Genomic DNA, 53,637 nt, shown 5'->3' with positions numbered 1-53,637 from the left:
GCTGCGGCTGGCCGACCAGGTGCTGACCACCGAACAGGCGCCGCACCGCACCGCGGCGGCCGAGGTCGCCGCCGCCGCGCTCGCGCACCGGGGCCAACTCGGCCGCAGTGCGGAGCTGTACCGCTGGGCGGGGGCCACGCAGTTCGCCGCGCTCGGCTCGATCGGTGTCGGTGAGCTGGTCGACGGCACCGGGGACAGCGGGCCGCCGACCTCGCTGTCCAGTGCGATCTCCCTGATGGCACAAGGACTGCGCGAGTCGGTGACCGGCACGCCGACCACCGCGCTGTCCAAAATGGTCCGGGCGGCGGCGACGCTGGAACCGGTCGGGCGGGCCGTGCTGCTGCCCGACAGCCCGGCGGCGCTCGGTGCGCTGCTCGCGCTGCACTACACCGAACTGGGCACCGCGACCTCCTTGCTGGAGCGCGCGATCACCGCCGGCACCGGTGGCGCGCCGTTCGCCGTGCGGCACCGGTTGCTGCTCGCCTGGGTCGCCATGGTCCGGGGGGAGCTGCCCCAGGCCGCGGACGCGCTCACCGCAGCCCGCCGCGCGCGCGGCACCCTCGAGCCGAGGGACTGGCTGTTCGCCGTGGCCATCGAGCTCGGGCTGGCCCGCCGGGCGGGGGACGCGGCGACGCTCGGGCGCGCATGGTCGCAGGCAGGCGAGGCGATCCTGCGCCATCCGGTCGACCTGTTCACGTTCCTGCCGCTCGGTGAGCTGACCGTGGCGGCCGCGCGGGTGCGCGACGAGAGCCGGCTCGCCGCGCACCTCACCGAGGCCCGCGTGCTGCTCAAGGGACTCGGCGACCCGCCGCTGTGGGCGATGCCGCTGTGGTGGGGCGGCCTGCACGCCGCGCTCATCACCGGTCAGCTCGACGCCGCCGAGGAACACGCCGAGGCGATGGCCACCGCCGCCGCGCGCGACGAGCAGCTTCGGGTGTTGGCCCGCGCCGCGCGCTGTTGGTTGGACATCACCAAGGGCACGGTCGATCCGGACGCGGTCGAGGACGCCGCCCGTTCGCTGCACGGCACCGGGCTCACCTGGGACGCCGCCCGGCTGGCCGGCAACGCGGCCACCCGCACCACCGACCGCGCGGCGATGGTCCGGCTGTTGGACTGCGCGCGGATGATCCAGGGCAAACCCGTCTCCGCGCGCAGACCGACCACACTGGAGCACGCGGCGACCCGCGACGAGCAGACGGCGGTGAGTCTGAGTAACCGGGAGCTGCAGGTGGCCGAGCTGGTGGTATCCGGCCTGACCTACAAGGATGTCGGCGATCGGTTGTTCATCTCCGCCAAGACGGTGGAGCATCACGTCGCGCGCATGCGACAACGGCTCGGCGCGTCCAGCCGCGGCGAGTTGCTCTCCCAGCTGCGGACCCTCGTGGGGAGTGCCGGTGTACGAGAATGAGCGGGCGCGGCTGGTCACGGCCGGGCGGCGGCTGGCGGCCGGTGGGCTGGTCGTCGGGTCGGCCGGCAACCTGTCGGTGCGGGTGGGTGAGCACGTGGTGGTCACCGGGTCCGGCACCGTGCTCGGCGAGCTGACGCCCGAGTTGCTGTCGGTCGTCGACCGGCGGGACGGCACGGTCGTCGCCGGTGATCCGAAGCCGACCTCGGAGCTGCCGCTGCACCTGGCGATCTACGCGCGTACCGACGCGGTGGCGGTCGCGCACGCGCACGCGTTGTCCTCGATCGCGGTCGGGCTCACGCATGACGTGTTGCCGCCGGTGCATTACCTGACCGTTCGGCTCGGTGGGGTGGTGCGGGTCGCGCCGTACGCGACCTTCGGTTCGGCGGCGCTCGCCGAGGGAGTGCTCGACGCGTTGGCGGACCGCAGTGCGGCGCTGTTGCGCAATCATGGTTCGGTCGCGTTCGGTGCCGATGTCGAGGAGGCGTGCGAGCGGTTGGAGTTGGTGGAGTGGCTCGCCGAGGCGTACCGGCGGGCCGCCGTGCTCGGGTCGCCGCGCCTGCTCAGCGACGCAGAGTTGGCCGATGCGCAGGCACAGTTCACCCGGCTCGCCTACGGTCGAGCGGCTGGGTGAGAGGATAAGCTCGTCTGTTGACCGCTCGCCAACAGAACGGGGGCAATGATGCCGTCCGTACTGATCGTCGGTGCCGGCTTTGGCGGCATCGCCGCCGCTATCGAGCTGCGACGCGCCGGGTTCACCGATGTCACCGTGGTGGAGAAGGCGGCAGAGCTGGGCGGGGTGTGGCGGGACAACACCTATCCCGGCTCGGGGTGCGACATCCCGTCGCCGTACTACTCGTTCTCCTATGCGCCGAACCGGTTGTGGCCGATGCGGTACTCGCGGCAGCCGGAGATCAAGGCGTATCTGCGGGAGGTGGCCAACCGGTTCGGCATCCGCCCGAGGTACGGCGTCGAGGTGCGCGGCGCGGAGTTCGACGGTGGCCGCTGGCAGGTGCGCACCGCCGCCGGTGAGCGGTTGCGCGCCGATGTGCTGGTGTTCGCGGTCGGCCAGCTGTCGCGGCCGGCGATGCCGGACATTCCGGGACGGGATTCCTTCGCCGGCACCAGTTTTCATTCCGCGCACTGGGACCACGCGTGCGACCTGGCTGGCAAACGGGTGGCCGTGATCGGCACCGGGGCCAGCGCGGTCCAGTTCGTGCCGTGCGTGCAGCCGTCGGTGGCGCGGTTGACGGTGTTCCAGCGGACCGCGCCGTGGGTGCTGCCGAAACCCGACGTGGCCTATGACGATCGATGGCGCCGTGCGCGGGTCGTGCAGCAGGTGGAACGTGCGGCGTTCTGGGCCATCGGCGAGGTGGCGGCGTTCGGGATACGTGGCAACCGGACGGTGACCAAGGCCGTCGAGTGGCTGGCGCGACGGCACCTTCGGGGTCAGGTGGCCGACCAACGGCTGCGCGCGGAGCTGACGCCGGACTACCGGATCGGGTGCAAGCGGGTGCTGTTCTCCAACGACTACCTGCCCGCGTTGCAGCAACCGAACGTGGCATTGGCAACGGAGTCGATCAGCGAGATCACCCCGACCGGCGTCCGCACCGCGGACGGCGCGACCCACGAGGCCGACGTGATCGTCTACGGCACCGGGTTCCGCGCGACGGAGTTCCTCGCGCCGGTCGACGTGCGCGGTGTCGGTGGCCGCTCGCTGGCCGATGCGTGGACCGGTGGGGCGCGGGCGTATCTCGGCATCACGGTGCCCGACTTTCCCAATATGTTCCTGATGTACGGCCCGAACACCAACCTCGGCTCCGGCTCGATCGTGTACATGCTGGAGCGCCAGGCACGTTATCTTCGTCAGGCCGTGGCCAGCATCGACGCCGAGAAGTCCTGTTTGGACGTGCGGCCCGAGGTCGCGGAGCGGTTCGACCTCGAGGTCCAGCGACGGCTGGCCGACAGTACGTGGTCGTTGTGCCGCAGTTGGTACCGCGAGGCGAGCGGCCGGGTGTCCACGAACTGGCCCGGCCTGGTGAGCGAGTATCAACGACGAACGAAAACCCTTGATACAGCGGACTTCCGGCGGGTGAGATGAGTACGGTTGAGCCACGATGGCGACGGTTGGAACCCGACCAGCGGCGCGAGCAGATCCTCACCTGCGCGGTCGAGTTGTTCGGCGAACGGCCCTATGCCGCGGTGTCCACGACTGAGCTGGCCAGCCGAGCCGGGGTGGCCAGAGGGCTGATCAACCACTACTTCGGCACCAAACGCAAGCTGTACCTGGAGGTCGTCCGCCGCATGGTGACGATCCCGCAGGTGGCCGTCGACCTGTTGCCGAACGGCACGCTGGAGGACCGGGTCGCGGCGTCGGTGGACTGGTTCCTCGACGGCGTGAGCCGGCACAGCAAGACCTGGCTCGCCGCCATCGGTGCCGAAGGCGTGGATCCCGACGTCCAACGCATCCTCGCCGACGCCGACGAACTCGCCGCCGACCGCGTCCTCGACGCCACCGGTCTCGCGGACGCGACAGCACACCGCGAGGAGCTGCGCGCGACGATCCGCGCCTACGGCGGCCTGGTGAAGGCGGCGGCCAGAGAGTGGCTGGTGCGCGGTGCGCTCACCCGTGACCAGGTGCACCTGTTGCTGTCCACGACGTTGCTCTCGCTCGTGCGCGACTTCGGCCCGAACCTGCGGTCCGATTAGGACACTGCCCAGGACACCACTAGGACACCACGGGCCGGAGCGCACGCACTGCGAGGACGGTCACGCCCGGCGTGTGGAAGTACGGGTCGTCGGCCAACGCGTCGGTCGGGTCGTCGCGGAACACCAGCAGCGCGCCGCTGTCGTCCCACCACGGCCCGGCGAGCAGCAGCCGACCACCGGCATGCCACGCGGCAAGCCGCTCCCGGTGCGCCGGCCGTCCGGCGATGCGACGCGGATCGTCAGTGAAGGCAAGCTCGATCGCGAACATGGCGGTGACGCTACGGCCGCCTGCCATCCGCGCGCTGTATCGCGTGATACTGCGCGTATGTCCGGCGCCCGGTACGACACCCTCGCGCGCGTGCCGTTGCTCAGCACCCTCGACCGGCCACGCCTCGTCCGCCTCGCCAGGAGGTTCCCGGCCCGCACGGTCGACGAGGGTGTGGTCCTCGCCGTCCGCGGCGAACCGGCAGACCTCCTGTTCGTGGTGGAGACCGGTGGCGTGCGCGCGGTCCGCGAGACCGCGTCCGGCCGCCGGCTGCGGCTCGGCGAGTTCCCGGCACCGTGCGCGGTGGACAAGGTCGCGGTCCTCGACAGCGGCGGGCACACCGCGACCTGGATCGCCACCGCCCGGTCACGAGTGCGCACGCTCCCGGCGGCCGAACTCCGCACGCTGGTCGACGACGTCCCCGCCGCCCGCCAGCACGTGCTCGCCCACCTGGCCCGCCGACTGCGCGATCAGCAGGACGACCTGGTGCGGGCGAACGTCGCCGACACGGTCACCCGCACAGCGGCCTGGCTGCTCCGCGCGGCCACCCGCCGGGTCGTGCTGCCGGGCGCACAGGAGGGCCTGGCAGAAGCGATCGGCGCGACCAGGGTCACCGTCAACCGGGCACTGCGCACGCTGGCCACCGAGGGCCTGATCGAGGTCGAACCCAGCGCGGTCCTGGTGCTGGCGCCGGAGCTACTCGCCCTGCGCGCAAATCCAGATGCCCTGACCTGACCGTTGTGCGACAGTGACCGCCGTGCTGATCAGGCGTGAGCTACCCAGCGATGTCGCGGCCATCGACGCGATCCACCGAGCCGCCTTCGACAGTGACGTGGAGGCAGACCTGGTCACGGCACTTCGTGCGGACACCGGCTGGCTGCCGGCGCTGTCGCTGGTCGCCGTGGACCGCACCGTGGACCGCGCCGCGGACGCGGGTCAGGTGGTCGGCCACGTCGTGTGCACCCGGGCGACTGTCGACGAGGTACCCGCGCTGGGCCTCGGCCCGCTCGGCGTGCTGCCGGACCGTCAACATGCAGGTGTCGGTGCGGCCCTGATGCACGCGGTACTCGGTGCCGCCGACGCGCTGGACGAGCCGGTCGTGGTGTTAGTCGGGCACCCCGGCTACTACCCGCGGTTCGGTTTCCGCCCCGCCACCGAGTTCGGCATCCAGCCGCCGGTCGCCGGGTGGACCAGCGCATTCCAGGTGCGACCGCTGACCGCCTATCGGCCGACGATCCGTGGTCAGTTCACCTATGCTGCTCCTTTCCAAGAGTTGGACTAGTGCTCCGTCACAGAGGTTCGTTCGCCGAAGCACTAGCAGAACGTGGCGGTCAGTGCCGGTAGCAGGTTGGCCGGTGGCACCGGTGATTCGTCGGCCAGATCTGCCCTGATGTCATAGAGGTTCAGTGCCAGCACCAGCTGACGGTCGGCGTCCTCGGTGATCAGGGAGTAACTGTGGTAGCCGGGACCGCCACCCGTGTTGCCCCAGATCGACCGTGTGGTGCCGTCCTGACAGGGCACGGTGCGCCGCTCGACACCGAGCCCGTAGTCGGTCAGCTCATCCACCGGGACGGTCTTCTTCAGTTCCGCCAACAACGCCGGCGGTAACAACGTGCCGTCGAACAACGCCCGATGGAATCTCGCCAGATCGTCCACTGTGGAGATCAGCGCGCCCGCGGTCCAGTCGTAGGAAGGGCTGAATACCGTGACGTCCTTTCGTTTGAGGTCGTAGCCGTGGAGATGTCGGCCATGGATCCGCGGGTCGGACAATGGGAACGACGTGTTCACGAGATGCAGCGGCACCAGGATTCGCTGGTACACCTGCAATACCGCGCTCCGGCCGGTGACCTTCTCGATCAGGAGACCGGCCACCAGATAGTTGGTGTTGGAGTAGGTGTGGCGAGCTCCGGGCGGTGCGGCCAGCGGATGAGCCGCCGCGGTCGCCACGATCTCCCGTGGACGGTAGACATGGGTCGGGTCGGTCAGCACCGGCGCCCAGAACTCGGGGTCGTCGGTCGGGTCGTACAGGCCGCTGGTGTGGTTGAGCAGCTGCCGTACGGTGATCGGCCGACCGCCGACCAGCCCGGGTAACCAGTGTTCCACCGGGGTGTCCAGCGCCAGGCGTCCCTCGCCGACCAGTTGTAAGACGACCGTCGCGGTGAATGCCTTGGTATTGCTGGCGATGCGGAACCGGTGCGCCGGCGTGGCCTTCTCTCCGGTGTCCAGGTCGGCGAACCCGGCTGCCTCGTGGCTGCTGTCCGGACCTGTTCTCGTATAGGCGACCGCGGCCGGGAAGCCTGCCGCGACCATGTCGTGGATCGCGTCGTGCAGCGGCACGTCCGGTGTGGACGCACCGGACACCGTCGCCAACGCGGCAAGCACACTGACCATGGCGAGCATCTCTCCCTCCCCCTTCGATTGCGAGGCCCGGGTGGGCTTCGCAGTCCACTGTGCCGGGTGGGAGCGGTGCGGACCATGGGGTTAACCGCAGACTTGGGGTGTGGTTAACCGTAATTCTCACGTGCCTGGTCTCACAAACACGCCGGGCTCCCACCACGTCCCCGCGTGATCGAATGGGGCCATGAACTGGGTCATGTTCGACTACGGCGAGGTACTCTCCCGACCACCGTCCGCCGAGGCCAGCGAGCTGCTGGCGGCCGAGTTCGGGGTACCGGTCGAGCGGCTGTGGCCGGCGTTCTGGCATGACCGGGAGCGCTATGACCGCGGCGCGGTGACCGCCACGGTCTACTGGCGCTCGGTAGCCGACCAGCTCGGCACCGACCAGCCGGCGGACGTCGACCGGCTGATCGCCCTCGACCAGCGCGCCTGGTCGGACATCAACCCCGACGTGCTCGCGCTGTTGCACGAGTTGGCCGAGGACACCCCGTTGGCGATGTTGTCCAACGCACCGCTCGAGATGGCGACGGTGATCGACGACGCGCCGTGGGCCGACCTGTTCCGGCACCGGTTCTTCAGCGCCCGGCTCGGCCTCACCAAGCCGGACCCACGAATCTTCGAGCGGGTGTGCGCGCAGCTCGGCGCCCGGCCGGCGGATGTGGTGTTCGTCGACGACCGCGAGGTCAACGTGGCCGCGGCGGCCGAGCTCGGCATGCGTGCGGTGCGGTTCACCGGCATCGATCGGCTGCGCGCGGACCTGCGCCGATGACCACCCGGCTGACCCGTCCAGCGGTCGCCGGGATGTGTGTGTCGTTCGTCGTGATCGGCGCGCTGCAGGCGGCCTACGGTCCGGCCGTGCCGGCGATGCGGGACCGGTTCGACGTCTCCGACGGGGCGGTCGGGCTCGCGCTGTCCACCCACTTCGTCGGCGCGCTGCTCGGGGTGCTCGGCACCCCGGCGTTGCGCGGCCGAGTCAGCAACCGGACGTTCCTGGCCGCGGCTCTGATCGCGATGATCGCCGGCGGCCTGCTGTTCGCCGCGGCGCCGACCTGGCCGGTCGCGCTGGGGGCCGCACTGGTCGGCGGGGTCGGGTTCGGCTGGATCGACGTCGGCGTGAACGAGATGTTCCTGGAGGCCTACGGGTCGGACAGCACCGGCATGCTGAACGCGTTGCACGGGACGTTCGGTATCGGCGCGGTGTTGGCGCCGCTGCTGATCGGGGTGCTCCCCGACGGCTGGTACCCGGTGGCGTTCATCGCCTGCGCCGCGCTGTGCGTGGTCGCGCTCGCCACCCTGCCTGGAGTGCACGGCCGAGGCTCTTCGCGCAGGTCAGGCGGCCGTTCGCGAGAACTGTCGGTGCTGCGGATTACCGTGCTCTTCAGCGTGTTCTTCGCCCTTCATGTCGGAGTGGAATCGGGGGTGGGTGGTTGGGAAACCGCACATCTGGTGGAGCTGGGCTGGGCCACGGGCACGGCGGCGACGGCCACCGCGGGCTTCTGGCTCGCGATGACCGCTGTCCGGTTCGCGGTGCATCCGTTGGCCAAGCGGTTCTCCGCTGAGCAGATCCTGTTCGCCAGCATCGTGGTGATGCTGGCCGGCACGGCGCTCGCGTTCTCGGCACCGCTCGCGCCGATCGGTTACGTGGTGGCCGGCATCGGTGTTGGTCCGTTGTTCCCGACCGGGCTGGTGTGGTTGAGCCAGAAGGTGCCCGGCGCGACGTCGTACGTGATCGCGTCGTCGATGTTCGGGGGCATGTTCCCGAGCGTGCTCGGTGGTGGTGTCGAGCTGTGGGGCATGACGGTGGTGCCGGTGGCGCTGACCGGGCTGAGTGTGGTCTGCCTGGTGATCGCCCTGGTGATCCGCACCCGGACGCCCGCACGGCTTGACCCTGTCGCGACGTCAGGGTCTTGACTGGACGTATGCGCATCGGGGAGTTGGCCGCGGCGGTAGGGGTGTCGGTCAGGACGGTCCGCCACTACCACCGCCGGGGGCTGCTGGCCGAACCCGGGCGACGGCCCAACGGCTATCGGGACTACGGCCTGCGGGACGTGATCGCGTTGGCCAGGATTCGCCGGCTCACCGAGCTCGGCCTGAGCCTGGACGAGGCAGCCGACGCGCTCGCCGACGACAGCGGCCGCGACCTGTACGAGATCCTGGTCGAGTTGGACGGCGACCTGGCGCGGCAGGAGCAGGCGCTGGCGCGACGGCGGTCGCGGCTTGGCGGGTTGATCGAGCGGGCACGGCAGGGTCGGCTGCACGCCGACGACGCGGTGTCGGCGGAACTGCGTGCGGTGCTGGACGCGGTCACGCCGTCGCCGATGGCCGACCGGGAGCGCGAGCTGTTGGCGCTGTTGGAGGGCAATCCGGACCGGGACCGGATCGTCGCCGCGCTGCCTCCGGCCGACCCGGCGCTGCGACGGCGGCTCGAGGAGTTGGCCGAGGCCGAGGTCGACGACCGGCGGGTGCCGGCGCTGGCCGACGACCTAGCCGCGGCGTTCCCGCCGGCGCTGCGGGCCATGGTCGACGGGTCGATCGACGCGTTCGGTGACGCCGTGCTCGAGTCGCTCGCGCCCGCGCAGGCCGAGGTGATGCGGCTGGTCCTGCGTCGGCTGGCGCAGCCGTGACCGGGGTGGCGCGACCGTGACCGGGGTGGCGCGGTCGTTCGCGGCGCTGTGGCACTGGCTGCGGGGGCGACGGGTCGGGGTCGGCCACGGTGACGTCGCGATCGGTCATGCGCGGGAGCGGACGCCGATGTTGCTGGCGCTTGCCGGGGTGCTGGCGCTGGAGACCGCGGTGGTCGGCCTGTTGGTGCCGTGGCCGGTGGTGCACGTGCTGGACGCGGTGGCGCTGCTCCAGGTGCTGGCGATCGCGGCGGTCGAGGTGACCTATCCGCACGTCGTCGGGCGCACGGAGCTGGTGCTGCGCGACGGCGCGACCTTCGCGCTCCGGGTGCCGCTGGCCGTGGTCACGGCCGTACGCGTGCAGCGCCGGTACCACACCGGCCGCGCCAGGCAGCTGGTCGACGGGGAGCTGACCGTGGCGGTCAACAACCAGACCGACGTGCTGGTCACGCTGTCCGAGCCGATCCCGGTCGCCGGCGGCGAGGCCACCAGGATCCGGTTCCTGGCCGACGACCCGGCGGCCGCGGTCAGCGCGATTGCGGCAGCCGTGCCGAGCCGCGCCTGACCGAGGACGCCGACGGCGGCGGCACGACCGGTCCGATGTCCCCGTCCGGCGCCTCGTCGAGGTCGACGATCAGCGGCGCGTGGTCGCTCGGCCCGGTGCCCTTGCGCGCGTGCCGGTCGACCCAGGTCGCCCGCACCCGGTCGGTCACCGGCGCGGTGGCCAGGACGAGGTCGATCCGCATGCCGAAGTCCTTGGGAAACATGCCGGCGCGGTAGTCCCAGTAGGTGAACACCCGCTGTTCGGGCCACCGCTCGCGCGTGACGTCGTGCAGGCCGAGCTCGCGCAGCTCGACCAGCGCGGCCCGTTCCGGCTCGGTGACGTGGGTCTGCCCGACGTAGGCGGCCGGGTCGAACACGTCGGCGTCGGTCGGCGCGACGTTCATGTCCCCGCAGACGATCGCGTCCGCCGGCCCACCGGCGACGACCTCCCGCAGCGCCGCCAGCCAGGCGAGCTTGTACTCGTAGTGCGCCGAGCCGGGTTCGCGGCCGTTGGGCACGTACAGACAGTGCACCCGCACCCCACCGCAGGTCGCCGCCAACGCCCTGGCCTCGGGATGGGGGAAGCCCGGCGCGCCGTCGATCCCCCGGACGACGTCGGCCAGCCCCACCCTGGACAGGATCGCGACCCCGTTCCACCTGGCCTCCCCGTACGCGGCGACCTGGTAGCCGCGGTCGGCGAGCTCGTCGTCGAGCAGGTCGGCGAACACGTCGTCGGGGACCTTGGTCTCCTGCAGGCACACGACGTCCGGCTGACGCTGGTCCAGCCACGGCAGGAACCGGGGCAGCCGCTGCTTGACCGAGTTCACGTTCCACGTCACGACACGCACGCACTCCAGGCTAGCCGCGGCAGGTGACCGGGGCGTCGCTCAGGCGGGTGGGGTCCAGGTCTGGTTGCCCTCGCCGTGACAGGTCCAGATCGTGAGCTGGGTGCCGTCGGCGGAGTTACTGGCGGGCACGTCGAGGCACTTGTTGGAGTTGACGTTGATGATCCAGCCCTCGGAGGTGACCGCCCACTGCTGGGCCGGGGCGCCGGTGCAGTCGGCGATCTGGACCTTCGCGCCGTCGCTGGTGTCACCGCCGGCGACCTCGAGACACTTGCCGAGCCCGCGCACGGCGCCGCCCGAGTCGAACTGCCACTGCTGGGCGTCCGTCCCGTTGCACTTGTGGAGCTGGACGCGGGTGCCGTTGACACTGTTGGCCCCGTCGATGTCCATGCACTTCCCGGCCAACCCGGTGACCGGACCGGCCGAGGCCTGCTCGGTCGTGGTGGTCGCCGTCGTGGTGGTGGTGGTCGTCGTCGGCGCCGCGGTGGTCCTGGCGACGGTCGGGCCGGGGGCCGCCGAGTTCTCGCTCGCCCCCCGGATCGGCCGGTCCGGGGTGAGCGCGTTGAACATGATGATGGCGAACACGATGGCCGTCACCACCGCGGAACCGGCGCCGACCGCCCATCTGTCCGGTTTCCAGCGTTTGCCAGCACGTTTGCCGGCACGTTTGCCAGCGGGTTTGGCGTCCGGCTTGGCCGGCCGCGCCGGGGCCGTTCTTCGTGCCGGCTGGGCGGCGGGGACGGCGGCGGGGGCGGCGGGGGCCGCCGGGGCGGAGACCGGTGCGATCCACCTGGTCGGCGCGTCAACGGGCGATTGACCAGCGCTTGACATGCTGCCGACCAGCCGGGCGACCTCGGCGCGCTGCTCGACGATCATCGACGCCACCATCGACGGCCACGGATGCGTGCCAGGCGAGATCGGGCCGATCATCGTCCGTAACTGGTCCAGCGTCGGCCGTTGACGCGGATCGGCGGCCAGACAGGCGGCGAGGAACTGGCGCAGCCGCGACGGTAACGACACCGACAGATCCGGCTGCGCCCCCAACACCTGACCCAACGTCTCGGCCCGGGTGGCCCCGGCGAACGGCGTGCGCCCGGTCGCGGCCAGGTGCAGCATCGCGCCGAGAGCGAACACGTCGCTGGCCGGCGTCACCGGCTTGCCGCGCGCCTGCTCCGGCGAGACGAACTCCGCGGCCCCGACCCCCTGGCTCACGTCGTGATCCATGGCCCTGGCGATGCCGAAGTCGAGTAAGCGCACCCCGTCCTCGGTGAGTCGCACGTTCACCGGCGTCAGGTCCCGGTGCACCAGCCCGGCGTGGTGGATCTCGGTCAACGCGCCCACCAGCCCGGCCGCCAGCCGCCACACGGCGTCCTCGCCGAGCAGCACGCCACGCTCGATCAGCTGCCGCATCGACAGCCCCGGCACGAACGCCAGGGCCAGCCACGGGGTGGCCTCGGCGGGACCGGCGTCGACCGCCGGCGCGGTATGCACCCCGGGCAGCTGGCGCAACGCCGCCGCCTCCCGGGCGAACCGCTGCGCGAACCCGTCGTCGACGGCGGTCAGGCGCGCGCTGACCAGCTTCACCGCCACCAACCGACCATCCGGGGCGCTGCCAACCAACACCACACCCAGCTCGTCGGAGTCAAGCCCGGCGAGCATCCGGTAGGACCCGAGCTGTCTCGGGTCCGAGTCCCCGAGTGACCTCACGTGCAACCTCCTTGGCTGTGCCACCCGCGGCAGGGAGCCTGCCACAATCGATGCGCGCGAATCAGCACAGGTATCGATCGCGGTGCTACGACCTGCACGAACAGGGCATAACGCAGCGCGGCGGTCAGCCGGCGGAGGACGTCCGCATGGACGTGATGTTCTCGGTGTCGATCCCGGCCACGCGGTTCCGGCCCTGGTGCTTGGCCTGGTAGGCGTAGTGGTCGGCGACCCGCAGGCAGTCCTGGATCGTGGCGCCGTGATGCGGGTAGGCCGCCGCGCCGATGGACGCGGTCACCTCGCTGACCACCACCTGCGCACCGTTCTTGTCGACCGTGGACACCCGCAACGCCGCGATCGCGGCCCGGATCCGCTCGGCGACGGCCAGGGTGTCGATGACGTTGGCGTCGGGCAGCAGCACGGTGAACTCCTCGCCACCGAAGCGCCCGCCGAGATCGCCCTGCCGCAGCTGCGACCGCAGACACTCGCCGACCGCGGCCAGCACGTCGTCGCCCGCGCGATGCCCATAGGTGTCGTTGAGCCGCTTGAACCGGTCCAGGTCGACCATCAGCACACCGATCTCGCACCGATCGCCGGCGAGCTCGGCGGCCACCCGATCGGCGTAGGCCTGCCAGGACGCCGCGTTGGCCAGACCCGTCTTCTGGTCCACGAACGCGGCACCCTCGAGGTGCTGGGTCGTGGCCGCGCCGCACAGCGTGACCACGACGGGCACCGCGACCGCCACCACGACGAGCGACCCGGTCAGCAGCACCCCGGTGATCGCGCCGATGCTCAGCAACGCCGCCTCGAGCCCGATGTCGGCCCCACGACCGAACGCCGCGCGGGACACCCTGCCCTCCCGCAGGACGTGCCCGGCCGCGGCGAACGCGGAGTTGACCACCAGATGCGCGGCCGCCGCCGCGGCGAGCAGGAGCACCCCGCCGGTGTCGATGTGCGGGCTGGGCGTGGTCCACGCGCCGGACGAGGCCACGAAGTGGGCGGCGAGCAGCGCCCACGCGATCGTGCCCGCGTTGCTGATGAACGTGTGCCGCGCGTCGTGCTCCCCCCGCAGGTCGCGGTAGGCGCACAGGACCAGCACGAGCGCGACGGCCAGCGTGAGCGGCACCGCCACCGCGGCCGCGACCGACCAGACCGAGATCACGGTCAACGAGGCGCGCGGCTCGACATCGTCGTGGCGGACGGCGTGCGTCCGGCGCATGAGCTCGGTCGTGACCAGCGCCGCGGCGAGCAGCACGCCCGCACGCGCCAGGTCACTCGCCCCGATCGGCACGGCGACCCCGGCGTACACCGCGGCACCGGCCGGCAACGCCAGGAGCCCGCCGCGAACCACGGCGGGCGTCATGCCGCGGCCATGAGCGCCGGGCCACAGACGCGATTGCGGCCCAGTTCCTTTGCCTGGTAGAGGAAGCGGTCGGCGTGCACCAGCAGGTCGTCGACGCTGGCGTCGGCGTGGTGGGTCGTGGCGACGCCGATCGAGGCGGTGATGCCACTGATCGTCGTCGGCCTGCTGTGCAGGTTCGTCGTGATCACGCTCAGCGCCTCGATCTGGTGACGGATGCGTTCCGCGGCCTGACATGCCTCGTGTTCGGTGACTCCGGGGAGCAGGATGCTGAACTCCTCTCCCCCGAATCGGGCGACGATGGCGTTGCGCCGAGTGGTGTTCTGCAGTACGTGCGCCACGCTGGTGAGCACGTCGTCCCCGGCGTGGTGGCCGTGGGTGTCGTTGAGGTCCTTGAAGTGGTCGAGGTCGACCATGAGCACCGCCGAGCGCGCCCGGGTGCGGTGGCTCGCGAGCGCCGCGGTGCTGAGCGTCTGCCAGGCCGCGTGATTCCACAGCTGCGTCTTCGCGTCGTGGGCCGCGGCGTGGTGCAGCGCGCGCCCCCGCAGAGCCCGCTGCAGGTAGGCCACCGGCAGCAGCACGAACGGGATGGCGACCACGGAGAACTGCGCGAACAGCCCGAGCAGCACGCCGAGCGCGGCGTGGGTCACCGCGAAGCCACACACCCCGTTGGCGCCCGTGTGTTCACCGAACACCACGCGCCGCGCGCCGCCGAGCAGCGTGTGCCAGTCGGTGGCCACGAGGTAGAGCAGCGCGGCGAACCCCGCCGCCAGCACGGTCGCCGTGTCCGGGCCCCCCACCGGCGGCGACCAGTGCGTGATCGGCAGCACGAGCCACGCGAGCGTCGCGCCGCCGACACTGGCCAGCACCCGGCCGGGCTGGCCCGGCTCGTGGCGAAGGCCGCGAAGCTGATCATGCGCGTGCAGCACGACCGCCACGATCAGGATCGCGGCGATGGGCAGGGTCAACACCGCGCCGATGAGCCACATCGCGACCGTGGACACCCCCGGTGGGTCCACGGGCTGCGCCGAGCGCAGCGCCCGGTAGCGGGCCAGTTCCGCGTGCGTCATCCCGCAGAGCGTGAACGCCAGTGCCGTCACCCACGGCACGGCGGGCGTTGCCGACCAGGCCAGCACGAGGCCGACCAGCATGACCACCGTCAGCACGACGAGCACAGCCGTACTGATTGTGTCGATTTGGGTATTTCGTTGTCGATCCGGACCGTTTACCGCGCCGAGACCCCCTGAGTCCATACTCCTAGGTTGCCGGTGGGCACGTACAGTTCACGGACACATGACGGACAGCCACTCGGTCGTCACAGCCGATCATGGCTCGGGGATCGGGGCGGCCCCGGGCGCCCTGGCCAGCGACGCGGACCGGCCGACCATCACCCAGGCGACCGACAGGCCGATCACCAGGACCGTGCCCAGCGCGCCGGACACCGCGATCACCGCTGATGACGGGGCGTTCTGCGCGGCCAGTCCGAACACCAGGATGGCCACGCCCTGGGTGGCCCGCATCATCGTGGTCATGAGTCCGACGGCCTGGCCACGCATGCTGTCGGGGACCGTCTGGGTGAACTCGGCGGCGAGCGGGATCCAGTAGTACAGGGCGATGCCCGAGACCACGATCAGCACACTCGCCGCCAGCGCGCCCGGTGCGGCGACGAACAGCACCAGCGGGGCGCAGCTGATGATCGACAGGATCACCAGGTGCCGGGTGCGCTGCTCGGGGATGATCATGGGCAGCAGCCAGAGCCCGATCACGATGCCGGCCGGGCCTGCGCCCATCAGCAGCCCGGCGACGGCCGACCCGTGGCTGATCTGCGCCGCGTAGGGGGCCGCGAGCGCCTCGGTGGCGAGCGTGGTGGCGATGGCGAACGGGAACAGCATCATCAGCCGCAGCCGCGGGTGGCCGAGGATGTAGCGGGTCGCGGCCTTGGCCGAACCGAGCAGGGTCGGTGGGGTGTCGGCGCTGGCGGTCGCCGGCCGGGCGAGCACGCCGACCAGGATCACCAGACCGGACAGCACGAAGGTGGCGGAGTTGAATATCAGCACGACGGACAGCCCGGTGATCGCGACGACCACGCCCCCGAGGCCGTAGCCGACCGTGTAGGCGATGTGGTTGACCAGCTGGGTCACCGCGGACCCGCGCACCAGCCGCTTACCAGGCAGGACAACGGACATGGTGGAGATGTAGGCGCTGTTGAACGGCGAGTCCACCAGTCGGATCGCGAACAGCAGGGCCCACAGGGACCACAGCGGCATCCCCGGGATCGCCATCACCAGCAGGAGCACCGCGCGCCCGAAGTCGGCGACGATCATGACCGCGCGCCGGGGGAACCGGTCGGCGAGGCCGGCGAGCACCGGGCCGCCGATGAGGTCGGGCAGGACGCTCAGGGCGAAGGTGATGCCCATCAGCGCCTCGGACCCGGTCTCGGTGAAGACCGCGATGGTCAGCGCCGCCCGCGCGAGGTAGTCGCCGATGGTGGACAGCGACCGACTGGCGAACAGTGCCCGGAACTCTCGTACGGCGAAGATCTCCGCGTAGGTGACGCGATTGTCTGCTTTGCCCTCCCCGGACAACCCAGCGCCCTCCTATGGCTACTCTGCGTGCTCGGCAGAGGTCACAATTAGCGGCGTGCCAATCACTGAACAGCCCATCACCAATTCATGTCCGGCGTCAATCCCCAGCAAATCCTCGAGTCGCTCGTCGCGGATGGCCGCGGTGAAGGTCATACCGAGCCCCAGCGCGGCGGCTAGCAGGTAAAAGGTTTGGCTGAGGTGGCCGACATCGAGGTGCACCATGCGATATGTACGCGCGGTGGAATATTTCCACGTGCTTCGCGCGAGCACACAGGTGAAGAACACCAGACACCCGCTGTCGGCCACCCAGTCCTGGTCGCCGAGCAGGTCCACGAGCGCGGCCGGCGGCTGCGGTGGACCGACCAGCTCGAGTTCGTCGCGCCGGGTGTTCAGGTGGTACAGCCCGGGGTCGAGCCCGGCGACCCGGTGCGCGTGCACGTAGATCTCCGTCGGGTGCCGCCCGCCGCCGGACGCGGAGGTCTTGAAGGCGGTCTGGGTCGGCTCGTCGAGCCCGGTGATCCCGCCACCCCAGCGCAGCAGCGCGCTGATCGCCTCGAACGACACCGGGTCCCCGCTGAACTGGCGCGAACTTCGCCGATGGGACAGCACATCCAGGAAGTCGGAGCGAGCCCAGGATGTCGTTGGCACGTCAGCCAGCGGGACCCGGTGTGTTGTCGGCAGTTCCCGGCACACGGCGGGCGGCGGCTCGTGGTCGAGGCGGTCGCGCAACCGTTCCTGATCGGCCGTGGGGCTGAGGAACGGCTGATCGCGCAGGTGGCGGGTCTCGGTGTGGAACAGCGCCGCCATCCGGCCCCAGCTGTGCCACGCGGTCTCCTGGGTGTCCTCGACGCGGTGGCGTTCGGACTCCCAGGCGATGAGGATGTTGACCGCCCGCAGCTGCTCGGTGATCGCGACCAGGGCATCGACATGGTCGTCGTCACGGGCGTGCTTGCGGATCTGGCTCAGCGGTTGCCAAGTGGTGAAGCAGCGCAGCACGACATCCGCGTCCTCGCCGATGGCGAACCGTCGGTGTGCCAGTGTGTCGTGCCAGATCAACTGACCAGCATGCCACAGCAACGCACCGTAGGACGAGATGCGCAGTCGTGGCTCGTCCACGAGCTGGTCAGCTGGGCCGGTGGTGGCTAGTCGGTGTCCGATGGCCGTTCGGCCCAGGCAGTCATAATCTCCGCGGGCTGGTAGTCGTCGGATAACTCGGTGACAACACTGTCGACGGACATGGTGTTCATCGCACCCTCCTCATGCCAGGCATAGTCCGCGCTAAGGGTAGCGCAACCAAGTCACCGCAACGTTGCGAGCCGATCGTTAGTGCGTATCGGCCGCACCGACCACCGACGGCCGGTGCCAACAGGTAAAAAGCCGGTGGCCCAAGTTTGCCGGACCCTTACCACTGCGCGCGCCGGGCGGATTATCCTACGGGAACCAACAGCATCGGTATGTGCGCACTGGGTAGCCGGGGGCGTCGCCCGGTCGCTGTCAGCGACAGACCAGGGAAAGTGGGGGCGGCGGTGAGGTGCCTGTAATCGAATTCCGCTTGCTGGGACCGATCGCCGTTCTGCGGGCTGGCCAGCCCGTGCACGTTCCCGCTGGCAGCCAGCAGGTCGCACTGGCCTGTCTGTTGCTGCGCGCCAACCATGTCGTGTCGGTCAACGAGCTGGTCGAGTGGCTGTGGGAGGACGACCCGCCGAGCGACGCCTGGGAGAGCGCCAAGACCTACGTCCGCCGATTACGCCGGACGCTGGCGACCCCGGGCCTGATCGTGGCGTTACCGGACGGGTTCCGCCTCAGCGTGCCGGACGACACGGTGGATCTGGCGCGGTTCCGCCGGTTGTTGCAGGAAGCCGAGACCGTGCGCGGCGCCGAGCGGTTGACCAGGCTCGACCAGGCACTCGCGCTGTGGGGCGACGAACCGCTGGCGAGCCTGCCGCCGAGCACGGCCAAGTCGCGGGCCGTGCACGCGCTGGTCGAGGAGTACGGCCAGGCCGTCGAGGAACGCGCCGACGCCTGCCTTGGCCTGGGGCGTCATGCCGAGCTGGTCACCGATCTGCGCGCGATCACCGCGCGTTTTCCCGAGCGCGAGCGCGTGTGGTCACAGCTGATGATGGCGCTGTACCGCTCCGGCAAGCGGGTGGAGGCGCTCGCGACCTATCGACGGGCGCGCGCCTATCTGGCCGACGAGTTCGGCGTCGACCCGGGGGCCGAGCTCGAACGCACCCACCACGGGGTGCTCACCGACTCCCTCGACGAGCCAGGCAACGGCCACGCCGAAGCGATCGCCTCCGCCCTGGTCCACCTCACGCCGGCCCAGCTGCCGGCCGACATCGGCGACTTCGTCGGGCGGGCGAGCGAGCTGACCACCGCGCGCTCGGTGTTGATCACCCCGTCCGGTGCGGGCGCGCCGGTACTGGTCGTCAGCGGTATGCCGGGGGTCGGCAAGAGCGCGTTCGCGGTCAAGCTCGCGCACGAGATCCGCACCCGGTTCCCCGACGGGCAGCTGTTCATCGACCTGCACGGCTACTCCGAGCACATGCCGTTGAGCCCGGAGCGGGTGCTCAGCCGCATCCTGCCCGCGCTCGGCCTGCCATCCACCCAGGTGCCGACCGACCTCGAGGACCTCACCAACACCTATCGCAGCCTGGTCGCCGATCGCCGCATCCTGCTGGTACTGGACAACGCGGCGAACGCCCAGCAGGTGCACAACCTGATCCCGGCCGCGCCCGAGTCCGCGGTGCTGATCACCAGCCGGTCGCAGATGCCGAGCCTGGCGGCGCTGACCGGCGCGCGCCTGCTGCCGCTGGCGCCGCTGTCGGCGGACGACTCGGCCCGGCTGGTGCGCGACATCCTGGCCGGGGCGCCGAAGCCGGCGGACACCGACGTCGGGCAGATCATCGAGCTGTGCGGGTATCTTCCGCTGGCGATGCGCGTCGCGGCGACCGCCTACCTGCACAGCACGCGGCCGCTACCCGAGTTCATCACCGAGCTGGAACAGCACGACCGGCTCTCCGCGCTGACCATCGCCGATGACCCGAGGGCCACGGTGCGGGCGGTGTTCGACCTGTCGTACCGGACGTTGAGCGCGCCGGCGGCGCGGTTGTTCCGGCTGTTGAGTCTGGTGCCTGGGCCGGACTTCTGTCGCAGCTGCGCCCATCACGTGGCCGACATCGCGCCGGGGCGGGCCGATCTGTTGCTCGGTGAGCTGCGGGCGGCCAGCCTGATCCACGCCAGCCGGCCGCGGCACTACCGGTTCCACGATCTGGTGCGCTTATATGCCCACGACCGGTGCGTCACCGAGGATGACCACGACGAGCTGGACTCCGCGCTGTCGCGGTTGTACAGCTATTACGTCACCACCGCCGACCAGGCCGCCGACCGGCTGTATCCGACCTGGATCCGCCTACCCCGCACCCATCCCACGATCGTGACATCCGAACATCCGCCGATCGTGTCGAACGCCGCGCAGTGGATGGGCGACGAAGCGCCCAACCTGATCGCGACGATCCGCTACACGGCCGAGTACGGGCCGATGGAGATCGCCTGGTACCTGTCCGAGTCGTTGCGCCCGTACGTGGTCACGCACGGCGAGTACCGCATCGAGGCGCTCGGGGCGTTCGAGATCGCGTTACGGGCGGCCACGAGCACGGAGAACCGGCGGGCGAAGGCCGCCATGCACTCGTCGTTCTCGTCGGTGTATGTGCGCGTTCGGGATATTCAGCGTGCGCTCCCGCACATCAGGGCCGAGTTGAGCCAGTACCTCGAACTGGGGTTCGCCGAAGGGGAGACTCGCGCGCGCATCGGCCTTGGGGACGCGCTGGCGACGCAGGGGTACCTGCAGGACGCGGCCGACCAGATCAGCGAGGCGCTGCGGATCGCCGAACGCCACGGATTCACCGCGCTCCAGTTGCTGGCGCTGCTGAACTTCAGCGTCCTCGAGGAGTGGCGGGACCAGCTCGACGTCGCCAAGAAGTACGTGCTGTCCGCGTTCGACCTGATCGACGCCAATTCCAGCAACTCGGCCAAAGGCGCGGCCCATGCCACGCTGGGCATGATCATGATCCGCCGAGGAGAGTTCACCGAAGCCATCGAGCAACACCTGATAGCTCTCGACTGCTACCGGCAGAACGGCGACCAGCACTACGAGTCAGAGGCGCTTCGCGGTTTGGCGCAGGCCTATTCGAAAACCGGCAACACCACCGCGTCGATCGCCCACGCGACCAAGGCACTGGCGGTAGCCGAGGACCTCGGCGACGAGTACGACATCACCGATTCCCTGATCTCCCTCGCCGGGACTTACCACGAACTCGGCCTCACCGCACAGGCGCGTTACCACGCGGATTCGGCACTCACGAACTGCGAAAAGCTGGAGTACAAGAAAGCGCACATCGAGGCGCTTCTCCAGCTGGCGTCGATAGACAAGGCCGACGGTTTGCTGGACCGCGCCGAGGAACATACCCATCGCGCCATCGAGTTCGCCCACAAAGGTGAGCTGTTACGCCTCCGCGGCGACGCCGAGATCCTGTTGGCGTGGATCACCCACGAGAAGGGCAACCACGACCAGGCCCTGCGCCACGCCAGCAACGCGTTCACCATTCACCAGAAAGTGAACTCCCCGTACGGCCAGACCCGAGCGGCGCACGTCAAGGGCCTCGCTCTGCTCGCGCAGGGACAACGGGAAGAAGCCATGCTCGAGTGGACCACGTCGTTACAGTTCTTCCAGGGCCCGGCCCCGGAAATCGACGCGATCCGCAGAGCCGTCGCCGAGATCTCCTGAAACGGTACCCGGCCGAGGCCCACCGGTTCGATGGGACCACAGCCGAGCACCGTCGTCACGCATACTGCGGCCTGCTGATCAATCCAGCAGATTTCAGTTGACCCGGACGAGTTCGAAATCGCTGAACGTCACCTCGCCGTATCCAGGGAGGAAATCCAGGACATAACCCGAGAAGCTCGTCACAACATCGCCAGAACAGGTTACTTCGCCAGGATTTGCACCATACTTCCGAAGCGGGAAGAACAAGTCTTCGGGGCGCTCGACGATCCAGTGCAATCGGTCCAGCACGATATCCACATGGGTCATCGGATGGCCGACCCCGTCGACGTCGGTCGCCACCTGAAGTGCGCCGGTGGCGTCCTGGGTGACCTCGACGGACAACGGAATGGGAGTCGACCAACTCCGGATGTGATCACCGTCGAAACTGCCGACCCACTGCTCCGCCGTGGCACCACACGCGGTCGTCGCCTGAGCAGAAATCGGCGCGACCAACAGCAGGGACACGACGGCTGTGAGCACGGATATGATCGATCTGGTTCGCAAAGGTTCTCCCTATCATTCCAGCGGAAACGAACCTTGCGATGGTTCACCGTTTGACTCGAGAATAGTTGGAGATTCAAGCATGCCGCCGGCGCCCCGTGAACTAATTTCCGTCCTGGTAACACACGATCTCACCCGGCGGGCAGGTCGACGGAATGCTGGGCAGGTCCGACGAATCGACCTTGCTGCTGTCCGGCGGGGTGTCGAAGAACTTCGCGCAGTTGGCAGTAATCGAGAACGGCCGGGGGTCCGACGAGTCAGCCACACCGATGGTTCCGGTGACCGACACCGAGTCGCCGTCGCGCGTCACCTTGGCGGTCTGCCCGTCTGTGCCCGGTTCGTACTGGAACAGGTCTGGGTCGCCGCCTTGCACGCTGATGCTGAGGGCCACCTCGTTCTGGTAGTAGTCCATCAGGAAATGCGAGACATCGGAGTCGTCGGGATCGTATGCCTCGACACTCAGGTGACCTTCGTGGTCGTAACACTTCGACTCCGCGCCGGTCAGATCGACTGGTTGGTCGTTGACCGTGACATCAATGGTCGTGACCGCGGGCTGGTTGTCCTCGCCCGCGGGCTGGCCCGCCGAGTCGGTTGCCGCACGATCGGAGCACCCACTCACGATCAACGCGAGCACCGCGCCAACACCGACCACAACGCTACGTCGAATGATCACCTGAAATGCCCCTCATGATCGTGCCCACACCGGCTCACCAGCACGTTATCAAGATCAGGCGGGTCCCCAGGGCCGATTGCGACAAGCCCTGGGGATCCCGTTGGCGACCGCGGGTCAGCTTGCCGCCGCGGCGGCGATCTTCTGGACGATCAGTGGTTGGCCGTCCTGGGACTTCACCGTCGGGTTCACCGAGTAGGCGAGCTTTCGTTCCAGGCCCCGGGTCGCGAAGATGCCGCTCGCGTACCCGTGGCGACTGCCGGTCTTGCCCCAGACAGTCACGCCGTTCACCGTGAGGCGCTGCAGGCCCTGGCTGTAGGACGCCGGGCCGCTGCCGTCGAACATGGGCACATCCGGAATCGTGAAGAGCCTGGTCATCATCGCTTTGCCCAGCAGCCGGCCGCGGAACAGCCCGGTGATGAACCGGTCAAGGTCCGCTGCCGTGGAGATGATCGCGCCCGCGGTGCCCGGGATCGACTGGTTCATCTCGGTCACGTCGACGAGGTCGCCGTCCACGTCGAGATAGCCGCGAGCGGCCGGGTTGGGCAGGCGTGGGTCGTCGCCCGGGTAGTAGGTGTGGCGCAGGTGCAGCGGGCCGGTGATCCGGTCGCGCAGGTTGCGTGCGTAGGACCGGCCGGTCACCTTCTCGATGATCATGCCGGCGGTGACGTAGGCGGTGTTCGTGTACTTCTGCGCGGTGCCTGGCTGGAAGTCGATCGGGTGTCGCAGGGCGGTGTCCACCACCTGCCGCGGGCTCCAGTGCTCGAAGCGGTGGTCGAGAATCCACTGCGGGTCGTAGAGGCCGGGGATGTCCACCGACGGCAGGCCGGAGGTGTGGTCGAGCAGCGTGTACACCGGGACCGGCGGGTAGTCGGCCGGAAGCAGGCCGGGCAGGAAGCGCTGCACGGGCTGGTCGAGGTCGATCCGGTGCTCCTGCGCGAGTTGCAACACCATGACGGCGGTGTAGACCTTGGTGGTGCTGCCGGTCCGGAAGTACCCGTCCGGCCGGACCGGGGCACCGGTGCGGAGGTCGGCGACGCCGGCGGTGCCGGACCAGTCACCCGCCGAGCCGGTGATCCGGACGAGTGCGCCGGTCGTCTCCTGGTTGGGCAGGCCCGAGATCGCGGCGGTCAGCGCGGCATCGTTGGGCGGCGGGAGAGCGGCCGCCGCGGCGGCGGGCGACGCGACGACGACGGCAGCAGCAGCGACTGCGACAATGGCGATTCTCATGTCACACAGCATGTCCACCCGCGACACCCGGGACATCAGGGAATTACCCGCTCTTCGAAGACCAGGGACACCCCGACTCGCTATGACAGCACTGGCCCTTAACCAGCGGGTTCGGGTTCGAGCCCCCACGCGGGCCGCCCGATCCGGCGAACAGCCGTCGCCAACTACGGTGCCATGGTGCTGTGACTGGATACGTTCGCCGGATGCCAGGCCGCTGCGGCGATGAGCGCACGACGCGAACCTATTCCAGTCACGGCACTAGCGAGAGCTTCAACTGGCCAGCTTGCAGTGACCTGGGAGAACACGGCATCCTGAGGGAGAATCTGCAGACCCGAGGCACGAGTGGAGAGATATTCACCCACCCGGCGCACATCCCGACGCCACCAGGCCGAGGACGGACTTATGAGCAACAACGTAGGCACCAAGACCGTCGAATCGGGCGGCTCAGGACAGGACAAGATTGAGACCAGCCTGATCGCCGCAAAACAAGGGGACCAGGACGGGCTAGATATACTGATAAGAGAGCTCACTCCGGTGGTTTGGCACGTCGCGCGCGCCAACGGGTTGGACCGCATTGCCGCAGCAGACGTCGCCCAGACCGTCTGGCTTAGCATGCTAAGGAACATCGATCGACTAAATGAGCCACGCGCACTAGCCGGTTGGCTGATCGTCACAACTCGGCGAGAGGCAAACAGGTATCATTCCATTCAGATAGAGTTCAACACCATTGCGACCGTCACGACTACAGTAATCGAACCATCAACGGATCCATCCGAGCGCAATATGTCAATATTGTGGTCCGCGTTCCTCAGATTGCCGCATCGATGCCAAGAACTTCTACGGCTGACCGTGCTCGCGGAGCGAGCGGAGTACCGAGCCGTTGCCGCGGCACTGCACATGCCGCACGGCAGTATCGGCCCAACCCGAGAGCGATGTTTGAACCAATTCCGCGCGCTCTACCAGGGAGAACTCGACGCGGCAACCAAGGGCAACGTACCTTCTGACATATCAGAACTTGAATTTCTACTTGATGACGAACCTCCGCCACCAACACCGTCGGCCGAGTGGCATCTCATTTCGGCTAATCACACCTTTCCGGTCAGCATCTACCTACATAACGAGACTGCCCATCAGGGCGTTGAGAGCGCGATTGAGATCCTGCTGAACCTTGCCGGAACCGATGTGGTCGAGCGAGACGATCCTGTCCTCGGCTCGTGGTTCCGACACATGCGAGCACGGGTACGTGACTCACAACTCGCCGGAGAAGTCGTTGCTGTCGCGGCACACGCGGCCGACGTTCGCGGCGTGCTCGCCCACGACGCAGCGGTAACCGCCACTCTCATGCAGAATCTCGGTCCGTTGTTGACCGCACTGGATTCGACAAAAGACGCAGTCATCAGAGTTGGCGCACTATTGATCGTCAAAGCGGACTGGGTGGTCGCCGTGCATCAATTGACGTCGGTTCAGCAACTCAGACTCGACCACCAACCACGCCTGCTCACGTCACCGGGAGACATCCTGCACGCACTCGATCTCACGCACAACCCACCTTCCGCCACATACCCGAACAACGGTGTATCGCCTGCTCATAAACCCGGAAAGTCCAGCTGTGTTGACCTTGAGGGCAAATCCGCACGGCTCGCGGAGAGCATCGACAACATCAGCGAATAAGAACTCGAGACCGGATGGCGAAGCCCCGACACCCAATGACCAGGTTTGCGATCTTGTACCGATCGTTTCCCCTGGTCAGAGCTGGTGGGGCCGAAGGGAGTCGAACCCTCACTGGCTGGAACCTAAATCCAGTGCCTCTGCCGTTGGGCTACGGCCCCGGGCGCCGGGGGCGCCGCACACAGAGTATCCAGGTCCACCCGCCGTTCGGCCCCCGACATCGTCGTCCTTGTCCGTTAGGATCCGACTACAAGCAGTGGCGAACGAACCGGTCGGGGACTGATCTGCGTGCGATTGCGATTATTGCTGGTAGTACTGCTCTTCGGGTCCGCCATCGCGGCGACCCCGGCAAGCGCCGCCGACCGCTCTGAGCAGGACTTATCGACGCAACGACAGTTGCTCTACCCCGGTGGCGCCGCCTATCCCCGCGTCATCCGGCTCGAACACAGTGGCCCCGCCAACGGCCGGATCTTCGCCACCGTCGGCAGTGTGGCCAACGGCGACTCCGTCGGCGTGATCCTCGAGAGCCTCGACGACGGCGCCACCTTCCAGCACATCGCCAACATCCCGGACCCGGCGGGCGCCGACGGGCAGGGCATGTGCTGCGGCACCCTCTACGAGTTACCGGCGCCGATCGGCGACATGCCAGCCGGCACCCTGTTATGGGCCACCACCGCCGGCTACCGCGTTCCGGCCGACCAGCGCGCCACCACCCAGCGTCTCTGGGAGAGCCGCGACCTCGGCCGCACCTGGACCTTCCGCTCCACCATCGCCACCTCGGCCAACCAGTACAACGCCTGGGAGCCCGAGCTGTCCGTCACCGCGGACGGGCAGCTCGCCGTCTTCTACGCCGACGAGACGGACAAGCCCAACCACGACCAGAAGATCGTTCAGGTTCGCTCCAGCGACGGCCTCACCTGGTCGGCACCCATCGACACCGTCAAGAACAGCGACTTCTTCGTTCGGCCTGGGATGCCTGGGGTTCGGCGGCTCGCTGACGGCTCTTACTTCCTCGTCTACGAGGTCTGCAACCTGGACGAGCCGTTGTGCAGCACCTACTTCCGAAGGTCACAGAACGGGTGGGATTTCGGTAACCCACTCGACCTCGGTACTGGCGTCCGCACCGCCGATGGCAAGTATCCTCGACACACGCCGACCATCACGGTCAGTCCGACCGGCTCGATCCTGTTGGCCAGCGAGATGCTCGTCAACGCCGACGGCAGCCACGCACCCGGCAACGGGAAGACCATCCTGGTCAACGATCTCGCCGGGGACGGCCCGTGGCGGGAGATCCCCGCGCCGGTCGAGGTGCCCGACCCGAACAACGAAGCCTGCCGCAACTTCAGCCCGTCCATCCTCGCCTCGACCGACGGCGCGAGCGTCCTCCACCTCGCCACCGACACCGTCGACGGCGTCTGCAAGGCTTTCTACGCGACGGGCCCCATCCCGCCACCCTGACCACCGGAAGGAGCCATCGATGCGCACGCCCCGCAAAGCCGTGGACACGCTCGTCGACCGGTTCGAAGCGCGTGGTGTGTACGTCCCCGGCGAGGACCACAAAGCCATCTCGCCCTGGCGGGACTTCGGCTGGCTCATCGCCACCTGGTTGGTCACCGTCGCGGTCTTCGTCCTCTTCTTCGCGCTGGCGGCCTGACGCCGACGTGGCGATGATCACTTTCGGTACTCCTCTGGTCACAGCTCGGCCACGGCACGACACCAGCTCCGCGTCGACGCCAGTGCACCAGCTGCGCCAACGGAATAGTGCATTCAGTCGTACAAACCTCCCCCAGGAAGGGGTACCCCCGTGCAGATCGCCAGACTCGCGGTCGCCGCATGCGCACTGCTGGTTCTGGTCGGATGCGGGATCGGCCACTCATCAGAGAACCCCCCGTCCTCATCCAACGCCACCCCCACCGCCGCCGCGGAGCGTTCCGACTACCAGGCCACCGACGGCGTGCGCAAGTCGATCGGCGACGGCATCGTGTTGACGATCTCCCCGCCGAAGTCCTTCACCCCCACCGACACCGCCTACCCGCTGGCCGTGCGCGCGGTCGCCTTCGAGCTGACCGTCGACAACGGCGGCACGGTCGCCTACCGCCCCGCGAGCCTGTCCTTCACGGCCACGATCGACGGCGAGCCGACCAAGCAGGTGATCGACTCCACCCAGGGCTACAACGGCCCCTCCGGCGCCACCGAGGAAGTCGCCCCCGACGACTCGTTACGGATCGCGGTCGCGTTCGCCACGGCCAAGGAGCCGAGCCGGCTGCGGATCACCGTCCGGTCCGACGCCGCCACCGCCGCGCCGGTCCTGCTGTACGACGGCGTCGTGTGAAGGCGATAGCGTCGCGGACATGACCAACCAGCAGCGGCTCGCCGAGGGTGACCCCGCCCCGGACTTCCGGCTCCCGGACAGCACCGGCACCGAGGTCTCCCTCGCCGACTTCCGTGGCAAGCACGTCGTCGTCTACTTCTACCCGAGTGCGGGCACGCCGGGCTGCACCAAGCAGGCCTGCGACTTCCGCGACAACCTCGCCGAGCTCAACGACGCCGGCTTCGCCGTGGTCGGCATCTCGCCGGACAAGCCGGCCAAACTCGCCAAGTTCGTCGCCGACGAGGGCCTCACGTTCCCGCTGCTGTCCGACGAGAGCCGGTCGGTACTGACCGAGTGGGGCGCCTACGGCGAGAAGCAGAACTACGGCCGCACGGTCATGGGTGTGATTCGGTCGACCTTTGTCGTCGACCCGGACGGCAAGATCGCCACCGCGCTCTACAACGTGCGCGCGACCGGGCACGTAGCGAAACTTCGGCGCGACCTGAAGGTCTGAATATCACGAAAAGGTCGCGTTGGGCACACCGCGACAACGTGCTGACGGGTTAGCCCGTACGACCTGGGTATGCGGGAAGTTGGCGCCCGAAGAGGCCAACTTTGCTATTCGAGGCGGCGTATTGATGGCATGCGCACCTCTTCGGGCTTTCGTGTCCGCCGACTGCTCATCGCCCTGCCGTTGAGCCTGTCGGTGTCCTGTGGCGCCGTGAACGCGGCCAACCAACCAGAGCCGGCGCCGGCGGCCGCGAACGCGACGACCGCGCCGAGCGAGATCCTGCCGCCGAGCACCCGCGATCCGGCTCCCGAGACGCGGGCCGCGAACGAGATCGATCCGAAACTCCTGCTGCTGGCGGTGACCGAGGCCGAGCCGAACACCACCCTCGGCGCCGTCGTCGTCGACCGGGTGTCCGGCGAGATCCCCCTGGCGATCAACCTCAACCGCCAGTTCCGGTCGGCCTCGCTGGTCAAGCTGCTCATCGCGATCGACGTCCTCGAGCGCGGCGCGGACGCCGGGGACCGGAAGCGGCTGACCGAGATGCTCATGCGCAGCGACGACCACATCGCGAGCGCGCTCTGGGTGCAGGGCGGCGGCCAGGACATCGTCCTGCGCACGACGCGCACGCTCGGGCTGACCGACACGCTGCCGCCGGAGAACCCCGGCCAATGGGGCGAGGTACTGCTCAGCGCGGCCGACCTGGCCCGCGTCTACCACCACATCCTGAACATGCCGGCCAGCGACAGCGCCCTGATCGTCGACGCGCTGGGCAACACCGAACGCGTCGCGGCCGACGGGTTCGACCAGTACTTCGGCATCCCCAACGGGTTACCGGCGCACTGGGCGGTCAAACAGGGGTGGGGCAACAACGACACCGCCATGGTGCTGCACAGCACCGGGCTCGTGGGGCCGGACTGGCGCTACATCGTGGTGCTGTTGACCGAACACCCGCTCGACTCGAGCTGGCAGGCGTCGGCCTCGGCGGTGACCAACGCGGCGGCGGTGCTGCGGTCCCAGCTTCCCGGCGCCTAGCTTCGTTAAAGATTGACTTATATAAGTCGGCACTGTCAGACTGTCGCGGTCCACGAACACCGACGCGATCCGGAAGGACCGACAGATGCTCGATATCGCCGGCCAGCTCAAGGCCATTCACCGAGAGGTCGGCAAACGCTCGACCGAGGGCGGCGGCGAGGAGGTACGCGTCCTGCTCCGGCGCGGCTACGACACCTCGGCCGAGGACCTGTGGGACGCGCTGACCGACCCCGAACGCGTCCGGCGCTGGTTCATGCCACTCAGCGGTGACCTGCGCGCCGGCGGTAACTTCCAGCTGGAGGGCAACGCCGGCGGGGAGATCCTGACCTGCGCCCCACCCACGCTGCTCCGGGTGACCTTCGGCGGCCCGACGAGCGTGGTGGAGCTACGCCTGTCCCCCGACGGCGACGGCACACTGCTTGAACTGGAACACTCCGTGCCCATCGAGATGGCCGGCAACGGCTCCGGCGCGCTCTACGTCGGCCCAGGGTGGGACGGCGCGTTCCTCGCGCTGGCCCTCTATGTCGCCGGCGAGGTCACCGAGGACCCGGTGGCCGCCGCGAGCTCCCCGGAGGCGCAGGAGTTCTCCCGTCAGTCCATTGAGGAATGGACGGCCGTGGTCGAGGCCTCCGGCACGGCCAGCGCGGAGGAGATCGCCTCGGCCAGGCAGGTGGCGCTCGCGCAGTTCGCGCCGGATCAGCCGTGAGCCAGCGCGCGCAGGTGGGGCAGCAGTAGCTGCAACGCCCGCCCCCGGTGGGAGATCGCGTCCTTCTCCGCCGCCGACAGCTCGGCCGATGTCCGCGTCTCGCCCTCCGGGACGAAGATCGGGTCGTAGCCGAAACCGTTGGTGCCACGGGGTTCCCGGACCAGCCTGCCGGGCCACTCGCCGCGGACGATGATCTCCGTGGTGTCGGTCAGGACCAGCGCCGCCGCGCACACGAACCGCGCGGTCCGGCGCTCGTCCTGGACGTCGGTTAACTGCTCCAGCACCAGGTTCAGGTTCGCCTGGTCGTCCTTGGCCTGCCCGGCCCAGCGCGCCGACAGCACGCCGGGCATGCCGTTCAGCGCGTCCACCGCCAGCCCGGAGTCGTCGGCCACCGTCGGCAGGCCGGTCGCGGCCACCGCCTCGCGCGCCTTGGCGACCGCGTTGTCCTCGAAGGTCGTCCCGGTCTCCGGCGACTCCGGGAACATCGCCACCTCGTCCAGGCCGAGCACCTCGACCCGGGCGCCGGCGATGATCCGGCGCAGCTCGACGAGCTTCTTGGCGTTGCGGCTGGCGACCAGCAGCCGGGTCACGAGCGGACCGACTTGGGCTCCGGGAGCACACCGGGGTAGGGCTGGGCGAGCGTGGCCGCCTGCCTGGCGTTGATCTCCACGCAGCCGGCAAGCGCCAGGTCGAGCATCTTGTCCAATGTGGACCGGGTGAAGGTGGCGCCCTCACCGGTGCCCTGGACCTCGATGATCGTGCCGGCGTCGGTGGCCACCACGTTCATGTCGACCTCGGCCCGCGCGTCCTCCTCGTAGGGCAGGTCCAGCCGGACCCGGCCGTCGACCACGCCGACGCTGATCGCGGACACCGCGCACGACAACGGCTGCGGGTCGGCCAACCGGCCGGCGGCGCCCAGCCAGGTGATCGCGTCGGCCAGCGCGACATAGCCGCCGCTGATGGCCGCGGTGCGGGTACCGCCGTCGGCCTGGATGACGTCACAGTCGATCACGATCGTGTTCTCGCCGAGCGCGGCCAGGTCGATACAGGCCCGCAGGGAGCGGCCGATCAGCCGGCTGATCTCGTGCGTGCGACCGCCGATGCGGCCCTTCACCGACTCCCGGTCGCTCCTGGTGTTGGTGGACGAGGGCAGCATCGCGTACTCGGCGGTGACCCAGCCGAGGCCAGAACCCTTGCGCCAGCGAGGAACCCCCTCGGTCACGCTCGCCGCGCACAACACCCTGGTCTTGCCGAACTCGACCAGCACCGAACCGGCCGGCCATTCCTGGAATCCCCGGGTGAGCTTGATGTCCCTGAGCTGGTCGTCATTCCTGCCATCGCTACGTGCCACCGGGTCACCCTACGACTGTGGCGCGGCGCGCATTGACGGGACCGGCACCGAGGAGGAGAGTTCATCATGTGATGAAATACCGGAGGGGGCCATGGCGAGCAATGGTGAACAGCGAATACCGCGCCTGCTGAAGGTCATTCTGAAGTTCTCAGTGGCGGTCGCGTTGCTGATCGTCGCCGCGGTGAGTCTGCGTGACCGGCTGCCCGGCGCCGGCGAGGTGACCGCCGCCCTGCGCACGGCCGACCCCGGCTGGCTGGCCGCGGCCGTCCTCGCGGAACTGGTCTCCATCGGCATGTTCGCCCGCCAGCAACGCCGGCTGCTCACCGCGTTCGGCGTGCGGCTCACCCGCCACCGGGCGATAGCGCTGGCCTACGCCCGCTCCGCGATCGCGATCAGCCTGCCGGCGGGCTCCGCGCTGTCGGCCGCCTACGCGTTCGGCCAGTTCCGCACCAGCGGCGCGAGCCGGCACACCGCGGCCACGGTGATGGTCCTGTCCGGGTTGCTCTCGATGGCCGCGCTCGCCCTGCTCTACGTCACCGGCGCGCTCACCGCGGCCGGGATCGAGCTGGCGCGGGCCTGGCACGAACATCCGGTGCTGACCAGGATCACGGTCATGCTCGTGCTTGGCATGGTGGGCTTCATCGGCATGCTGGCCTGGCGGTCGATGACGTCCATGCGGATGCGCGGGCCACGACGCCCGCGCACCGTCCGCCCACGGGTGTTGGTGCCGGTGCTGGACGCGGTGGCCCGTGCCCGCGCGATTCCCGGCCGGCACTGGGCGCCCGCGGTCGGCGCGGCGCTCGCGAACTGGCTGACCGACCTGCTGTGCCTGTTCGCCGCCGCGCGGGCGTTCCAGCTGCCGCTCGACCCGGTCACGCTCGGCGTGGTCTACCTGACCGTGCAGCTGGTCCGGCAGGTGCCGCTCACGCCCGGCGGCATCGGGGTGATCGAGATCAGCCTGCTGGCCGGGCTGATCGCCGCCGGTGCCGGCGAGGCCGCGGCGGCGGCGACCGTGCTGGTCTACCGGCTGCTGTCGTGCTGGCTGGTCATCCCGGTCGGGCTGGCGAGCTGGCTGGGGTTGCGCAGGCCACCGCGCGGCTCAGAGCTCGTAGGTGGCGCCCTGGACGACCAGCTCGGCCGGCCCGGTGTACTCGGCCATGGCCTCGGCGAACACCGCGGCCGCGTCGGTCCACGGCGGGACGTGGGTGACCAGCAGCCTGCCCACCCCGGCGTCCTGGGCGAGCCGACCGGCCTGGGTGCCGGACAGGTGTAGGTCGGCGGGACGGTTCTCGGCGTGGGTCCAGGAGGCCTCGGCGAGCAGCACGTCGGCGCCGGCGGCCAGCTCGGCCAGCGTGCTGGACGGGCCGGTGTCACCGGTGTAGACCAGCGACCTGCCCTCGTGGGTGATCCGGAAACTGTAGGCCTCGCACGGATGCGCCGCCTTGATCATGTCCACTTGGAACGGTCCAATGTGGACAGTACGGCCGCCGAGGGAGTGGAAGTCGAACACGTCGGCGAGGTCGGTGACCGCCTGGTCGGCCTGGTCCGGGCAGTAGGCGGCGACGAACCGGGACGGGGCCTCGCTCGGCGCGTACACCGGCAGCCGGTGCGTGCGCGGGTCCTTCGGCGGCGCCGGATGGTAGCGGCGCACCACGGTCAGCGCGGTGAAGTCGGCGCAGTGATCGGGGTGCAGATGGGAGAACAGCAGGGCGTCCAGGTCGAACGGGTCGCGGCTGGCCTGCAGCTCGGCCAACGTGCCGTTGCCGAGTTCGATGCCGAGCAGGAAGTCGTCGGTCTCAAGCAGATAACCGGATGCGGGGGCGCGCGGCCCCGGGGTGCTGCCGGAGCAGCCGAGGACGAACAGCTTCACGCGGCACACTCTGGCATACCGAAGGACATCCCGGGAGTCAGCCGGCGCTGACCGGGGCAAACGCACCGAGCTCCGGGCCGAGGAATCTCCTGGCGAGCCGGGCGAACGGCTCGGCCGGCCCGGTGGCGACCAGCTCGTGGCGCGGCTCGGCGTTGTCGGCCAACAGGTCCCGTTCGGTCAGCACGCGCACGACGTCCTTGGCGGTCTCCTCCGCGCTGGACACCAGCGTGACGTCGTTGCCCATGACGATCTGTAGCACCCCGGTCAGCAGGGGGTAGTGGGTGCAGCCGAGCACGACCGTGTCGACGTCGGCCTGCTGCAACGGCTCGAGGTAGGCCTGGGCGAGGCCGAGGATCTGGCGGCCGGAGGTGATGCCGCGCTCCACGAAGTCCACGAACCGCGGGCAGGCGACGCTGGTGAGCTGGATGTGCGGGGCGGCGGCGAAGGCGTCCTCGTAGGCGCGGGAGCGGATGGTGCCGGCGGTGCCGATCACGCCGACCCGGCCGCTGCGGGTACTGGCGACCGCGCGCCGCACGGCCGGCACGACGACCTCGACCACGGGGATGTCGTAGCGCTCGCGGGCGTCGCGCAGGCAGGCGGCGGAGGCGGTGTTGCAGGCGAGCACGAGCAGCTTCACCCCGTCGGCGACGAGTTCGTCGGCGATGGCCAGGGCGTGCCGGCGGACCTCGGCGATCGGCAGCGGGCCGTAGGGGCCGTTGGCGGTGTCGCCGACGTAGCGCAGGCGTTCGGCCGGTAGCTGGTAGGCGATCGCGCGGGCGACCGTCAGGCCGCCGACGCCGGAGTCGAAGACACCGATGGGGGCGCCTTCTTCCTGTTCGCTACCGAGACCAGCCATGCCGTCAGGATGCCACCCAACGCGCCGAAGAGGTGACCCTGCCAGGAGATGCCCGGGTTGCCCGGCAGCACGCCGAGCAGCGTGCTCCCCCAGTACAGGAACAGCACGACGGCGACCGCGAGCTGGCCGACACTGCGCGTGAACAGGCCGCGGACCAGCAGGAAGGCGAGCCAGCCGAAGGCGATGCCGGACGCGCCGACGGTGATGCCCTCCCCGCCGGTGAGCCAGACGCCGACGCCGCTGGTGAGCCAGATCGTGGCCGTGACCACGATCCACTGGCCGAGGCCGCCGGCCATGACCAGGAAGCCGAACACCAGGATCGGCACCGTGTTGGCGAACAGGTGCGACCAGCCGTGGTGCAGCAGCGGGGCGAACAGGATCCCGTCCAGGCCGCCGACGGTGCGCGGCTGGATGCCGAAGGTGTCGAGGTCGGCGGGGAGCAGCGCGTCGATGGTCTCGATGAGGTAGAGCAGGACGGTGAACGCCCCGACGACGATCGCGGCCTGGGGGAGGTTCGGCGGCAGGACCGGGTTAGCGGACTTGGGCTTGACCGGCAGCGTGTTCACACCTTCGAGGCTACGTGTGCCGGCACGGCCACGGCTCAGGGTTTACCCGGAGATCGCGGGGTCAGGCCCAGAGGTGGCCGTCGAGGCGTTCGGCCGCTTCGTCGAGGGAACCGGCGTAGGCGCCGGTGGACAGGTACTTCCAGCCGGCGTCGGCGACCAGGAAGACCACATCGGCCGGGGTGTTGGCGGTGACGGCCTTGTCGGCGACGGTGAGGGCGGCGTGCAGGATGGCGCCGGTGGAGATGCCGGCGAAGATGCCCTCGGTCTCCAGCAGCTGGCGGGTGCGCCGCAGGGCGTCGTAGGAGCCGACGGAGTAGCGGCCGGTCAGCACCTCGGGGTCGTAGAGCTCGGGGACGAAGCCCTCGTCGAGGTTGCGCAGGCCGTAGACCAGCTCCCCGTAGCGGGGCTCGGCGGCCACGATCTGCACGTCCGGCTTGTGTTCGCGCAGGTAGCGGCCGGCGCCGACGAGCGTGCCGGTGGTGCCGAGGCCCGCCACGAAGTGGGTGATGGTCGGCAGGTCGGCCAGGATCTCCGGGCCGGTGCCGTGGTAGTGCGCGCCCGCGTTGTTCGGGTTGCCGTACTGGTAGAGCATGACCCAGTCCGGGTTCTGCTTGGCCAGCTCCTTGGCCCGCCGCACGGCCTCATTCGACCCGCCGGCGGCCGGCGAGTTGACGATGCGCGCGCCGTAGGCCTTGAGCAGCATCCGGCGTTCCTCGGAGGTGTTCTCCGGCATCACGCACACCAGGCCGTAGCCCTTGAGCTTGGCGGCCATGGCCAGTGAGATGCCGGTGTTGCCCGAGGTCGGCTCGAGGATGGTCGCGCCGGCGCGCAGCGTGCCGTCCTGTTCGGCGGCCTCGATCATCCGCAGCGCCACCCGGTCCTTGACCGAGCCGGTCGGGTTGCGGTCCTCCAGCTTGGCCCACAGCCGCACGTCGGCCGACGGCGAGAGCCGGGGCAGGCCGACGAGCGGGGTGTTGCCCAGGGCGTCCAGCAGCGAGTCGTACCGCGCCATGGCTGAGGTCAGCCGCCGGCGACGGCCGGCAGGATCGTCACGTTGTCACCGTCGGCGATCGCGGCGTCCAGTCCGCCGGCGAACCGCACGTCCTCGTCGTTGACGTACACGTTGACGAACCGGTGCAGCGCGCCCTCCTTGACCAGGCGGGCCTTGAGGCCGCCGTGGTTGGTGTCGAGGTTGTCGATCACCTCGGCCAGGGTGCTGCCGCTCACCGACACCTGCTTCTCGCCGCCGGTGTGGGTGCGCAGGATCGTCGGGATGGAGACGGTGACGGCCATGTGCTGCTTACCTCCGCTGCTGGGACTACTACCTGGAAGACGTTTTCCGGCCCGCCGGTATTTCAGGTGGGCACGATCTCCACCGGCTCCTCGGTGACCTCGCCGTCGAGGATGCGGTAGGACCGCAGCTCGTGCTGGTCGGGGTCGCGGGTGCCGATGAGGATGTAGTGCGGGGGCGCGAGGAGCTGCGCGTACTCGCCGGCGCGGGCGATGTCGGTGCGCGAGGGGTAGGGCTCGGTGGCGGTGTGTGAGTGGTAGATCACCACCGGCTCCTCGTCCTTGCCGCTCAGCTCCCGGTACACCGCGTTCCACTCAGTGGAATCGAACTGGTAGTACGTGGGCGAGCGGGCCGCGTTGGTCATCTCGACGATGCGCTGGGGCTCGTCGGAGCTCTCCGGCCCGGCGAGGATGCCGCAGGCCTCGTCCGGGTGGTCACGGCGCGCGTGCGCGACCATCGCCGCCACCAGGTCCTCGCGTATCCGAAGCACGGCACCAATCTTAGGTCCTGGACGCCAGGCTCCCATTGGCTGAGATAGTCGGGGACGTGGAGGGGAATGCCCCGAATGCCTCATTCGGGACGCTCAATGCCCTGAATGAGGCATTCAGGGCGTTGGCGGAGGCCAGGCGTCTCGGTAGGCGGGCAGGGCGGCCAGGGAGGTCGCCGACAGCACGCCGTGCACCACGGCTCGGGCGAACACCTCGGCCGCCGCCGCGCACAGGCGGTCCAGGCCGGCGGCGCGGGCGAGCTGGCCGAACGGCGCGTCCACGGCCACCAGCGGGCGGGTGCCGGTCGCCGCGGCGAACACGGTGTCGCCGTCGAACATCGAGTGTGCCGGGCGGATCGCCCTGGCCAGGCCGTCCTGGGCGGCGACCGCGATCCGTCGGCACTCGGTCTTGGTCAGCTCGGCGTCCACCGCGACCACGCCGACGGTCGTGTTCAGGTCCGCGCGCCCGACCACTGGGAAGTCGCCGGCACGGTCCGGCCAGCTGACCGCGAACTCGCCGGCGACCTCGTGGTCGGCGGCCCACGGCCGCCCGGTGGCCACGTCCACCGCCTCGCCGGCGGCGTTCACCACCGCCAGCGCGCCGACGGTGAACCCGTCCACCTCGACGCTCGCCGTGCCGACCCCGCCCTTGAGCGAGCCGACCCGCGCGCCGGTGCCGGCACCGACACAACCCTGCGCGACCGGCCCGGACGCGGCCGCCGAACAGGCCAGATAGCCGAACTCGGCGGTCGGCCGGTTGCCCCAGTCCGACCGGGGCAGGTCGAAGATCACCGCCCCCGGCACGATCGGCACCACCTCGTGCTCGTGCTCGCCGACCCGCATGCCCCGGCCGCGCTCGCCCAGCCAGCGCATCACCCCGTCGGCGGCCGCCAGCCCGTAGGCCGAGCCACCCGACAGACACACCGCGTCGATCTGTTGCACCAGGTTCTCCGGCACCAGCAGGTCGGTCTCCCTGGTGCCCGGCGCGCCGCCCCGGCCGTCGACCGCCCCGGCACTGCCCGGCGGCAGCAACACGACGGTCGTGCCGGTGGCCCAGCCGTCACCGATGCGCTGATGGTGTCCGACCTCGACGCCGACGACGTCGGTGATCGCGTTGTGCATCAGTCATCCGTGTCGGACAGCGCGAGCACCAGGTGTTCCTGCAGCCAGGTCAGCCACTGGTAGACGCCCAGATGCGGGCTGCGCGGGTCGTCCTCCGGCAGCTCCTCGGGCATGTCCTCGGTGACCCCGAGCGTGGTCCCCAGCGCCAGCCGGACGTCGTTCACCGCGGACAGCCACGCGTCGGCCTGCTCCAGCGAGAGCTTGATCAGCCCACCGTCGGGCGGGCAGGTGTCCAGCACGACCCCGGCCACGCCGGTCTTGAGGTCCAGCAGCTCCGGCTCGTGCAGCGAGCGCAGCGCCGCCGCCGAGTCCCGTTCCTCCTTCGACGGCTCGGCGCCGTCGCGCTCGCCACCGTCCATCCGGTGGAAGTCGGGCAGCAGCCGGGACAGGATCGGGTCCTCGGGCGCGGTGGTGGCGCCGGTGCGGATGCCGGTCAGCTCGGACAGCTCGTCCTGGGGCGTGTCCGCCAGCCGGCCGCGCAACATGCTGTCGATCTGGGTCACCAGGCCACGCAGCACGGTCGACTCGCGCCGGTCGATCCTGGAGGTGACGGTGTCCCCCACCCGCTCCCAGGGGATCACGACTCGTGCTGCATGGTCGCCCACAGCCCGGCCGCGTGCAGCTTCGCCACGTCGCCCTCCACTTTTTCCTTCGAGCCGGACGACACGAGCGCCCTGCCCTTGTGGTGCACGTCGAGCATCAGCTTGGTGGCCTGCTCTCTGGAGTACCCGAACAGCTTCTGGAACACGTAGGTCACATAGGACATGAGGTTGACCGGGTCGTTCCACACGATGGTCTGCCACGGCTTGTCCTCGGCCGCGGTCTCCGACCCGACCGGTTCGACCTGTGTCTGTTCCTGTTCGACAGGCAGTGATGTACGCACAGCCATCCCGACCGACATACCCTCCATGGTGGCATGTCTAGGCTGACCGTTCATGACCGGATCCGGTATGAGCACGGCCCTGCTCACCGACCACTACGAACTGACGATGGTGGCCGCCGCGCTGGCCGCGGGCACCGCCGACCGACGCTGTGTCTTCGAGACCTTCGCCCGCAGGCTGCCCGCAGGCCGGCGCTACGGGATCGTCGGCGGCACGGCCAGGGTCGTCGAGGCGATCAGTCGGTTCACCTTCGGTGACGACGAGCTACGGGAGCTCGCCGACCGCGAGGTGGTCGACCCCGCGACCCTCGACTGGCTGGCCGACTACCGGTTCACCGGCGACGTCGACGGCTACCCGGAGGGCGAGCTGTACTTCCCCGGCTCCCCGCTGTTCACCGTGCGCGGCACGTTCGCCGAGGCGGTGCTGCTGGAGACGCTGGTGCTGTCGATCCTCAACCACGACAGCGCCATCGTGTCCGCGGGCGCGCGGATGGTGAGCGCGGCCAACGGGCGGCCGATCATCGAGATGGGCGGCCGGCGCACCCACGAGCGGGCGGCCGTCGGCGCGGCCCGCGCGGCCTACCTCGCCGGCTTCTCGACCACCTCCAACCTGGAGGCCGGGCGCGCCTATGGCATCCCGACCTCCGGCACGTGCGCGCACGCGTTCACCCTGCTGCACGACTCCGAGCGGGACGCGTTCGCCGCGCAGGTCGCCCGGTTCGGCAAGGAGACCACGCTGCTGGTGGACACCTACGACATCACCGCCGGCATCGAGACCGCGATCTCGGTGGCCGGCCCCGAGCTGGGCGCGATCCGGATCGACTCCGGCGACGTCGGCGTGCTGGCCAGGCAGGCCCGCGCGCAGCTGGACGCGCTCGGTGCGCGCGGCACCCGGATCGTGGTGTCCGGCGACCTCGACGAGTACGCGATCGCGGCGCTGCGGGCCGAGCCGGTGGACGCCTACGGGGTGGGCACGTCCCTGGTCACCGGTTCGGGGTCGCCGACGGCCGGCATGGTCTACAAACTGGTGGAGGTGGACGGCCGACCGGTGGCCAAGCGCAGTTCGCACAAGGAGTCACGGGCCGGCCACAAGGCGGCACTGCGCCGGCACAAGCCGACCGGGACGGCGCTGGAGGAGGTCGTGTACGTGATCGCGGACGGCATGCCGGCGGTCGGCGAGCACGACCGGGAGCTCGTGGTGCCGATGCTGCGCGCCGGCCGGCCCGTCGGCCGGCCGCCGACCCTGGACGAGAGCCGCAGACGGGTGCGGGACGGGCTGGTCAGCCTGCCGTGGGAGGGCCTCAAGCTCTCCACCGGGGAACCGGCGATCCCGACCGTCTACCAGTGAACGGAGACACCGTGGGCAAGGCACTGATCATCGTCGACGTGCAGAACGACTTCTGTGAGGGCGGTTCACTCGCGGTCGCCGGCGGGGCCGCGGCGGCCGTCGGCATCACCGAGCTGGTCCGCTCGGCGAACTACGACCACGTGGTCGCCACCCGGGACTACCACATCGATCCCGGCGCGCACTTCAGCGACCAGCCGGATTTCGTGGACTCGTGGCCGCCGCACTGCCGGGCCGGCACCGCGGGCGCGTCGTTCCACCCGGAGCTGGACGTGTCCACAGTGGAGGCGGTGTTCTCCAAGGGCGCCTACGAGGCCGCCTACTCCGGTTTCGAGGGCGCGGACTCCGACGGCACCCCGCTGGCCGACTGGCTGCGAGCCAACGACGTGTCCGCTGTGGACATCGTGGGCGTGGCCACCGACCACTGCGTGCGGGCGACCGCGCTGGACGCCGTGCGAGCGGGGTTCACCACCACCGTGCTGCTCGACCTGACCGCGGGCGTGGCAGCCGACACCGTGGCCAGGGCGCTGCGCGAGCTGACCGCCAACGCCGTCGTGCTGACCGGCACCCCGGCGGTCGACGCGGACTGAGCCGGGTAACCCACCCGGGTCCCGGCGCGGATGCCTTCGCGGGACTGACGGGGGTCAGAGGTACCGTTCGGCTGTGCCGTCCACCACCGAACTACCTGGCCTCGCCGAGCTGCTCGCCACCGCGGTGGGCGCGGTCGGCGGCACGGAACGGCCGGGGCAGGTCGAGATGGCCGAGGCGGTCGCCAGGGCCATCCGCACGGGTGATCATCTCGCCGTGCAGGCCGGCACCGGCACCGGCAAGTCGCTGGCCTACCTGGTCCCGGCGCTGCGACACGCGGTCGAGCGCGAGGCGACGGTGGTCGTGTCGACGGCCACGATCGCCCTGCAGCGCCAGCTCATCGACCGGGACCTGCCCCGGTTGGAGAAGGCGCTGGCCAAGCCGCTTGGCCGCAAGCCGACGTTCGCCATCCTCAAGGGCAGGCGTAACTACCTGTGCCTGAACAAGCTCGACAGCGGCATGCAGGACGAGCCGGAGGACGACACCCTGTTCGACCCGTTCCAGGTCTCCGCGCTCGGCCGGGAGATCACCCGGGTGCGCGAGTGGGTGTCCGACACCGAGACCGGCGACCGCGACGAGCTGGTCCCCGGGGTCAGCGAGCACGCCTGGCGGCAGGTGTCGGTGACCGCCAGGGAGTGCCTCGGGGTGTCCCGCTGTCCGATCGGCACCGACTGCTTCGCCGAGAAGGCCCGCGCCGAGGCCGGCCGCGCCGACCTCATCATCACCAACCACGCGCTGCTGGCCATCGACGCGCTCCAGGGCTTCCAGGTGCTGCCCGAGCACGACCTGGTCATCGTCGACGAGGCGCACGACCTGGTCGACCGGGTGACCTCGGTGGCCACCGGCGAGCTGACCTCGGCGGCGGTCAGCGCGGCCGCGCGCCGGTCCGGGCGGGTGGTCGACCAGGAGATCGCCGACCGGCTGCTCGAGGCGGCCGACGGGTTCGCGCTCATCCTCGAGGACCTGCCGGTCGGCCGGCTGGACGAGCTGCCCCAGGCGCTGGCCGTCTCGTTGGCGGTGGTGCGCGACTCGGCCTACGCGTGTCTGGCCAACCTCGGGCCGGAGCGGCCGGCCGACGTCGACGTGGCGACCGCGCGCAAGCTGGCCCAGTCCCAGCTCGACGAGGTGCACGACACCGCGGTGCGGCTGCTGCGCGCCTACGACCAGGACGACGCCCACAAGCGTGACGTGGTGTGGCGCACCGGCGACGGTGGTCTCGGCCCGCCGCGCCCGCCCGCGCTGAAGGTGGCCCCGCTCGCGGTGTCCGGGCTGCTGCGCGAGCGGCTGTTCGGCATGCACACGACCGTGCTCACCTCGGCCACGCTGACCCTGGGCGGCACGTTCGACTCGATGGCCCGCTCCTGGGGGCTGCCCCAGGACCAGCAGGGCCCGAGCACCAAGGCCGAAGGCAGCGCCACCGACAAGGCGCCGGACGGTCCGAAGTGGACCGCGATGGACGTCGGCTCACCGTTCGACCACGCCAAGGCCGGGATCCTTTACCTGGCCAAGCATCTGCCGCCGCCGGGGCGCGACGGTCTCCAGCCGTCCTATGTGGACGAGCTGGCCGAGCTGATGAGCGCCGCGGGTGGGCGCACGCTCGGGCTGTTCTCCTCGATGCGCGCGGCCAAGCAGGCCACCGAGGCGCTGCGGCCGCGCGCCGAGGTGCCGATCCTGTGCCAGGGCGACGACTCGACCGCGTTGCTGGTGCGCAAGTTCGCCGAGGACGAGGCCAGCTGCCTGTTCGGCACGCTGTCGTTGTGGCAGGGCGTCGACGTGCCGGGGCCGTCACTGTCGTTGGTCGTGGTGGACCGGATCCCGTTCCCCCGCCCGGACGACCCGCTCGCCTCGGCCCGTCAGCGGGCGGTGGAAGCCCGTGGTGGCAACGGTTTCCTCTCCGTGGCCGCCACCCATGCCGCGCTGCTGCTCGCCCAGGGCACCGGCCGGCTGCTGCGATCCAGCCACGACCGGGGCGTGGTGGCGATCCTCGATCCCCGGTTGGCGACCGCGCGCTACGGCGGGTTCCTGCGCGCATCGCTGCCCGACTACTGGACCACATCCGACCCGGAGATCGTTCGGGCGGCTCTGCGCAGGCTCGCCGCCGCGAACTGATCGAACAGGAGAAACACCCGTGTCAACTCATTCCGGAATCACCGTCGACGACGACGGAGTCCGCCGGTTACTGGCCGACGGCAGCGAGGAGTCGGTGACCTGGGCCGACCTCGCCGAGGTGGCGATCCGGACCACGCCGGAGGGCCCGTGGAAGGAAGACGTGTTCTTCCTGCTGGTCCGCGCGGGCGGCGGCGGGTGTGCCGTGCCGGCGGGCGACCCGTCGGCCGACGACCTGATGAGCCGCCTGCAGTCCATGCCCGGCTTCGACAACGACGCGTTCGTCGAGTCGATGACCACGCAGGAGGACGGCCTGTTCGTGGTGTGGCAACGAAAGTCCTAGCTCATCCGCTTTCTGGCGTTCGCGATCTTCTCCTGTAGCTCCGCGGTCTTCGGTACCCGCAGGTCGCGGTAGGTGGTGAGGGCCTGTTGCCAGTGTGCGATGGCCTCACCGGGTTCGTCCTGTCGGTGGTGGAGGTCGCCGAGGCCGGCGTGGGCTCTGGCCTGTTCGTACTGGGCGCCGAGGTCGGTGGCGGCGGCGAGCGCGTCGAGGTGGTGGCGGCGGGTGACGGCGGCCGGTGCGCCCGCGGCCGCGGCGGTCTCGGCCAGCCCGTTCAGCGCCATGGCGGCGAGTTGGGTCTCGGCGAAGTTCCTCGCGTACGCCAGTGCCTCGCTGTGGTGTTGGGTTGCCGTCCGGTGGTTGCCAAGGCGGAGGTAGATCGTGCCGAGGCGGTACAGCGTGGTCACCTCGTGCATGGAGAACCGTGAGCTGCGGGCGATGTTCAGCGCCTGGTGGGCGTAGACGAGCGCGTCGGCGTACCGGCCGGTGTCCCGGTAGGCGCCGGCGAGGGCGTAGGAGGTCAGGAACTGTCCAGGCGGGTAGTCGTGTTCGTTGGTGATGGCGAACGCCTGGCGCAGGTAGCGCAGCGCGCTGTCCGGCTGGGCCTGTCGCACGTGCAGCAGCCCCAGGTTGGTCAGCGGCCATTGGGCCATCAGCTGGTGCCCGAGCTCCTGGAACAGGTCGGCCGACCGGCGCAGATGCCGCATCGCGTCCGGCACCCGGCCGGCGAAGCCGCACAGGGCGCCGAGGTGGCTCAGGGTGGTCGCCTGGTAGACCCGGGTGCCGGCTTCCTCGTGCAGGGCAAGTGATTCCTCGAAGTAGCGCGCCGCCTGGTCGAACTGGTGCGCGAACATGTGCATCAGGCCGAAGGACCGCAGCGCGATCCCCTGGGTGACCAGATCGCCGCGCTCGCGCGCGATGCCGAGTGCCGTGGTCTGCAGTCGCCGGACGTCGTCGACGCACACGTCGATGTCGAGGTAGCCCGAGAGCACCCGGCACAGCTTGGTCGTGTACTCGGGCAGGTCCCTGGTCGCCGACTCGGCGGCGCGGACCAGGTTGGCGCGTTCCGCGTTGAGCCACCGGATCGCGGTGTCGTAAGTGGACAGGTCCGGCCCGGTGGCCAGGAAGCCGGCCGCGTCCGCCGGCTCCACCTCGCTCGGCAGGACGAACCGCACGGCCCGCGCCGCGGTGTGCACGTAGTAGTCGAGCAGCCGGGTGAGTGCGGCGGTGCGCGTCGCCGGGGTGTCGGTGGTCTCGGTGAGCTCGGCGGCGTAGGTCGCGAGCAGGTCGTGCAGGACGTAGCGCCGGTCGGCGGTCTCGTCGACGAGGTGCGCCCTGGTCAACGTCTCGAGGTGGCGTCGGGTCGTCCTCGGGTCGCCGTCACCGGCGAGCGCGGCGAGGCTGTGGATGTCGATGTCGTGTCCGGGATGGACGCCGAACAGCCGGAACAGGCGAGCCGTGCCGGCGGCGAGGTTGCGGTAGGAGGAGTAGAACACGGCACGCACCGAAGCGTCCGGGTCGTCACCGCTGTCGAGCAGGTCGAGTCGGGCCTGTTCGTCGGCGAGTTCGGTGACGAGGGCGGCCAGATGGTGGGGGTGGTCGCGGATCCGTTCGGCGGCGATGCGCAGGGCCAGCGGCAGCCGGGCACAGTGTTCGATCAGCCGGGCGGTGGCTTCGGAGTCACCGGGGTCGCCGAGCAGTTCGGTGAGCAGGCGGTGGGCCTCGCCGACGGGCATCCGGCCAAGGCGCACGCGGCGGGCGCCGTCGCGGGCGACGAGCCCGCCGAGGGAGTCCCGGCTGGTGACCACCACGAGGCAGCCGGCCGAGCCGGGCAGCAGCGGCCGCACCTGCACGGCCGAGCGCGCGTTGTCCAGCAGGATCAGCAGTCTCTTCCGGTCGACCACACTGCGGAACCGGGCCGCGCGTTCGGTCGGGTCCTGGGGGATGTTGGCGCCGGTCACCCCCAGCGCGCGCAGGAACGCGGCGAGCGCGTCCTCCGGGGACATCGGGTGGTCGGGGCCGTACCCACGCAGGTCGACATACAGCTGGCCATCGGGGAAGCAGTCCTTGACCCGGTGTGCCCACCGCACCGTCATGGCGGTCTTCCCCACGCCGGCCGTGCCGACGACCGCCGCGATCGGCGCCTTTCCGCTGCCTTCGGCCAGCAGCGTGTCGAGCTGGGACAGCTCACCTTCACGGCCGACGAAGCCGGTGGCGTCCCGCGGAATCTGGGCCGGCACCAGACCGGGAGCCGTCGGTGCGGTCAGCTGGATCGGTTCGCCCCGGAGGATCTGGCTTTCCAGCGCCCGCAGCTCCGGCCCCGGGTCGAGACCCAGCTCGTCGGCCAGGATGGTCCGGGCACGGCGGTAGGCCGCCATGGCGTCCGCCTGCCGGCCGCCCTGGTACAGCGCGGTCATCAACAGGCCGTGCAGCCGTTCCCGCAGCGGGTGCCGGTGCACGAGCTCGGTCAGCTCACCGGTGACCTCGCCGAACCTGCCGAGGCGAAGCTCCGCGGTGTGCAGATCCTCCACCGCCACCAGCCTGCGCTCGGACAGCCGTTGGCTCTCGCCGATCAGGTCGGGGACATCCACGCCCTGGTACGGCGTGCCGCGCCACAGGTCCAACGCCTGACGGACCAGCTCGACGCAGCGCGGCGGGTCGGTCGTGGCGAACTCACTCGCCTCGTCGAGGAGTGCGTCGAACTCGTGGGCGTCGAGTTCACCTGGCCCGGCGCGCAGGCAGTAGCCGTCCGGACCGAAGGACACCCGTTCGGGGTCGTCGAGCACCGCGCGCAACCGGTGCATGTGGACTCGGAGCCGCTGCACACTGCCCTCGCCCGCCTGCCCACCCCAGAGCGCGTCGAGCAGGACGTCCACGGACACCGGTTCGTTCGCCCGCGCCAGCAGCACCGCCAGCAGGCTCCGCCGCAACGTCCCGGCGACCGGGACCACCTCACCGCCACGTCGCATCCGCAGCGGGCCAAGCACCTCGAACCGCACCCGTCACCGTCCCAAGAGATCCACCGAACCAGCCTAGGTGAGTCCCGATGTAATCGCCGAGAAAGCGCGACAACGCAAGGTGTCCACTACCAACTGGCAGGGGGCACACATGACCGACACCACACCGCGGTACCTGTTGGACACCGGCTCCGAGCTGGGCCACATACACATGAACTACCTGGAGCAGATGCTGGACCCCGCCACCGTCGCCTGTCTGGACGAGGTCGGGGTCGAACCCGGCTGGCGCTGTCTTGACCTGGGTGCCGGCGGGGGGTCGATCACCTGGTGGCTCGCCGAACGAACCGGTCCGTCCGGCACGGTCGTCTCCGTCGACCTGGACACCGACCACCTCGAAGAGCGGCCGGGGGTCGAGGTCCACCGGCACGACATCAACAACGGCCTACCGGTCGACGGGCCGTTCCAGCTCATCCACGCCCGCCTCCTGCTCATGCACCTGCCGCGCCGGGTGGACATCCTCCAGACCCTGGTCGACGCGCTCGCGCCGGGTGGCTGGCTGGTGATCGGCGACGTCAGCGACCGCCAGCGGCGGGTGCTGTCCGCCCCCAGCGAGGCCGACGAGCAGCTGTTCGACCGGGTACAGGACATCGCGCACAACACCGTGGCCCGCGGCGGGGGCATCTCCACCGAATGGGCGCACGAGGTCGACCGGCACCTGGCGGCCGCCGGCCTGACCAACCTCCACGGCGTAGAGCGCTCCCAGACCACGGCGGGCGGCACCGCGGGCTGCCTGCTCCACCGCAACCTCGTCATGCAGACCGAGGCCACGCTGCTGCGAGCCGGGCTCACCGCCGACGAACTGGCCAGATACCGCGACCTGATGCTCGACCCGCGGTTCCGCGCCTGGTTCTACCAGTTCGTCTGCACCCGGGGACAGAAACCCGCCTGAGCCGGACGCACCCGGCAGCGGTCGGGAAGACGGGAGATCGACCATGCCAGATGGCACCGGGTATCCGATCGTGCCAGGCGCACTCCGCGAAATGACCTTCGAGCTGAGCACTGCCGCGCGGAGGTGGAAAACCATGATCGCCAAGGTCGACGAGATGAAGCTGGGTGCCGACGACCTCGGCGTGCTCGCCAACGCGGCCGAATACGTGACCGGCTACAACGAAGCCAATGAGGTGATCGTGGACCGGCTCGACGAGGTCACCGGCGTCCTCGATGCCACGGCGACGACGATCAACGACGTCGCCACGAACTACGAGATGCGGTCAGCCGAATGGTACGAAGAGTTCGGCTACATCAACAGGAAGACATGAGCCGGCCGATGGCCTCGGCCGAAGTCCCGAGAAAACAGCCGGAGCCGTTCCCGGAGTCCGATGCGGACAGCATTCGCCAGCAGGCGAGTTATCTCGACACGCTGGGCGACGCCGTGACCGTCACCACCGCCATCAAGTCACTACCGCTCACCGGCGCGCGGCAGGATGATTCCTGGTCCGCGGCCATGGAGGCTTTCTTCGAGTACGTGAAATCTATCCTCGGCGACTACACCAAGGTGCGTGATCTCGCGCTCGAATGGGCCGAGGTGTCCAATGTCCCGATGGATATCAGGGAAGATCTGCGGGACCTGATGGGTGCGGTGGACGGCTACTGGACGGGTCCGGCTTTCGACGCGTTCCAGACCCACATCGACGCGCTCAACGAGACATTGACGGACACGACCGGCAAGATGATCGAGATCGCGAGGACGCTCGAAAACGCGATCACCCTCGTTTTCGACACCTGGTCGAGTGTTGTCTCCCACATCACCACCTGCGCGGTCAACATCGGCGGCACAGGGAATCCGAAGTTGATCTGTGACAGTCTCCTGGAAATGTCGAAAGACACGATGGACCTGATCGAAAAGGCAGGCAGGACGATGGGCCGGTACGTGCGGGACCTGGCCAAGATCGACATCCGGCCGCTGCCGGACAACGACGACTCTCTCAAACTGGCCGGCAACGAGGATGGCTGGGAGGTCAAGCCCGCGCCGGGTAGCTGACAGCCCGAAGGAGTGGTGAGATCCCAGTCATGGGACTCGTGCGCGCACTCTCTTCCGCGAGGGATCTCGCGGAAGAGAGAAACGTGGCCACACATATCAGTCCGGTGGTGCTACGCCAGGAGATCGGCCGGCGGCTGCGCCTCGCGCGGGCACACTCCGAGCTGACTCTGACAACAGCGGCGGCACGCCTGGACCTGACCCGAAGCGCGCTGAGCCGCGTCGAGAACGGAGTCAGCGCGGCGACCGTGCACCTGGTGCGCTCGATGATGGACGTCTATGACGAGCGCATGGACGACGTGCTCGACATGATCCGCCAGGCCAAGGCGCCCGGCTGGTGGAAGAAGTACGGCATCTCGGACAAGGACTTCGTGGCCCTGGAGACCGGCGCCAGCCGAATCAGCACCTACGAACTCACCCTGGTACCCGGCTTGCTCCAGACCGCCGACTACGCACGCGCGCTGTTCACCTCCGGACGAGAAGTACGCCGAGGCGACTGGATCGAGAATCAGCTCGACGTTCGGCTGACCCGGCAGGAACGGCTGACCGACGAGGAGCACCCGCTGACCCTGGACGCGGTGATACACGAGTTCACCTTGCGAAACCCCATCGGAGGGAATGGCGTGATGCGCGCACAACTGCGCCATCTGGCGCTGGTCAACGAACTGCCAACCATCACCCTGCGAGTTCTGCCTGCCGCGACCTTCTCCTTCGAGGCCACCTATGGCGGGTTCAGCATCCTGGACTTCCCCACCCCTGGCCAACCCAGCATGGTTCATGCCCTCCATGCCATCGGCAGTGAACGGCAGGACAGATCTGAGTACGTTGAGCCAGCTAGACTGACGCTTGCCCACCTGAGGTCACTCGCGCTGGCCCCTGATGAGTCGGTGCAGCTGATCGAGCAAGTGGCCGACGAGCTGTGGTCGAGCTGAGAAGAGGCGATAACCGTGGTGTCCACTGTGGTCTTCACCCGCGCGGAGTGGCGCAAGAGCAGCTTCAGCGGCGGTACCGGCGGCGGCAACGACAACTGCGTTGAGGTGGCCTTTTCCGGGCCGGCGACCGCGTTGCGGGACTCCAAGAACACCGCCGGACCGACGCTCGTGGTCCCGGCCACCGCCTGGAAAGCCCTGCTCAACGCGACCTAGGGACGCTGCGCCAACACCGTCACCGTTCCGGGAGCGACCTCGGTGAACCCCGCGTCCCGCACCGCCACCACACCCCGCGAACGCCACGCCTGCGCCGGGTCGTCGCCGGGGTGCAGCTTCGCCCAGTCGTCCGCCGATCCGGTCCGCACCGCGCACCGGTAGTCCGTCGCCGCCCAGTCCGTCAGGTCCGTGCCATCTGCCGACCACAACGCCGCCAACAACATCGCCGCGTGGCCCACCTGCGCGGCCGCCTTCCCCGCCGTCATCTCGATCGACGGGTTCAGCCACAAGACCGGCACTCCGGCCGCCGGCGCGCCCGGCTCGTCGGCCGGCAGGTCGCTACCGGCAATCTGCAGCCGGGACACTTCCTTTGGCGTGTCGACCACCCGGCCCGGGACCAGCGCCCGCACCGACGCGCCATCGACAGTCACGGTCACGCCGGGAAGCTCCTGCACCGCCGCCCAGTGCGCCCCCCGCGCCCGGCGCGCGACCTTGCGAATATGCGCCACCACCCACTCGGCCACCGCCGCGTGCCACTCGCCGTCCTGGTCGGTGGCGCGCGGGTCGAGACACACCGCCAGCGAGGCCGCGGCCGCCGCCTCGAGCAACGCCGTCCTGGACGGTGGCTCCGCCCGCTCGATCCGCATGATCAGCGGCTCGGCCCGGACCTGCGCCGGGTCTTCTGCCGACACGTCGGAGGTCGCGGCCGCGGGTAGCCGCAGCCAGTCCGCGTAGCGCGCGGCCAGGGGGTTCAAAATACTCACGGGCGCAACGGTTCCATACCGTCGGCGGCGTCGGCGGCTTCGACCTCCGCTCGAGTGACGCCCAACACGAAAAGCACCACGTCAAGATACGGGTGCGACAGCGCGGTGTCGGCCACCTCGCGTAACGCCGGCTTGGCGTTGAACGCCACGCCTAATCCTGCAGTTGACAACATGTCGATGTCGTTCGCCCCGTCGCCGACCGCGACGCACTGGGCCAGCGGCACCTCGAACTTCTCCGCGAACCGCCGCAGGGCGGCCGCCTTGCCCGCCCGGTCGACGATCTCACCGCGCACCCGCCCGGTCAGCTTGCCGTCGACGATCTCTAAATCGTTGGCCACGCTGAAGTCCAGGCCGAGGTCCTCGGCCAGGCGGTCGATGATTCTGGCGAAGCCGCCGGACACCACCCCGCACCGGAAACCGAGCCGTTTGAGCGTGCGGATCGTGGTGCGGGCGCCGGGCATCAGCTCGATCGAGTCCGCGACCTCATCCAGTACCGACTCCGGCAGGCCGGCCAGGCACGCCACCCGGCGGGTCAACGACTGGGCGAAGTCCAGCTCACCGCGCATCGCCGCCTCGGTGATCTCCGCGACTTCGGCCCCGCACCCGGCCCGCTCGGCGAGCATCTCGATGACCTCGCCCTGGATGAGCGTCGAGTCGACGTCGAACACCACCAGCCGCTTGGCCCGTCTGGTCAACCCCTCGCGCTCGACCGCGATGTCCAGGCCGACCCGCACCGAGACCTCGGCCAGCGCCGAGCGCAACGCGGCGTCGGCCGCCTGGTTGTCCTGGGCCACCGACACCCGCAGCTCAAGACCGGTGACCGGGTAGTCGGCGACCCGGCGGATGGTGTCGATGTTCGTGTCCAGCGCCGCGAGCCTGCGGGCCACCTCGGCGAACGCGCGGGCGGTGACCGGGCGCCCTAACACGATCAGCACATGGCTGGAGCCGACCCGCGCCGACGACGACGGATCGGCGCCCACCTCGACGTTCACCGTCATCGCGACCGTCGCCATGGCCTGCTCGACGGTCTCCTGCAGACCCTCCGGGTCCACCGGGGCACCGACCAACACACCGAGTACCAGCTGACCACGGATCGTGACCTGCTCGACGTCGAGGATCTCCACGCCGTGCCTGGTCAGCACCGCGAAGAGCACCGACGAGACGCCGGGCTTGTCCGGTCCGGTGACCGTGATCAGAACCGGCGTACTCGGCTGGGTCACGGCTGGACTACCACGGTCAATTCGGGTTCTTTGGATCGCCCTTGGAGATGTCGTCCGGGTTCATCTTCTCCGCGAGCATCTCCGACGGCGCTGGTGGCGCGTCGGCGACCGCCACGCCGTGCTTGGAGCTGAACAGCCCGACGTACTTCTCCTGGTGTGCCTGCTCGACCATGTGTGGATAGTGCAGGTCGAACGCCGGCCGCTCGGAGCGGATCCGGGGCAGTTCGGTGAAGTTGTGCCGGGGCGGCGGCGTGCTCGTCGCCCACTCCAGCGAGTTGCCGTAGCCCCACGGGTCGTCCGCGGTGGTGGTCTCGCCGTAGCGGTAGCTCTTGAACACGTTCCAGATGAACGGCAGCGTGGACGCGCCGAGAATGTACGCGCCGATGGTGGAGATCGTGTTCAGCGTGGTGAAGCCGTCGCTGGCGAGGTAGTCGGCGTAGCGGCGGGGGAAGCCCTCGTTGCCGAGCCAGTGCTGCACCAGGAACGTGCCGTGGAAGCCGATGAACGTGGTCCAGAAGTGCAGCTTGCCGAGCTTCTCGTCCAGATAGCGCCCGGTGATCTTCGGGAACCAGAAGTAGATGCCGGCGAACGTGGCGAACGCGATCGTGCCGTAGAGCACGTAGTGGAAGTGCGCGACCACGAAGTAGGTGTCCGACACGTGGAAGTCGATGGCGGGCGCGGCCAGCAGGATGCCGGTCAGGCCGCCGAAGAGGAACGTGACCAGGAAGCCGACCGAGAACAGCATCGGCGTCTCGAAGGTCAGCGACCCCTTCCACATGGTGCCGATCCAGTTGAAGAACTTCACCCCGGTCGGCACGGCGATGAGGAAGGTCATGAACGCGAAGAACGGCAACAGCACCGCGCCGGTGGCGTACATGTGGTGGGCCCACACCGCGACCGACAGCGCCGCGATCCCCAGCGTGGCGTAGATCAGGCCGCGGTAGCCGAACAGCGGCTTGCGGCTGAACACCGGGAAGATCTCGGACACGATGCCGAAGAACGGTAGCGCGACGATATAGACCTCTGGATGGCCGAAGAACCAGAACAGGTGCTGCCAGAGGATCACCCCGCCGTTGGCCGGGTCGAACACGTGCGCGCCCAGCTGGCGGTCGGCGAGCAGGCCGAACAGCGCCGCGGTCAGGATCGGGAACGCGATCAGGATCAGGATCGAGGTGATGAAGATGTTCCAGGTGAAGATCGGCATCCGGAACATCGTCATGCCGGGGGCGCGCAGGCAGACCACGGTGGTCAGCATGTTGACGCCACCGAGAATCGTGCCGAGACCGGACATGATCAGGCCGACGATCCACAGGTCACCGCCGACCCCTGGTGAATGGATCTTGTCCGACAGCGGGGTGTAGGCGAACCAGCCGAAGTCGGCGGCGCCTCCCGGGGTCAGGAAGCCGGAGATGACGATGATCCCGCCGAACAGGAACAGCCAGTAGGAGAAGGCGTTCAGTCGGGGGAAGGCGACGTCCGGGGCGCCGATCTGCAGCGGCAGCACGAAGTTCGCGAAGCCGAACAGGATCGGCGTCGCGTACAGCAGCAGCATGATCGTGCCGTGCATGGTGAACAGCTGGTTGTACTGCTCCTCGGACAGGAACTGCTTGCCCGGGAACGCCAACTCGGAGCGGATGAGCATGGCCATCGCGCCGCCGATCATGAAGAAGGCGAACGCTGTGACCAGGTACATCATCCCGATCTTCTTCGGATCGGTCTCCCGGAACAGCTGCAGCAGGTATGAACCCTTGGCTGCCGGGCGCGCCGGGTACGGCCGCGTGGCGATCGGCTTCGGGGCTACTGCCGTCACTCCTGCCTCCCTGATCTGCGAATCACGCATCGCCGTGATTCGCGCCCGATCGTAGCCCGGTCGGTGTGGGCCAGCGCGTCTGGGCTGGCACGTCCGGCCAGCACGGATCGAGTCAAGGCGGCTGACCACCAAGATCCGTGACGGCCGCCACATCAGGACTCGGTCGGTCCTCGAGTTGATCGCTCAACCTGATCGTTCAACCTGATCGTTCAGCGCAGCGCCGCGACGGCGACCGCGGCGGCCACGACCGCGAGGCCGACCGGCAGCGGGGACGTCACGACGAACAGCAGGGCGAGCACGCCGAGGTCCGGGCCACGCAGGGTGCGCGCGACGAGCCGCAGCGGCATCGCGCCCATCGGGGTGTCGACCGCGGCCAGGTTGTCGTAGGTCGGTGGGTCGCCGGTGACCGTGCGTACCGCGCAGGCCGCCATGAGTGGCACGGTCAGCAGCACGCCGAGGTCCAGGCCGGCCAGGCCCATGACCGGCAGCGTCCACGCGGTGGCCAGCGCGGTGAACACCAGCAGGTGCGCGGTCCGCAGGGCGGTGTCGGTGTGCCCGAGCCAGCGGCGGCGGCCGGGTGAGCGCCACAGCTCGCCGAGGCCGCCGGCCAGCGGGACCAGGGCGAGATAGCCGAGCAACGCGACGATGACCATGTCGGTGAGTGCCGGCAGGGCCAGGTTGGCCGCGACCGCGGCCAGCGCGAGCAGGCAGGCGGTCGGCAGGTGGCGGGCACGGGCGGCGACGCCGACCACGGCCAGCCGAGGCCCGGTCGGCCGGCGAAGCGACCAGCCGCGCACCGGACGTGCGGCGGGCAGCAACATCGCGGTGTCGAGGAAGTGCACGCCGATCGCGCGCAGGACCCGGTCCCGCCAGCCATGGACGAGGTCGACCCGGCCGGCGTGCGCGATCTCCGGCCGCGACGGTGGCCCGGAGCGGGCGAGCAGCACCAGCGCCGGCACGACGACCACCGCGCCGACCTCGAGCAGCACGGCCGGCCCCGGCCGCAGTGCCAC

General features: G+C 69.6%; 53 protein-coding genes, 1 tRNA gene and 2 pseudogenes. 28 read left to right on the top strand and 28 right to left on the bottom strand.

What is annotated here, in order from left to right; genetic code table 11:
* The 4 genes from ACYVIP_RS43125 to ACYVIP_RS43110 all read left to right on the top strand — a co-directional run.
* The coding region (locus ACYVIP_RS43125; protein WP_460406912.1) for a helix-turn-helix transcriptional regulator at nt 1-1,408 on the top strand (1,408 nt) is incomplete at its 5' end.
* The gene (locus ACYVIP_RS43120) at nt 1,395-2,039 is read left to right on the top strand and encodes a class II aldolase/adducin family protein (RefSeq protein WP_460406911.1); all 645 of its coding nucleotides are present in this window, start codon (nt 1,395-1,397) and stop codon (nt 2,037-2,039) included. The genes ACYVIP_RS43125 and ACYVIP_RS43120, both read left to right, overlap by 14 nt.
* 45 nt (nt 2,040-2,084) lie before the next feature.
* Entirely contained in the window at nt 2,085-3,506 is a 1,422-nt protein-coding gene (locus ACYVIP_RS43115; protein WP_460406910.1) for a flavin-containing monooxygenase, read from the top strand.
* Nucleotides 3,503-4,114, top strand: a complete 612-nt coding sequence (locus ACYVIP_RS43110; RefSeq protein ID WP_460406909.1) for a TetR/AcrR family transcriptional regulator — start codon at nt 3,503-3,505, stop codon at nt 4,112-4,114. The genes ACYVIP_RS43115 and ACYVIP_RS43110 overlap by 4 nt, the downstream gene beginning before the upstream one ends.
* Before the next feature lie 19 nt (nt 4,115-4,133).
* Here ACYVIP_RS43110 and ACYVIP_RS43105 read toward each other — a convergent pair whose 3' ends face one another.
* Nucleotides 4,134-4,382 carry a YciI family protein gene (locus ACYVIP_RS43105; RefSeq protein ID WP_460406908.1) on the bottom strand — a complete coding sequence of 83 codons (249 nt, stop codon included), beginning with the start codon at nt 4,380-4,382 and terminating at the stop codon, nt 4,134-4,136.
* Between the two features lie 57 nt (nt 4,383-4,439).
* Between ACYVIP_RS43105 and ACYVIP_RS43100 the strand changes: the two genes are divergently transcribed.
* Both ACYVIP_RS43100 and ACYVIP_RS43095 read left to right on the top strand, forming a co-directional pair.
* Nucleotides 4,440-5,114: a Crp/Fnr family transcriptional regulator gene (locus ACYVIP_RS43100; RefSeq protein WP_460406907.1), complete on the top strand. Its 675-nt coding sequence runs from the start codon at nt 4,440-4,442 to the stop codon at nt 5,112-5,114.
* A gap of 22 nt (nt 5,115-5,136) precedes the next feature.
* Nucleotides 5,137-5,661, top strand: a complete 525-nt coding sequence (locus tag ACYVIP_RS43095; RefSeq protein WP_460406906.1) for a GNAT family N-acetyltransferase — start codon at nt 5,137-5,139, stop codon at nt 5,659-5,661.
* A gap of 32 nt (nt 5,662-5,693) precedes the next feature.
* Here the strand turns inward: ACYVIP_RS43095 and ACYVIP_RS43090 are convergent, their stop codons facing one another.
* The gene (locus tag ACYVIP_RS43090) at nt 5,694-6,779 is read right to left on the bottom strand and encodes a serine hydrolase domain-containing protein (protein ID WP_460406905.1); all 1,086 of its coding nucleotides are present in this window, start codon (nt 6,777-6,779) and stop codon (nt 5,694-5,696) included.
* A 181-nt stretch (nt 6,780-6,960) separates the two neighbouring features.
* On the opposite strand from ACYVIP_RS43090, the gene ACYVIP_RS43085 reads away from it, so the two are divergent.
* Genes ACYVIP_RS43085 through ACYVIP_RS43070 form a run of 4 tightly spaced genes read left to right on the top strand, consistent with a single transcriptional unit; the run spans nt 6,961 to nt 9,962 of the window.
* Nucleotides 6,961-7,545 (top strand): HAD family hydrolase, encoded by a 585-nt coding sequence (locus ACYVIP_RS43085; protein WP_460406904.1) that lies wholly within the window; start codon nt 6,961-6,963, stop codon nt 7,543-7,545.
* Nucleotides 7,542-8,687, top strand: coding sequence for an MFS transporter (locus ACYVIP_RS43080; protein ID WP_460406903.1), 1,146 nt, complete (start codon nt 7,542-7,544; stop codon nt 8,685-8,687). The genes ACYVIP_RS43085 and ACYVIP_RS43080 overlap by 4 nt, the downstream gene beginning before the upstream one ends.
* An 8-nt stretch (nt 8,688-8,695) precedes the next feature.
* Nucleotides 8,696-9,400, top strand: a complete 705-nt coding sequence (locus tag ACYVIP_RS43075) for a MerR family transcriptional regulator (RefSeq protein ID WP_460406902.1) — start codon at nt 8,696-8,698, stop codon at nt 9,398-9,400.
* Between the two features lie 16 nt (nt 9,401-9,416).
* Nucleotides 9,417-9,962 (top strand): hypothetical protein, encoded by a 546-nt coding sequence (locus tag ACYVIP_RS43070; protein WP_460406901.1) that lies wholly within the window; start codon nt 9,417-9,419, stop codon nt 9,960-9,962.
* Here the strand turns inward: ACYVIP_RS43070 and ACYVIP_RS43065 are convergent.
* The 6 genes from ACYVIP_RS43065 to ACYVIP_RS43040 form a co-directional block, all read right to left on the bottom strand.
* Nucleotides 9,925-10,788, bottom strand: a complete 864-nt coding sequence (locus ACYVIP_RS43065; protein WP_460406900.1) for an exodeoxyribonuclease III — start codon at nt 10,786-10,788, stop codon at nt 9,925-9,927. The two genes, ACYVIP_RS43070 and ACYVIP_RS43065, sit on opposite strands and share 38 nt — an antisense overlap.
* Nucleotides 10,789-10,827: 39 nt before the next feature.
* Nucleotides 10,828-12,492, bottom strand: a complete 1,665-nt coding sequence (locus ACYVIP_RS43060) for a protein kinase domain-containing protein (RefSeq protein WP_460406899.1) — start codon at nt 12,490-12,492, stop codon at nt 10,828-10,830.
* A gap of 124 nt (nt 12,493-12,616) precedes the next feature.
* Nucleotides 12,617-13,852, bottom strand: a complete 1,236-nt coding sequence (locus ACYVIP_RS43055) for a GGDEF domain-containing protein (protein WP_460406898.1) — start codon at nt 13,850-13,852, stop codon at nt 12,617-12,619.
* Nucleotides 13,849-15,024 carry a GGDEF domain-containing protein gene (locus ACYVIP_RS43050; RefSeq protein ID WP_460406897.1) on the bottom strand — a complete coding sequence of 392 codons (1,176 nt, stop codon included), beginning with the start codon at nt 15,022-15,024 and terminating at the stop codon, nt 13,849-13,851. The genes ACYVIP_RS43055 and ACYVIP_RS43050 overlap by 4 nt, the downstream gene beginning before the upstream one ends.
* A gap of 150 nt (nt 15,025-15,174) precedes the next feature.
* Nucleotides 15,175-16,434 carry an MFS transporter gene (locus ACYVIP_RS43045; RefSeq protein WP_460406896.1) on the bottom strand — a complete coding sequence of 420 codons (1,260 nt, stop codon included), beginning with the start codon at nt 16,432-16,434 and terminating at the stop codon, nt 15,175-15,177.
* An 18-nt stretch (nt 16,435-16,452) separates the two neighbouring features.
* Nucleotides 16,453-17,550: a SagB family peptide dehydrogenase gene (locus ACYVIP_RS43040; protein ID WP_460406895.1), complete on the bottom strand. Its 1,098-nt coding sequence runs from the start codon at nt 17,548-17,550 to the stop codon at nt 16,453-16,455.
* A gap of 475 nt (nt 17,551-18,025) precedes the next feature.
* Between ACYVIP_RS43040 and ACYVIP_RS43035 the strand changes: the two genes are divergently transcribed.
* Entirely contained in the window at nt 18,026-21,220 is a 3,195-nt protein-coding gene (locus tag ACYVIP_RS43035) for an AfsR/SARP family transcriptional regulator (protein WP_460406894.1), read from the top strand.
* 93 nt (nt 21,221-21,313) lie between these two features.
* Here ACYVIP_RS43035 and ACYVIP_RS43030 read toward each other — a convergent pair whose 3' ends face one another.
* The 3 genes from ACYVIP_RS43030 to ACYVIP_RS43020 form a co-directional block, all read right to left on the bottom strand.
* Nucleotides 21,314-21,724 carry a hypothetical protein gene (locus ACYVIP_RS43030; protein ID WP_460406893.1) on the bottom strand — a complete coding sequence of 137 codons (411 nt, stop codon included), beginning with the start codon at nt 21,722-21,724 and terminating at the stop codon, nt 21,314-21,316.
* A gap of 139 nt (nt 21,725-21,863) precedes the next feature.
* The gene (locus ACYVIP_RS43025) at nt 21,864-22,433 is read right to left on the bottom strand and encodes a lipoprotein LpqH (RefSeq protein WP_460406892.1); all 570 of its coding nucleotides are present in this window, start codon (nt 22,431-22,433) and stop codon (nt 21,864-21,866) included.
* Nucleotides 22,434-22,547: 114 nt separating this feature from the next.
* Nucleotides 22,548-23,660, bottom strand: a complete 1,113-nt coding sequence (locus ACYVIP_RS43020; RefSeq protein WP_460406891.1) for a serine hydrolase domain-containing protein — start codon at nt 23,658-23,660, stop codon at nt 22,548-22,550.
* Between the two features lie 402 nt (nt 23,661-24,062).
* Here ACYVIP_RS43020 and ACYVIP_RS43015 point away from each other — a divergent pair.
* Nucleotides 24,063-24,629, top strand: a pseudogene (locus tag ACYVIP_RS43015) (RNA polymerase sigma factor); the annotation flags it as partial.
* A gap of 784 nt (nt 24,630-25,413) precedes the next feature.
* On the opposite strand, the gene ACYVIP_RS43010 reads toward ACYVIP_RS43015, so the two are convergent.
* A tRNA-Leu gene (locus ACYVIP_RS43010) sits at nt 25,414-25,489 on the bottom strand.
* A gap of 127 nt (nt 25,490-25,616) precedes the next feature.
* Here ACYVIP_RS43010 and ACYVIP_RS43005 point away from each other — a divergent pair.
* The 6 genes from ACYVIP_RS43005 to ACYVIP_RS42980 all read left to right on the top strand — a co-directional run bounded on the left by ACYVIP_RS43005 (nt 25,617) and on the right by ACYVIP_RS42980 (nt 29,888).
* The gene (locus ACYVIP_RS43005) at nt 25,617-26,786 is read left to right on the top strand and encodes a sialidase family protein (protein ID WP_460406890.1); all 1,170 of its coding nucleotides are present in this window, start codon (nt 25,617-25,619) and stop codon (nt 26,784-26,786) included.
* 19 nt (nt 26,787-26,805) lie between these two features.
* The gene (locus ACYVIP_RS43000; RefSeq protein WP_460406889.1) at nt 26,806-26,982 is read left to right on the top strand and encodes a hypothetical protein; all 177 of its coding nucleotides are present in this window, start codon (nt 26,806-26,808) and stop codon (nt 26,980-26,982) included.
* Between the two features lie 150 nt (nt 26,983-27,132).
* Nucleotides 27,133-27,660 (top strand): hypothetical protein, encoded by a 528-nt coding sequence (locus tag ACYVIP_RS42995; RefSeq protein ID WP_460406888.1) that lies wholly within the window; start codon nt 27,133-27,135, stop codon nt 27,658-27,660.
* Between the two features lie 19 nt (nt 27,661-27,679).
* A complete protein-coding gene (bcp, locus tag ACYVIP_RS42990; protein ID WP_460406887.1) occupies nt 27,680-28,153 on the top strand; it encodes a thioredoxin-dependent thiol peroxidase in 474 nt (157 codons plus the stop codon).
* Between the two features lie 129 nt (nt 28,154-28,282).
* Nucleotides 28,283-29,182 carry a serine hydrolase gene (locus ACYVIP_RS42985; RefSeq protein WP_460406886.1) on the top strand — a complete coding sequence of 300 codons (900 nt, stop codon included), beginning with the start codon at nt 28,283-28,285 and terminating at the stop codon, nt 29,180-29,182.
* A gap of 85 nt (nt 29,183-29,267) precedes the next feature.
* Nucleotides 29,268-29,888, top strand: coding sequence for an SRPBCC family protein (locus ACYVIP_RS42980; RefSeq protein WP_460406885.1), 621 nt, complete (start codon nt 29,268-29,270; stop codon nt 29,886-29,888).
* On the opposite strand, the gene rdgB is transcribed toward ACYVIP_RS42980, so the two are convergent.
* Both rdgB and rph read right to left on the bottom strand, forming a co-directional pair.
* Nucleotides 29,879-30,478, bottom strand: coding sequence for an RdgB/HAM1 family non-canonical purine NTP pyrophosphatase (gene rdgB / locus ACYVIP_RS42975; RefSeq protein WP_460406884.1), 600 nt, complete (start codon nt 30,476-30,478; stop codon nt 29,879-29,881). The genes ACYVIP_RS42980 and rdgB overlap by 10 nt on opposite strands.
* Complete coding sequence (gene rph / locus ACYVIP_RS42970; RefSeq protein WP_460406883.1) at nt 30,475-31,239, bottom strand: ribonuclease PH; 765 nt, start codon at nt 31,237-31,239, stop codon at nt 30,475-30,477. Before rph ends, rdgB begins: the two co-directional genes overlap by 4 nt.
* Here rph and ACYVIP_RS42965 point away from each other — a divergent pair.
* A pseudogene (locus tag ACYVIP_RS42965) lies at nt 31,196-32,296 on the top strand (lysylphosphatidylglycerol synthase transmembrane domain-containing protein); the annotation flags it as partial. The gene rph and the pseudogene ACYVIP_RS42965 sit on opposite strands and share 44 nt — an antisense overlap.
* Before the next feature lie 42 nt (nt 32,297-32,338).
* Here ACYVIP_RS42965 and ACYVIP_RS42960 read toward each other — a convergent pair.
* From ACYVIP_RS42960 to clpS, 9 genes are all read right to left on the bottom strand, one after another.
* Nucleotides 32,339-33,109, bottom strand: coding sequence for an MBL fold metallo-hydrolase (locus ACYVIP_RS42960; protein ID WP_460406882.1), 771 nt, complete (start codon nt 33,107-33,109; stop codon nt 32,339-32,341).
* Nucleotides 33,110-33,146: 37 nt separating this feature from the next.
* Complete coding sequence (gene murI / locus ACYVIP_RS42955; RefSeq protein ID WP_460406881.1) at nt 33,147-33,965, bottom strand: glutamate racemase; 819 nt, start codon at nt 33,963-33,965, stop codon at nt 33,147-33,149.
* Nucleotides 33,893-34,531 (bottom strand): rhomboid family intramembrane serine protease, encoded by a 639-nt coding sequence (locus ACYVIP_RS42950; protein WP_460406880.1) that lies wholly within the window; start codon nt 34,529-34,531, stop codon nt 33,893-33,895. Before ACYVIP_RS42950 ends, murI begins: the two co-directional genes overlap by 73 nt.
* Before the next feature lie 61 nt (nt 34,532-34,592).
* The gene (locus ACYVIP_RS42945; RefSeq protein ID WP_460406878.1) at nt 34,593-35,543 is read right to left on the bottom strand and encodes a PLP-dependent cysteine synthase family protein; all 951 of its coding nucleotides are present in this window, start codon (nt 35,541-35,543) and stop codon (nt 34,593-34,595) included.
* Between the two features lie 8 nt (nt 35,544-35,551).
* Complete coding sequence (locus ACYVIP_RS42940; RefSeq protein ID WP_460406877.1) at nt 35,552-35,824, bottom strand: MoaD/ThiS family protein; 273 nt, start codon at nt 35,822-35,824, stop codon at nt 35,552-35,554.
* Between the two features lie 62 nt (nt 35,825-35,886).
* Nucleotides 35,887-36,312, bottom strand: coding sequence for a M67 family metallopeptidase (locus ACYVIP_RS42935; protein WP_460406876.1), 426 nt, complete (start codon nt 36,310-36,312; stop codon nt 35,887-35,889).
* Nucleotides 36,313-36,426: 114 nt separating this feature from the next.
* The gene (locus tag ACYVIP_RS42930; RefSeq protein WP_460406875.1) at nt 36,427-37,431 is read right to left on the bottom strand and encodes a P1 family peptidase; all 1,005 of its coding nucleotides are present in this window, start codon (nt 37,429-37,431) and stop codon (nt 36,427-36,429) included.
* Nucleotides 37,431-38,012, bottom strand: coding sequence for a DUF2017 domain-containing protein (locus ACYVIP_RS42925; protein WP_460406874.1), 582 nt, complete (start codon nt 38,010-38,012; stop codon nt 37,431-37,433). The genes ACYVIP_RS42930 and ACYVIP_RS42925 overlap by 1 nt, the downstream gene beginning before the upstream one ends.
* Complete coding sequence (gene clpS, locus ACYVIP_RS42920; protein ID WP_460406873.1) at nt 38,009-38,320, bottom strand: ATP-dependent Clp protease adapter ClpS; 312 nt, start codon at nt 38,318-38,320, stop codon at nt 38,009-38,011. Before clpS ends, ACYVIP_RS42925 begins: the two co-directional genes overlap by 4 nt.
* Before the next feature lie 46 nt (nt 38,321-38,366).
* On the opposite strand from clpS, the gene ACYVIP_RS42915 reads away from it, so the two are divergent.
* The 4 genes from ACYVIP_RS42915 to ACYVIP_RS42900 all read left to right on the top strand — a co-directional run bounded on the left by ACYVIP_RS42915 (nt 38,367) and on the right by ACYVIP_RS42900 (nt 42,693).
* Entirely contained in the window at nt 38,367-39,659 is a 1,293-nt protein-coding gene (locus ACYVIP_RS42915) for a nicotinate phosphoribosyltransferase (RefSeq protein ID WP_460406872.1), read from the top strand.
* 11 nt (nt 39,660-39,670) lie between these two features.
* A complete protein-coding gene (locus ACYVIP_RS42910) occupies nt 39,671-40,246 on the top strand; it encodes an isochorismatase family protein (RefSeq protein ID WP_460406913.1) in 576 nt (191 codons plus the stop codon).
* Between the two features lie 73 nt (nt 40,247-40,319).
* On the top strand, nt 40,320-42,353 hold the full coding sequence (locus tag ACYVIP_RS42905) for an ATP-dependent DNA helicase (RefSeq protein WP_460406871.1): 2,034 nt from the start codon (nt 40,320-40,322) through the stop codon (nt 42,351-42,353).
* 19 nt (nt 42,354-42,372) lie between these two features.
* Nucleotides 42,373-42,693 carry a hypothetical protein gene (locus tag ACYVIP_RS42900; RefSeq protein ID WP_460406870.1) on the top strand — a complete coding sequence of 107 codons (321 nt, stop codon included), beginning with the start codon at nt 42,373-42,375 and terminating at the stop codon, nt 42,691-42,693.
* On the opposite strand, the gene ACYVIP_RS42895 is transcribed toward ACYVIP_RS42900, so the two are convergent.
* On the bottom strand, nt 42,690-45,689 hold the full coding sequence (locus ACYVIP_RS42895) for an AfsR/SARP family transcriptional regulator (protein WP_460406869.1): 3,000 nt from the start codon (nt 45,687-45,689) through the stop codon (nt 42,690-42,692). The two genes, ACYVIP_RS42900 and ACYVIP_RS42895, sit on opposite strands and share 4 nt — an antisense overlap.
* A 109-nt stretch (nt 45,690-45,798) precedes the next feature.
* Here ACYVIP_RS42895 and ACYVIP_RS42890 point away from each other — a divergent pair, with 109 nt between their 5' ends.
* The 5 genes from ACYVIP_RS42890 (at nt 45,799) to ACYVIP_RS42870 (ending at nt 48,830) form a co-directional block, all read left to right on the top strand.
* A complete protein-coding gene (locus ACYVIP_RS42890) occupies nt 45,799-46,596 on the top strand; it encodes a class I SAM-dependent methyltransferase (protein ID WP_460406868.1) in 798 nt (265 codons plus the stop codon).
* Nucleotides 46,597-46,639: 43 nt separating this feature from the next.
* The gene (locus ACYVIP_RS42885) at nt 46,640-46,966 is read left to right on the top strand and encodes a hypothetical protein (RefSeq protein ID WP_460406867.1); all 327 of its coding nucleotides are present in this window, start codon (nt 46,640-46,642) and stop codon (nt 46,964-46,966) included.
* Complete coding sequence (locus tag ACYVIP_RS42880; RefSeq protein WP_460406866.1) at nt 46,963-47,688, top strand: WXG100 family type VII secretion target; 726 nt, start codon at nt 46,963-46,965, stop codon at nt 47,686-47,688. The genes ACYVIP_RS42885 and ACYVIP_RS42880 overlap by 4 nt, the downstream gene beginning before the upstream one ends.
* A gap of 83 nt (nt 47,689-47,771) precedes the next feature.
* Entirely contained in the window at nt 47,772-48,617 is an 846-nt protein-coding gene (locus ACYVIP_RS42875; protein ID WP_460406865.1) for a helix-turn-helix domain-containing protein, read from the top strand.
* 15 nt (nt 48,618-48,632) lie between these two features.
* Nucleotides 48,633-48,830 carry a DUF397 domain-containing protein gene (locus tag ACYVIP_RS42870; protein ID WP_460406864.1) on the top strand — a complete coding sequence of 66 codons (198 nt, stop codon included), beginning with the start codon at nt 48,633-48,635 and terminating at the stop codon, nt 48,828-48,830.
* Here the strand turns inward: ACYVIP_RS42870 and ACYVIP_RS42865 are convergent.
* The 4 genes from ACYVIP_RS42865 to ACYVIP_RS42850 form a co-directional block, all read right to left on the bottom strand.
* Nucleotides 48,827-49,594, bottom strand: coding sequence for an aminoacyl-tRNA hydrolase (locus tag ACYVIP_RS42865; RefSeq protein ID WP_460406863.1), 768 nt, complete (start codon nt 49,592-49,594; stop codon nt 48,827-48,829). The genes ACYVIP_RS42870 and ACYVIP_RS42865 overlap by 4 nt on opposite strands.
* The gene (gene serB, locus ACYVIP_RS42860; RefSeq protein WP_460406862.1) at nt 49,591-50,814 is read right to left on the bottom strand and encodes a phosphoserine phosphatase SerB; all 1,224 of its coding nucleotides are present in this window, start codon (nt 50,812-50,814) and stop codon (nt 49,591-49,593) included. The genes ACYVIP_RS42865 and serB overlap by 4 nt, the downstream gene beginning before the upstream one ends.
* A gap of 16 nt (nt 50,815-50,830) precedes the next feature.
* Complete coding sequence (gene ctaD / locus ACYVIP_RS42855) at nt 50,831-52,624, bottom strand: aa3-type cytochrome oxidase subunit I (RefSeq protein ID WP_460406861.1); 1,794 nt, start codon at nt 52,622-52,624, stop codon at nt 50,831-50,833.
* A gap of 209 nt (nt 52,625-52,833) precedes the next feature.
* On the bottom strand, nt 52,834-53,637 hold an 804-nt coding region (locus tag ACYVIP_RS42850), incomplete at its 5' end, for a DUF6297 family protein (protein ID WP_460406859.1).

The sequence above is a fragment of the Actinophytocola sediminis genome (assembly GCF_054779715.1).
This window is presented reverse-complemented; position numbering and strand designations above follow the sequence as displayed.

Excerpts from the sequence above, each read along its gene's own strand:
- ACYVIP_RS42940 (WP_460406877.1), bottom strand. The coding sequence starts at position 35,824 with ATGGCCGTCACCGTCTCCATCCCGACGATCCTGCGCACCCACACCGGC.
- ACYVIP_RS42880 (WP_460406866.1), top strand. The coding sequence starts at position 46,963 with ATGAGCCGGCCGATGGCCTCGGCCGAAGTCCCGAGAAAACAGCCGGAG.
- clpS (WP_460406873.1), bottom strand. The coding sequence starts at position 38,320 with ATGGCTGTGCGTACATCACTGCCTGTCGAACAGGAACAGACACAGGTC.
- ACYVIP_RS43080 (WP_460406903.1), top strand. The coding sequence starts at position 7,542 with ATGACCACCCGGCTGACCCGTCCAGCGGTCGCCGGGATGTGTGTGTCG.
- ACYVIP_RS43055 (WP_460406898.1), bottom strand. The coding sequence starts at position 13,852 with ATGACGCCCGCCGTGGTTCGCGGCGGGCTCCTGGCGTTGCCGGCCGGT.
- ACYVIP_RS43020 (WP_460406891.1), bottom strand. The coding sequence starts at position 23,660 with ATGAGAATCGCCATTGTCGCAGTCGCTGCTGCTGCCGTCGTCGTCGCG.
- ACYVIP_RS43115 (WP_460406910.1), top strand. The coding sequence starts at position 2,085 with ATGATGCCGTCCGTACTGATCGTCGGTGCCGGCTTTGGCGGCATCGCC.
- ACYVIP_RS42915 (WP_460406872.1), top strand. The coding sequence starts at position 38,367 with ATGACCGGATCCGGTATGAGCACGGCCCTGCTCACCGACCACTACGAA.
- murI (WP_460406881.1), bottom strand. The coding sequence starts at position 33,965 with ATGGCTGGTCTCGGTAGCGAACAGGAAGAAGGCGCCCCCATCGGTGTC.
- ACYVIP_RS42980 (WP_460406885.1), top strand. The coding sequence starts at position 29,268 with ATGCTCGATATCGCCGGCCAGCTCAAGGCCATTCACCGAGAGGTCGGC.
- ACYVIP_RS42985 (WP_460406886.1), top strand. The coding sequence starts at position 28,283 with ATGCGCACCTCTTCGGGCTTTCGTGTCCGCCGACTGCTCATCGCCCTG.
- ACYVIP_RS42930 (WP_460406875.1), bottom strand. The coding sequence starts at position 37,431 with ATGCACAACGCGATCACCGACGTCGTCGGCGTCGAGGTCGGACACCAT.
- ACYVIP_RS43110 (WP_460406909.1), top strand. The coding sequence starts at position 3,503 with ATGAGTACGGTTGAGCCACGATGGCGACGGTTGGAACCCGACCAGCGG.
- ACYVIP_RS43000 (WP_460406889.1), top strand. The coding sequence starts at position 26,806 with ATGCGCACGCCCCGCAAAGCCGTGGACACGCTCGTCGACCGGTTCGAA.
- ACYVIP_RS43090 (WP_460406905.1), bottom strand. The coding sequence starts at position 6,779 with ATGCTCGCCATGGTCAGTGTGCTTGCCGCGTTGGCGACGGTGTCCGGT.
- bcp (WP_460406887.1), top strand. The coding sequence starts at position 27,680 with ATGACCAACCAGCAGCGGCTCGCCGAGGGTGACCCCGCCCCGGACTTC.
- ACYVIP_RS43105 (WP_460406908.1), bottom strand. The coding sequence starts at position 4,382 with ATGTTCGCGATCGAGCTTGCCTTCACTGACGATCCGCGTCGCATCGCC.
- ACYVIP_RS43085 (WP_460406904.1), top strand. The coding sequence starts at position 6,961 with ATGAACTGGGTCATGTTCGACTACGGCGAGGTACTCTCCCGACCACCG.
- ACYVIP_RS42885 (WP_460406867.1), top strand. The coding sequence starts at position 46,640 with ATGCCAGATGGCACCGGGTATCCGATCGTGCCAGGCGCACTCCGCGAA.
- ACYVIP_RS43100 (WP_460406907.1), top strand. The coding sequence starts at position 4,440 with ATGTCCGGCGCCCGGTACGACACCCTCGCGCGCGTGCCGTTGCTCAGC.
- ACYVIP_RS43075 (WP_460406902.1), top strand. The coding sequence starts at position 8,696 with ATGCGCATCGGGGAGTTGGCCGCGGCGGTAGGGGTGTCGGTCAGGACG.
- ACYVIP_RS42890 (WP_460406868.1), top strand. The coding sequence starts at position 45,799 with ATGACCGACACCACACCGCGGTACCTGTTGGACACCGGCTCCGAGCTG.
- ACYVIP_RS42945 (WP_460406878.1), bottom strand. The coding sequence starts at position 35,543 with ATGGCGCGGTACGACTCGCTGCTGGACGCCCTGGGCAACACCCCGCTC.